This is a genomic window from Paracoccus beibuensis, assembly GCF_026162625.1.
In the GTDB taxonomy this organism is placed as follows: Bacteria; Pseudomonadota; Alphaproteobacteria; order Rhodobacterales; family Rhodobacteraceae; genus Paracoccus; species Paracoccus beibuensis.
Genome location: NZ_JAOTBD010000028.1, coordinates 1 through 48,231, shown reverse-complemented (window position 1 = coordinate 48,231; position 48,231 = coordinate 1). Strand labels below are relative to the sequence as shown.

Genomic DNA, 48,231 nt, shown 5'->3' with positions numbered 1-48,231 from the left:
AACGCGGCGCCGCGCAGGGCGAGCTTGCGGCCAATGTCGATCCGGCCGTCCTAGGCAAATTCATCAATACGGTCATGGAAGGCATGTCCGTTCAAGCGCGCGATGGCGCTACGATCAACGAACTGCTCTCCATCGCCAAAATGGCACTCGATCGATGGCCAGCTGCGGTGTGATGGTCGAAGCGAGCTCGTCCTCGGTGTTCTTGCAACAAACCTCTGTCGACCTGCAGCAAAGCCCACTCCGACCGAAGTCCGCGTGCCCAAATCATCATCCCATTCCGGGAGACTGCAGCGTTCAACAGGATTTTTGAATAGCCGCGGAAAGTTGTAATACCAAGTATAGATATTTATTTGTGCGTGGCGGGGATCTACCTATCCGCTTCCCTCGAACGAATAGCCGAACACATCTGATAGGACGAAAGCACATGAAACGCGTGACGCTGCCAGGCGGGGAAGTCGTTCCTTCAATGGGTCAAGGCACCTGGAAGATGGGCGAACGTGCCGAGCGGCGATCCGATGAAATCGCAGCGCTACGCGCCGGTGTCGAGCTGGGCCTGACGCTCATCGACACCGCCGAAATGTACGGCGACGGTGCGGCGGAAACGCTGATATGCGAGGCGCTGGGCAGCTTTCGCGACCAGTTGTTCCTCGTCAGCAAGGCATATCCGCAGAATGCATCGCGCTCCCGCCTTGCCGGTGCGTGCGAGGCGAGCCTGAAGCGGCTCGGCACCGATCGGCTCGACCTCTACCTTCTCCACTGGCGGGGATCGGTGCCGCTCACTGAAACAGTGGAGGCATTGGAGACGCTGAAATTGGCGGGAAAAATTCGGCACTGGGGTGTCAGCAACCTCGATACCGATGATATGGACGAGCTTGTCGCTGCCGGCGGGGTTGGCTGCGTGACCGATCAGATCCTTTACAATCTGGTCCGTCGGGGCCCCGAACTGGACCTTTTGCCTTGGCTCGCCGAGCACAAAGTGCCGGTTATGGCGTATAGTCCGGTCGAGCAGGGACGACTTTCCACGCACTCTGCTCTCGACAAAATTGCAGCCGAGATTGGTGCAACCCCTGTGCAGGTCGCACTTTCCTGGACATTGCGGCACGATGGCCTCATCGCCATCCCGAAAGCGAGTTCAGTCGCACATGTGCGGGAGAACCGCGCGGCCGCCGATATCGTTCTTTCCGATGCCCAAATTGCGACGCTCGACGCGGCATTTCCTAGGCCACTCAACCGTCGTCCACTTGAAATGCTGTAGCGTCAGATGGCGATATTCTCTCTTGAAGGCACCGAGCGCAAACCGGATCGGCTGGAGGCGTTCAGCGATGCAGTGTTCGCGATCGCGATCACCCTTCCTGTGGTGGACCTGCACGCACCTAGTGTTCTGAATCTGACGCTTGCTACCTGTTCCCGCAGATACCATCGAGTGCATCGAGCGCGCGTCGTTCACGGGTGAGGATATCGTCGGCTGACTTGGTCCAAACAAAAGGCTTCGGTCGGATGTTATGCTGCGCCAGATAGTCATAGATCGCATCCTCCAAGTCGCTCACGCTGGTTTAATACCAATCGCCTTGATCTCTGACTCGCTCGGGATTCCCTTCGACCTGAAAATCTGAATCATGGGTCTCGAGGGATGGAGGCTTTGATGGCGGTTGAGATCACGCGCACGGATATGTCGGCAAGCGAACTTCGGACGACGGCGGCTCGCACAAAGGATGCGAAGGCGGCGCGGCGGATGCTGGCGATTGCTCTTGTTCTGGATGGGACAGATCGCAGGACGGCAGCTGAGGCCTGCGGCATGGATCGGCAGACCCTGCGCGATTGGGTTCATCGCTACAATGCCGAGGGGATTGCCGGTCTGTCGAACCGCTATGCGGCGGGTCCGACGCCGCTCCTGAACCTTGAGCAGAAGGTGGAACTGGCTCGGATGGTTCGGGAAGGGCCTGACCTTGAGGCCGATGGGGTGGTGCGCTGGCGCTGCGTCGATCTCAAGCGCAAGATCGAGGACCGCTTTGGCGTGGTCATGCACGAGCGGACGGTCGGCAAACAACTGGCGGCCCTCGGCTTTCGCCGCCTTTCGGTGCGCCCCCAGCACCCCAAGTCCGATCCATCGGCCCAAGAGGCATTCAAAAAAACTTTGCCGCTACGGTGAAGGTCGCCCTGCCAGAGGCAGCGCGCGGCAAGCCTCTGGAGGTATGGTTCCAAGATGAGGCACGCGTGGGCCAGCAAGGGACGCTCACCCGGACCTGGGCCGAGCGCGGAACCCGCCCCCGCGCGCCGCGCGATACCCGCTACGAATGGGCCTATATCTTCGGCGCCGTCTGCCCGGCCCGCGCCACAACCGCGGCCCTGGTCATGCCGCGTGCCGACACCTCGGCCATGAACGCCCACCTTGTCGAAATCGCAAAAGCCGTCGCGCCGGGCGCCCACGCCGTGCTCGTGATGGACGGTGCTGGCTGGCATGGCTCCAGCGCTCTGCGCATCCCCGACAACATCACCATCGTGATGCTCCCGCCCTATGCGCCAGAGCTGAACCCGGTCGAGAACATCTGGGCCTATCTGCGGGCAAACCGCCTCGCAATCACCGTCTTCGACACCTACGACGACATCGTTGACCGATGCTGCGATGCCTGGAACGCCTTCGCAAACGACCCCAAGCGCGTTCGATCAATTGCTACGTGTTGGGCGACAACCACCATGGCCGGTGCCGACAACCAGCTTGGCCGGTGGGGCTGAACGGAAGACGGGTATGCCCGTCTGGAGGGCAGCCCCACCAGACAGACGCCTTGCCATGGCGTCAGTGCGGCTTGCCGCACGGCCTGCGCAAAATCCGCGTAGCTGGGCGAGGATCGCAGGAAATCTGATTCATCACTCTGTGCGGGCCAGCGGGCGATATGGCCGGTGCGTGGCCCCTCGGGATCGAAGCGCGGAGGCGGCACCAGATACGCCCATCCATAGGCGTGCTCACGCTCCTCCAGGTGATCGCGCAACAGGGCGTGGGCACGGCCGCGCGGAAGGGTGACCGGCGGAAAGGATGGAGATTGCCAGAAGCGGCGGCCGTCCGGCAATCGCACCGTGCCGGCCCCACCGACGATGACGACCTGGATCGAAAGCTCCTGCCCAAGGTCCGCCACGGACTTCATGATACGCTCGTGGAAATCGAGAACCGCACTCGGCTCAATTTCGCCACGCAGGCGCACGGCATTGACGATGATCGTGTAGCCCTCGACAGCGGCGGTAATCGAACGGGATCATCGATGTCGACTGGCGCGACACGAATATATCCATTAGTCGCCTTCAACGCGGCCATTCGGCAAAGCCAGAAACCGAAACGCTTGCCACTCCAGCACCCTGGCGGCATCAGAGCCCGCATGGCTAGTGAGATATTGCAATATTGCAAAATATAATTATATAAACGAACATGAGCATCGATATCAGTGAAGCACTCAAGGCCTTGGACAATCCCGCCCGGCTCGCAATCCTGGCGAAGCTCAAGGACCCGCGAAAAAGTTACCCTGAACAGGACGTTGATCCTGAGCAGGTTGGCGTCTGCGTGAGCATCATTCAGGAACAGGCTGGCCTGTCCCAGTCCACCGTTTCTCTGTACCTGACCGCTTTGCAGCGCGCCAAGCTGGTGACCTCGCAGCGCATCGGACCCTGGACCTATTACAAGCGCCACGAGGAGAATATCGCGGCCCTCCTGAAGGAACTGCGCGACCTGATCTGAGCGGCGCGCTCCGGCGCCGCTCCATCCCCATCTGATCAGTTCCGATCGATCTCAACGACCAGACGCCCGCGCACCTTCCCCGCGAGAATGTCGGCTCCGGCCGCGATGGTATCTTCCAGAGGGATGGTCGAGGTGATCCCGGCAAGTTTGCCGCGATCGAGGTCGGTCGCAAGGCGTGCCCAGGCTTCAACGCGACGCGGCTTCGGGCACATCACGGAATCGATGCCGAGCAGCGAGACACCGCGCAGGATGAAGGGCGCCACCGAGGCAGGGAGATCCATCCCCTGCGCGAGGCCGCATGCGGTGACGGCACCGCCATATCTGGTCATCGACAGGACATTGGCCAGAGTATGCGATCCCACACAATCGACGCCGGCGATCCAGCGCTCCTTGCCCAGTGGCCGCCCGGCGCCAGAGAGTTCGTTGCGATCGATGATCTCGGTCGCGCCGAGGCTTTTGAGATAGTCCGCCTCTTTGGCCCGGCCCGTCGACGCGATGACGTGCCATCCAGCCTTGGCGAGCAGGACAATCGCGACCGAGCCGACGCCACCGGCCGCACCTGTGACGACGACAGGCCCGTCAGTCGGCTTCAGTCCATGTTTCTCAAGGGCAAGCACGCTGAGCATGGCGGTATAGCCCGCGGTGCCGATCGCCATCGCTTCGGCAGGCGTCAGGCCGTCCGGTAGCGGCACCAGCCAATCGCCTTTCACTCGGCTCTTTTCCGCATAGGCGCCCAGATGCGTTTCCCCCGTGCCCCAACCGTTGAGGATAACGCGATCTCCGGCCCGGAAGTCGGGATTGCTGGATATCTCGACCACCCCGGCGCAGTCGATGCCGGGGATCATGGGAAAGCGTCGCACGACCGGGCTCTTTCCGGTCAAGGCAAGGCCGTCCTTGTAGTTTACCGTCGAATGCGTCACTCGGAGAGTGACATCACCCTCCATCAGGTCGGCTTCGCTGAAATCTTTCAGCGTGACGGTTTGGCCCGTGTCGTTCTTCTCAATCACGACCGCACGAAATATGCTCATGGTTGGGTTCCTTCCTAATAATTAGACCCCATGATCGGCTGTGAGTATCCGTCTTGGTCAAGTAGGTTTATAGACCCAGTGGCGATCGGCTTTGACGAGAGCGTTGGCCATTTCGATGAGCTTGCGAATGAGCGTGACGATAGCAACCTTGGCGGGCTTTCCCGCCGCGCGCAGGGCGTGATACTTCGCCTTGAGATCGGGGTTGAAGCGCATGGCCACGAGGGCGGGCATGTAGAGCGCGTCACGCAGGGGCTTTCGCCCGCCGCTGATGAAGGACTTTCCCTTCCATTGACCGGACTCGCGGCTGTGCGGGACAAGACCTGCGAGACTTCCGGCCTGCTTTCTGTCGAGGGTGCCGATTTCCGGCAGGAAGGTGAGGATCGGCGCGGCGGCGATGGGTCCGAGGCCGGGGATCGAGCACAGGATCTCGCGCTTGTGCTCCAGGGCTTTGTCGCTGACGATATGGCGTGCAATCGCGGCATCGAGCTCGGCGAGCTGGCGCTCGACGAGGGTCAGGCGCACCTTGATCTGGCGTTTCAGGATCGGATTGAGCTGCACATGGCTGCGGTTGCGCAGGCGGGTTCGCTCCTTGACCAGTGCCGTCCGTGCCACCTGCAAGTCTTTGAGCGCAAGCAGGTTCTCTGCGGCTGGCGCATCCGGTTCCAGCTTCAGGGCGGCCCCCATCCGGGCCAGGATGCGTGCATCGACAGCATCGGTCTTGGCCCGCATCCCGCACGCTTCGGCAAAGCGACGAGCCTGCAGCGGATTGACCTTGACCAGCGGCAGCTTGCCCGACAGCGCCGTCTCGAAGGCTCGATGATAAGGCCCTGTCGGTTCGAAGACGATGCGGGCGACCGGCGTCTGGCCGAGCCAGCGGATCAAGGCCCGGAAGCCCCGGGGCGCATTCTCGAACTGCCGCGCCGCCTGATCTTCCAGACGGAAGGCGTCGAGATGGGTTTTCGAGATGTCGATGCCGTTGGTATGTTCAGTCATCTTCGCCATGTCCTATGCTTGTCATGCGTGACGCAAACACGCGTACCCGTTCAGGCCCCTGGTGAAGACGGCGGTTGATCAAACTCACAAACGGTCCTTGCTGACCCAGCAGATGACGATCCAACCGCCGCCACTGCCCGCCACAAATGGCGTGGCGGGCAGTGGCTCCTGTATACCCTCAGGAGCCAGCCCCTAAATAAGACAAGCTGACTGGGTCGGTGGCCTCTCCCGCGGCATTCTCCGTTCGAGGGTTGCACCAGATTGGCTGGTGCCGAGCCTCAAGAATGGGGGAGAGACCAGATGCAGAGTAGCATGTTCATCGGGCTGGATGTCCACAAGGCGACGATATCGGTCGCAGTTGCACAGGGGGAGCGTGGCGGCGAAGTCCGCCACTGGGGGACAATTCCACACCGCCCGCTCCCATCAGGTGCCCTGGCTTTGAGCCTCGTTACAGGCGCCGCCCGCAGCAGGGGCTAGGACGTCGTTTGCCGGCAGATTGTGCTGCACTTGCACCTGCAACCGTCGGCGCTTTCCGACGCCTCAATCTCGTCTTTCAATAAGCATATCCCACGGGTCTCCCCGGACCTTGGCCCAATCGCATTCAGGTGGCAAAACTGGCCGACACTGGCTACCCCTATCCCAGATGTTCACATGACAAGGAAAGAACGATGAAGCCGATGACCAAGACTGAGCTGCTTGCCACTCTGGCCGAAAAGTCAGGCATTGAGAAAAAGGATGTCTCTTCTGTCCTTGAGGCGCTCTCCGAAGTTGCGACGTCGATCGTGGCCGAGGGCGGCGCCCTCACCCTTCCTGGCTTGGGCAAGCTCGCCTGTCGGGATCGTCCTGAACGACAGGTCCGCAATCCGTCAACAGGCGAGGCCATGACAAAGCCTGCAGATCGCGTGGTGAAGTTCACAGTAGCCAAGGCTCTAAAGGACAGCGTCAACTCTTAACCGCAGAGATGGCTTGCTCTTGCATGCGGTGGGGCAAGCCGAAAAAGACAACGGGTCCATTCGGGCCCGTCCCCGCATCCCAAGATGGTTGCCAATAGGCATTGACGACTATCAACGGGTTTTATGGAATACCCGAATTATGACTTGCATCCTTCCGATTGTCATGCGGCCGATATTCCCTATCGAAGTACAGCCCTGCAATGCAGGTCGGTGTAGTTCTTTTGCCCGCTACACCCGTTGATTCAGTACGTTGAACCCGACCGGTCGTTTACCCTGCCACTTACCAACCACGTGGCAGTTGGCAGCTGCCTGTCTACGCCAAGTCGCATGATCTCAACATAGCTGGAACCTTCCAAGCCAAAGCCACAATGTTTGTTCTCGGTAATTCGACGGCGGACAGAGCATGAGGCATTGTTATGGAAAGCACCTTAAAGCACCTTGACGAATGTCACCCCGAGGCTTGGCTGGCGCTGATCACGCCCCGCTATCACGAACCTTATACAACCGCTTCACTGCGTTTTGCAGATGCACCCCCGCAGCGCGGGCCGCGCCTTCGGCGTCGCTTGCGGCAATCGCGTTATAGATGGCGCGATGCTCGCACTGCACCGCGTCCTGCATCTCAGACATATGGTAGCGCGTATTACTGCGCGTGATCCGGATGACGCGGCGCACCCCATAGTCAAGGTGGCTGCACAGCGACACGAAATAGGGGTTGTGTGTCGCCGCGACGATCGCCTGGTGAAAGGCGAAATCCTCGTCATCGCCCAGCCGGTCGCTGGCGATGGCATATTCCATACCCAGAAGCTCGCGCCGGATATGTTTGAGATCGGCCTCGGTCCGATGGACCGCGGCGCTGCTCGCGGCGGCGACCTCGACCGCCATCAAAAGCTCCATCACCTGCGCAAGCGACTCGTCCTGCTCGAGGTCAACGGGATGCAGACGGAAGGCCTTGGCCTCGGCCTTGGCGTTCACATAGACGCCTGATCCGGCTCGCGCCTCGACCAGACCGGCCGATTTCAGATGCGACAGCGCCTCACGCACGACCGGGCGCGAGACGGCATATTCCGCGCTGAGGTCACGTTCGCTGGGCAGCCGCGCGCCCGGCGCGAACTCGCCCGCCCGCACCCGCGCGGCAAGGCGTGCCGCTAGATCATCGGGCAGGTCGCGGGCCTGCCGTCCCATTGCAGCCTTTTCCAAAGTTTCTTCCTTCAGGCGCCCTACGCGTCAGCAGTTGAATTGGTCAGGCCAATTTATTTCAGCAAAATACATATAACTCAAGAATTTTGGGTACCTAGTTCTACTAAAGTGGCCACCATTTTCGTTATAACAAATAACATCATTGACTGGACTGACCAATTTGTGGAATTGTCTGCTGCATCGAACGCGCATGCCGATGGAGGTGAAGCATGTCTGCTCAAGCCCTGGCAGCGCGTTCGGACCGTTCGACGCAAGGCAAGCCATCGTGCAGATAACATTTGATTTCGCAGGCAAGACCCTGCTTCTGACCGGCGCAAATGGCGGCATCGGTCGCGAGATTGCGGCGCTGTTCGCCGATGCGGGCGCTAACCTAGTGCTGGCCGACCGTGACCGGGGCGAACTGGCAAGCTTTGCGGCCGGTCTTGGCGGGGCGGGCGGCAAGCATGTGCAGGTGCTGGATGCGGCCGATCCGGCCTCGGCGCAGGCCTTGGTCGATGCGGCGTGCGCGACATTCGGGACAGTGGACTATGTCGTGCCCTCGGCCGGGATCTATCTGGCCGAACCCTTTGCCCGGATGACTGATGACCAATGGCGAAGGACGCTGTCGATCAACCTTGACGGGGTGTTCTACCTGCTTGGCCGGGTACAGGGCGTATTGACCGACCGCTCGGCCATCGTCAACTTGACCTCGCTGGCCGGCCATCGCGGGGCGTTCACCAATGCGCATTACGCGGCCTCGAAAGGGGCGCTGACCTCGTTGACGCGCAGCCTTGCGCGCGAGCTTGGGCCGCGCACGCGGGTCAATGCCGTCGCCCCCGGCATCATCGAGACGCCGATGACGCGCGAGCTGCTGCAGACGCGCGCCGACAGTTCCATTGCCCAGACACCGCTGGCCCGGTTGGGCCACCCTGCCGAAGTCGCGCGGGTCGTGGCCTTCCTCTGCTCCGACGCGGCCTCGTTCATCACCGGCGAGACTGTTCATGTGAACGGCGGCATCTACATGCTCTAGGCCGCACAGCCGGGCTTGAACCAGAAGGATAAACCCATGCCGGGATTGCTGAAAGACAGGCTCGTGCTGGTGACCGGCGCGGGACGCGGCCTTGGGGCGGCGATCGCGCGCGGAATGGCGCAGGCGGGCGCGGCGGTCATCTTGGCCGACCTGAACCCCGAAGGCATCGCTGCCGAAGTCGAAGCCCTGCGCACCGAGGGCCATGACGCCAGGGCCGAGGTCCTGAATGTCACCGACCGCGCCGCCACGGCCGCCTTGGCCGCGCGCATCCTGAAAGGCGATGGTGGGCTTGACGTGCTAGTCAACAACGCCGGTGTCGCCGGGCGGGCCAGCTTTGACGACCCCGCCGTGACCGAGGTCTGGGACCGGGTGATCGGCGTGAACCTTGAAGGCACGTTCAACACCTCGCAGGCCTTCGTGCCCGCGCTGATCGCGAAAAAGGGCAATGTGGTGCACTTGTCCTCGGTCGCGGGCTTCGTCGCCGGCGGCTCGACCGCCGGATATGTCGTGTCAAAAGGCGCGGTGCGATCGTTAACACAGGTGATGGCGCGCGATCTGGCGCCGCATGGCGTGCGCGTCAACGCCGTCGCCCCTGGCATCATGATGAGCGAGATGGCCGTGGCGCAACTCAACCGCCCCGGTGGGGCGGATTGGTTCATGAACCGCGTGATGATGAAGCGCATCGGCGAGACGCGCGAGATCGTCGATCCGGTCGTCTTCCTTGCCTCGGACATGGCCAGTTTCATCACCGGTGCCGTGCTGCCGGTCGATGGCGGCTTCCTGGCCGCCTGATCCTCCTTTCTAATCCGGACCCCTGACATGCCCATCCTGACCGACCTGACCCCCGCCGCACCCTGGCGCGAGATCATAGCCACACCCGAGGATCGCGCCGCGCTGGATCCCGGAACCGGCCTGACCATGCTGGCGCAGATGCACCTGATCCGCGCATTCGAGGAAAAAGTGCTGGAGCTTGCAGGTCAGGGACTGGTGCATGGCCCCGCGCATTCCGCCATTGGTCAGGAGGGCGGCGCTGTGGGATCAGCGTTGGCGATGCGCCCGACCGATCAGGTCAACGGCTCGCACCGCGCGCATCACCAGTTCCTGGCGAAGGCGCTGGCCTATGTCAGCGCCGAGATCGATCCGACAAAACCCTTCGGCGACGACCTGCGCGAACTGGCCAGCCGGACCCTGGCCGAAATTCTGGGTCTGGCCGATGGGTTCTGCAAGGGACGCGGCGGTTCGATGCACCTGCGCTGGGGAGACAGCGGCAACCTTGGCACCAACGCCATCGTGGGCGGCGGCGTCCCGATGGCGGCGGGGGCCGCCTGGGCGCACAAGCGGGCGGGCACGGGCGACGTGGTCTATACCTATTTCGGCGACGGCGCGGTCAACATCGGCTCGGTGCTGGAAACGATGAACCTGGCCGCCGCATGGAAGCTGCCGATCTGCTTCTTCATCGAAAACAATCGTTACGCGGTTTCTACCAATGTCGATGAGGTGACGGCCGAGACGCGCCTGTCCGCGCGCGGCCTGGCCTTCGGCATCCCATCGTTCAAGGTTGACGGGATGGATGCCCTGTCGGTCCATCTGGCCGCGCAACAGGCGAACGAGATCATGCGCGCAGGCAACGGTCCTACCATCATCGAGGCCGATCTTTATCGCTTCTTCCATCAGAACGGACCGCTGCCCGGTTCCGCCTTCGGCTATCGCAGCAAGGAGGAAGAGGCTGAATGGCGCGGACGTGACCCGCTGAACGCCATGGCCCGCGATCTTCAACAGCGCCAGATCATCGGCGAGGATGCGGTAACGCGGCTGCGCGCCAACTGCCAGCAGATGATGGAAGAAATCGCCGCGCCCATGATCGAGACGGTCGAGGGCAGGAAGCGCATCCTTCCCGCCCTCTGGCCAGAGGAAAGCTTCCGCGACCACGGCCTGCGCGGCGATCTGTCCGAGATGACGGGCGCGCGCTATGCGGAACAGGCAACATTCACCGGCGCCATGACTGACGACGCAAAGTTCATCGACGTGGTGGCCGATGTCATGGAACGCCGCATGGCCCAGGACGACCGCATCGTCGTCATGGGCGAGGATGTGCACCGCCTGAAAGGCGGCACCAACGGCGCAACGCGGGGCCTGTCGGCTCGCTTTCCCGATCGCTGCCTTGGCACGCCCATCTCCGAGAACGCCTTTACCGGCCTGGCCGCCGGTATGGCTGCGGATGGCCGCGTGCGGCCGGTGATTGAATTCATGTATCCCGATTTTATGTGGGTCGCGGCCGACCAGGTCTTCAACCAGATCGGCAAGTTCCGCCACATGTTCGGCGGCGACAGCGCGATGCCGCTGGTTCTGCGCACCAAGGTCGCCATGGGAACGGGCTATGGCTCACAGCACTCGATGGACCCGGCAGGGATCTTTGCGACCGCGCCCGGCTGGCGGATCGTCGCACCTGCGACGCCCTTCGACTATGTCGGGCTGATGAACTCGGCGCTGCGCTGCGACGACCCGGTGCTGGTGATCGAACATGTCGATCTTTACAATTCCAAGGGCACGGCGCCCACGGATGACCTGGATTATTTCATTCCCCTAGGCAAGGCACGGATGGTGCGCGAGGGCGGCAAGCTGACGATCCTGACCTATCTGGCCATGGTCGAGAAGACCCGCAAGGTGGTCGAGGAACTGAGCATCGATGCCGAGATCATCGACCTGCGGTCCCTGGATCGCGCGGGCCTTGACTGGGAGATGATCGAAGCCTCGGTACGCAAGACGAACAATGTGCTGATCGTCGAACAGGGCGCCATCGGGACATCCTATGGCGGCTTTCTTGCGGATGAATTGCAGCGCCGCGTCTTCGACTATCTGGATCAGCCCATCGCCCGCGTGCATGGCGGAGAGGCCTCGCCCTCGATCTCGAAGGTGCTGGAAGGCGCGGCCTGCGCCCGTCCGCAGGATATCGAGGCAGGCATCCGCGCCATCATGGCCGATCAGGGCCTGCCGCTGGCATAAGGGAACACGGACATGGCAATCGACATCACCCTGCCTTCGCTTTCGGCAGGCATGGAAGACGCGGTCATCGCGAAATGGCTGGTCGCTGCGGGCGATCCGATCAGCAAGGGCCAAGCCATAGCCGAGGTGGAAACCGACAAGGCCACAATGGAGCTTGAGGCCGAGGCCGACGGCATCCTTGGCCGCATCGACATCGCGGACGGACAGCGCGCCGATGTGGGCCAGGTCATTGCGGTCGTGCTGGCCGATGGTGAAACCCTGTCTCCCGTGGGCGCCTCCGCCCCTGCTCCCGCGGCGACCCCGAGGACACTGACGGAAGGTCCGGTGAGCACTGCAACGGCAGCCGCCCCTTCGACAACCGGGCGCAAGCATGCCGCATCGCCCTTGGCGCGGCGGTTGGCGGACGAGGCAGGACTGGATCTTCAGGGCATTACCGGCAGCGGCCCGCGCGGCCGCATCGTCAAGCTGGACGTGCAGCGCCTGCTAGCCGCGACCCCTGCCCCGGTTGCGGCACCCGCCCCCGCAGTCCAACCACAGCCGCAAGCCGTCCCGCCCGGCATCGGCCCGCATAAGGCGCATCCCCTGTCGAACATGCGCCGCACCATCGCCCGGCGCCTGGTCGAGGCGAAAACCTCGATCCCGCATTTCTACCTGTCGGTGGATTGCGAACTGGACGCGCTGCTGGCGCTGCGCGCCCAGGTGAACAAGGGCCGCGACAAGGCCGAACGCATCTCGATCAACGATTTCGTCATCAAGGCCGCCGCCCGCGCGCTGCGCAAGGTGCCTGCCGCCAACGTAGTGTGGAACGGGGACGAGATCCTGCAACTGGCCGATATCGACATATCGGTCGCCGTGGCGACGGATGGCGGGCTGATCACGCCGATCCTGCGCGGCGCCGACCGGATGAGCCTTGGCACGCTTTCCGCCGAGATGAAGGCTCTTGCCGCCCGCGCGCATCAGGGCAAGTTGCGCCCCGAGGAATATCAGGGTGGCGGCTTTTCGGTCTCGAACCTGGGGATGTACGGGGTCCAGACCTTTTCGGCGATCATCAACCCGCCGCAAAGCTGCATCCTTGCCGTGGGCGCGTCCCTGCGCCGTCCGGTCGGGCGCGGCGACCAGATCGTGCTGGCCGATGTGATGTCGGTAACGCTGTCGGTTGATCACCGGTCGGTGGACGGGGCGCTTGGGGCGCAGGTTCTGGCCGCCTTCAAGGACGGCATCGAAAACCCGATGAGTCTGCTGGTATAGGACATTTAGTGGAGAACTGACATGGAACTACAGGATGCCGGCCTGCTTCGGCAGGCAGCATTGGTGGGTGGCGAGTGGATCGAGGCAAATGGCGCGGGCATTGCAGTCACCAATCCCTCGACCGGCGCGCTGATCGGGTATGTCCCGCGTCTTGGACAAGCGGAAACCGCCCGCGCCATCGCCGCCGCCGAAACCGCGCAGAAGCTGTGGGCCAGGCGCACCGCCAAGGACCGCGCCGACACCCTGCGCGGCTGGTTCAACCTGATGATCCGGCACAAGGAAGATCTGGGCCGCATCCTGACCGCCGAACAGGGCAAGCCCCTGGCCGAGGCCGTGGGAGAGATCGCCTATGGCGCAAGCTTCATCGAATGGTTCGCCGAAGAAGCCCGGCGTGTTTATGGCGACACCATCCCCGGACATCAGCCGGACAAGCGCATCCTGGTGATGAAGCAGCCCATCGGCGTGGTCGCGGCGATCACGCCCTGGAACTTTCCCAACGCGATGATTACCCGCAAGGCCGGCCCGGCCTTTGCCGCTGGCTGCGCGATGGTGCTGAAACCGGCCTCACAGACGCCCTTCTCTGCCATCGCGCTGGCGGTTTTGGCGGAACGTGCGGGCCTGCCCTCAGGGCTGTTCAGCGTCATCACCGGATCGGCCGCGCAGATCGGCGCCGAGATGACCGCGAACCCCGTCGTGCGCAAGCTGACCTTCACCGGCTCAACCGAGATCGGGATCGAGCTTTACGCCCAAAGCGCCAAGACCATCAAGAAACTGGGGTTGGAGCTGGGCGGGAACGCGCCCTTCATCGTCTTTGACGACGCTGATCTGGACGCCGCCGTCGAAGGCGCGCTGATCGCCAAGTTCCGCAACAACGGCCAGACCTGCGTTTGCGCGAACCGCATCTATGTGCAGGACGGCGTCTATGACGCCTTCTCCGAAAAGCTGACAGCTGCAGTGGCCAGGCTGAAGACCGGAGACGGTTTTACCCAAGGGGTGAACCTTGGGCCGCTGATCGACCAGGCGGCGGTCGAGAAGGTCAAGGAACATATCGCCGATGCAGTGGCGAAAGGCGCGAAGGTCGCGCTTGGTGGCCAGCCGCATGCGCTTGGCGGAACCTTCTTCCAGGCGACCGTGCTGACCGATGTGACGTCCGACATGGCCGTTGCCCGCGAAGAAACCTTTGGTCCCATCGCGCCCCTGTTCCGCTTTGCGCATGAGGATGAGGTGATTGCCCAAGCCAATGACACCGAGTTCGGGCTTGCGTCTTACTTCTATGCCCGCGACCTGGCGCGCGTCTTCCGCGTTTCCGAGGCGCTCGAATATGGCATGGTAGGCGTCAACACCGGCCTGATCTCGACCGCCGAGGCGCCGTTCGGCGGGGTCAAGCTGTCCGGCCTGGGGCGCGAAGGCTCGCATTTCGGAATGGATGATTTCATCGAGCTTAAATACGTCTGCCTTGGCATCGCCTGAGCGTGAAGCGGCCCTGCCCTTTGAGGGCAGGACAACGCCCCCTGAAACGTCATGCCGGACCAACTTAAAAGCCCCGCCATCGCCGGGGCTTTTACCTTTCCATGCGCGGGTGTCAGATCATCATGGTGGTGACGGTCATGGTCGTGAGATAGGCCTCAATCCCCTCGGACCCACCTTCCGAGCCGAAGCCCGAATCGCGCACGCCGCCGAAGGGCGTCTCGGGCAAGGCCAGGGCGAAATGGTTCACGCCCAGCATGCCGGTGCGCAGTTCCGTCTGGACCCGATGAGCCGTCGTCATCGACGAGGTAAACAGATACGACCCCAACCCGACCGGCAGGCGGTTCGCCTCGGCCAATGCCTCGTCCAGCGAGTTCACACGGATGACCAGCGCCAAAGGGCCAAAGGGCTCTTCGTTCATCGCCAGCATGTCGGCTGTCATGCCCGACAGGATCGTCGGCTCATAGAAATAGCCGCTGTCTCCGATCCGCGCACCCCCAGTTTCAACCTTGGCGCCCTTGCTGACCGCGTCATCCACCATGTCCATCACGGTCCCCAAGCCGCTGGCCGAGGTCAGCGGACCCATCTGGGTGCCGTCCTGCGTGCCCTTGCCGACTTTCAGTTCGCGCGCCTCTTCAGCAAAGCGACGGACGAATTCGTCATGGATCGTGGCATCGACGATGAAGCGCGTGGGCGACACGCAGACCTGACCGCAATTGCGAAATTTCCACTGGACGGCCAGCGGGATCAGGTGGTCCAAGTCGGCATCGGCCGCGATGATGACCGCGCCATGGCCGCCCAGTTCCATGGTGACCTTTTTCAGCGCCTCGCCCGCCTGCGCGGCAACGATCCGGCCTACCCGGGTCGAACCCGTCAGCGAGACCTTGTGGATCTCCGGCGCCTTGATCAGCGTGTCGGACAGCTCCGATGTCGCGCCCCAGATGACCGAGATCGCCTTGGCGGGCAGACCGGCCTCCAGCAGCGCCTTGCCGATCAGCCAAGCGGTGCCAGGCGTGTCCGAGGCAGGCTTGATAACCACCGGGCAGCCTGCACCAAGCGCGGGGGCAACCTTCTGCATGGTGTTCCATGCGGGAAAGTTCCACGGCGTGAACGCGGCGACCGGCCCGACCGGATGCTTCAAGACCTGAATGTGGATATTCGGTGCACGCGAGGGAACAATGCGGCCATAGACACGGCGGCCTTCCTCGGCGAACCAGTCCAGCAGATCGGCCGAACCCAGCCATTCGCCGCGTGCCTCGGCCAGGGGCTTGCCCTGCTCCATCGACATGACGCGGGCGGCGCTATCGGCCTGCGCACGCATGATGTCCGCAGCGCGGCGCATGATCTTCGATCGTTCCAGCGCCGAAAGCGCAGCCCATTCGACCCCGCCCTGTTCTGCGGCGCGGGCCGCCTCGAGCGCCTCGGGGCGACCGGCACGCGGCGCGATGGCCAGCTCGCTGCCGTCCGAAGGATCGGTCAGGCGCAAGGTTCCGGCCGAGCCTTCGCTGCGCTCCTCTCCTCCGACGATAAGGGTCAGGTTGGGATACATAAGATTCTCCTGCATGAATTCGGCGGCGCTCAGCGCACCTGGCGGTTACCTTCCAGAACCAGATCGGCCCCCTTGGCGGCCAGCATCATCACCGCCGCCTGTGTATTGCCCGACACCATCTCGGGCATGACCGAGGCATCGATCACCCGCAGGCCCGCGATCCCGTGCACGCGCAGTTCGGGATCGACCACCGCCATTGGGTCGGTGCCCATACGGCAGGTTCCTGCGGCATGATAGATGGTCTGACCATTCGCCCGGGCGAATTCCAGCCATTCGGAATCGGTCCTGCAATCCGGTCCGGGACTCATCTCGGCCACGCGGAAGGCGTCCATCGGGGCCTGCGCGATGATCCTGCGCGCCAGCTTCATGCCGTCCACCATTGCGCGGCGGTCTTCCTCGTGATCCAGAAAGTTTGGCACGATCGCCGGCTGGACGTTCAGGTCGGGCGACACCGTGTGGATTGAGCCACGCGACTGCGGGCGCAACTGCGTCACGCCCAGGGTCATGCCGGGGAATTTGTCCAGCTTGCGTTCTGCCGCATTGGCATAGCTTGCGTGCATGAAGAAGAACTGCACGTCCGGCCGATCCAGATCCTCGCGCGAGCGCAGGAAGCCATGGGTAAGGCCGGTGCCATAGGTTAGCACGCCGCGCCGCTTCAGCGCGTATTTCAGCACCTCGCCCACCAGCCGGGGTCCGCGCGTCAACTCGTTCAGGGTGACGGGCTGCGAGACGCGCCAGTTCATCCGCGTGCAGAAATGGTCGAGATAGTTCTCGCCCACGCCGGGCAGCGCATGGACAGGCTGGATGCCCGCCGCTGCCAGCCGCGCCGGATCCCCGATCCCCGCAAGCTCCAGCAGGTGCGGCGTCTGGATCGACCCTGCGGCCAGGATCACCTCGGCCGCACGGACTTTGTGGCTCTGGCCCTTGTGGGTCACCGCGACGCCGGTGGCCTGCCTGCCTTCCAGCAAAAGGCGGGTCACCCGGGCTCCGGTCAGCACGGTCAGGTTCGACCGCTTGCGGGCGGGGGCCAGCCAGGCGCGGTCGGCGGAATAGCGTTCTCCACCCGCCTGGTTCACCTGATACCAGCCGACGCCTTCCTGGCTTTTTCCGTTGTAATCGGGGTTGAACACCTGACCCTGCGCCTCGGCCGCCGCGATGAAGGCGCGGCCGATGTCGTTTTGCTCGACCACCTCATTGATGGGGAGGGGGCCGTCACGGCCGCGTAAGCCGTCGGGGTCGGGCTTGTCCCAACGCTCGATCGCCTTGAAATAGGGTAGCACGCCCTGCCAGTTCCAGCCGGTCGCGCCACGTTCCTGCCACAGATCGTAATCCTGCGGCTGGCCACGGACATAGATCATGCCGTTGATCAGCGTCGAACCGCCCAGTCCCTTGCCGCGCGGAATGGCGATGCGGCGGTGGTTGGTCGCAGCTTCCTCGGTGCTCCAGAAACCCCAGTTATAGCGCCTGTTCACCAGCAGCTTGTAGAACCCTGCCGGAACGCGGATCCACGGAGAACGCGCTTCGCCCCCTGCCTCGCAGAGCAGCACCTTGTTGCGGCCCGAACGGGACAGGGCCTCGGCCAGGATGCAGCCTGCGGTCCCGCCGCCGACAATGATGAAATCGAACCGCGCATCCTGCGGAAGGGCGTTTGCCATCTTCTTGACTCCATGGCCTTGTTCTTACGCGTCTGGGACAGACGTCACGCCCATGTGCCGGGCCATCAGGCGGATCTGCTGGCGCAGCATCGGGCGGCCGAAATGGATCCTCGCGCCCGCTGCACGCGCGGCCGCTAAAAGGGGCGTGACCTCGGGCTCCATGATCGCCTCGGCGACGATCTGGTTGCGGTGGAAGGCCAGGTCCGACAGGGGCAGCGCGTCATCGGCGCGCAGGCCGAGCGAGGTTGCGTTGACGATCAGGTCGCGGCGCGCGGTCTCTGGCGCACCGGGGGCAATGCGGATCGAAGGGTATTTGGCCATCACCCGTTCCGCCAGATCGCGCGCCTTGTCCTGCGAGCGGTTGACGATGGTCAGGTGCGCCACCCCGGCCTCGGCCAGGGCGAAGGCGATCGCCGCCCCTGCCCCGCCCGCGCCCAGCAGACAGACATCCATGCCAGCCACGTCGATCCCGTTCACCCCGAGTCCGCTGACGAAGCCCTTGCCGTCCAGCATCGCGCCGATCAGCCGCCCATCGGGATCGCGGCGGATCGCGTTAACCGCGCCGATGGCTGCGGCATCCCCGACTGTGTCGTCGCACAGCGCCAGCACATCGGTCTTGTGCGGAACGGTGACGATCAACCCGCCAAGGTTCTCCAGACCGCGCAGCATGTTGATGAATTGCGAAAGGTTCTGGGGCAGCACATGGAAGGGCACCAGTACCCCGTCATGGCCGATCGAGGCAAAGAGATTGTTCATCTCCTCCGGGGTCTTCACATGCGAGATGGGGTTGGCAACGATGCCGTAAAGCCTGGTATGTCCGGTAATCATGGCGGGCCTCAGGTCATGTAAAGACCGCCAGCCACGTCGATGGTCTGGCCGGTCACAAAGCTGGATTCGGTCGAGGTCAGCCATAGCGCGACATCCGCCACCTCTGCCGGCTCGCCAAGGCGGGCCATGGGCGTCAGCTTGACCTGCTCGGCATTCACCTCGGGCGCGACCCCGGCAACCATGGGGGTCGCGATGCGGCCCGGCGCAAGGGCGTTCACCCGGATCGCATAGGGGGCGAGTTCCGCCGCCAGATGCTTGGTGAAACCGATGATTGCTGATTTCGTCGCCGCATAATGACAGGCAACGATGGGCGAATAAGTTTTGCCCGCCACCGAAGAGGTGTTGACGATCCAGCCCCGCCGCGCGGCGATCATGCTGGGCGTCAGCGCGCGGATGGTGTTGAAGCTGCCGGTTAGGTTCACATCGACGACGCGGCGCCATTCTTCGGGCGCCATCTGCCAGACCTTGTGCGCGACACCGTCATGCTTGGGCGAGATGCCCGCATTGTTGATGACGGTGTCGAACTCGAGTCCTGTGGCCGCAATCGCCGCGAGCAGCGCGTCATAGTCCGACACGTCGCAGGTCATCGGCACGGCGCGGCCACGGCCAAGGGCGTTCAGCGCCGCGCAGGCAGCGGCCACGTCATCGGGGTTCAGGTCGCAAATGCCAACGGTCGCGCCGCGCTCCACAAAAGCCTGCGCAATGGCCCGCCCGATGCCGCGCGCAGCGCCGGTGACCAGGACATTGCGGCCCTGATGCGACGGGCGGAAGCGGATCGTCTCGGGGGTGATTTCGGTCAGTTCCATGGATCAGATTCCCAGATAGGCGCGGCGGACATGGTCGTTCTTCAGCAGTGCCTCGGAGGTGTCGGCCAGAACGACCTGCCCGTTTTCAAGCACATAGCCCCGGTTCGCGACCTTCAACGTTGTGAAGACGTTCTGTTCGACGAGCAGCACAGTCGTGCCGGTGGCCGCGATCTTGCGCACCACGTCGAAAACCTGCGACACCACGATGGGCGCCAGTCCCAGCGAAGGCTCGTCGAACATCAGGATGCGGGGCTTGGCCATCATGCCGCGCGCGATCGCCACCATTTGCTGTTCGCCCCCGGAGAGCGAGGCCGCATTCTGGTCAAGGCGTTCCCGGACGCGCGGGAACAGCGCCAGCACCTCCTCCAGCCGCTGTTCCTGATGCTCGCGGGCGGCCTTGCGATAGGTGCCCATCTGCAGGTTTTCCCGCACGGTCATCTCGGGGAACAACTGCCGTCCCTCGGGGACCAGGATGATGCCCCGGTCCACGACCTCATGCCCAGGAAGGCGGGTGATGTCTTCGCCAAGGAAACAGATCTTGCCCGCGCGGGGCTTGATCTGACCGACGATGGTGCGCAGCGTGGTCGTCTTGCCGGCGCCGTTGGCGCCGACGATGGTGACGATTTCACCCTCTTTCACCTCAAGGCTAACGTTCTGAAGGATCGTGGTCGGACCATAGCCCGCATCGATGTTCTCAAGCGTGAGCATGGGCAAACTCCTTGCCAAGATAGGCTTCCACAACATGGGGATCGCGCACGACATCCTGCGGACGGCCCTCGGCGATCACCTCACCCGAGGCCAGCACGATGACGCGGTCCGACAGCGACATGACCGCCTGCATGACATGTTCGATGGCGATGATCGAAACGCCCGTGTCACGGATCGACAGCATCAGGTCGATGGCGCGGCGCACGTCCGTCTGGTTGATCCCGGCCATCACCTCGTCCAGCAGCAGCACGCGCGGCTGCATCGCCATAACTCGCGCCACCTCGAGCCGCTTGAGGCCGCCGATGGTGAGCCCGCGCGCCTCGGCGTTCAGCAGCGGGCCAAGGCCCATGCGCCACGCGGTTTCGCGGGCGGCTTCCCGCGCGTCCCTCTCGTCGTGGTGGCGATAGAAGGCGCCGACCATGATGTTTTCCTCGACCGTCATGGCCGCGAAGGGCTGAACGATCTGGAAGGTCCGGCCCATGCCCAGGGCCGCGAAATCAGCGGGATTGGTGGGCTGATGGAACTGGCCATCGACGCCGCGCAGGCTGACCTTGCCTTCGTCAGGTGTCATAAAACCCGAGATCATGTTGAACAGCGTCGTCTTGCCCGCGCCGTTCGGGCCGATCAGGCCCAGCACCTCGCCTTCGCGCAGCGTGAAGTTCACGTCTCGGGTGACATGGAGTCCGCCAAAGCGCTTGTTCAGGTTCTCGACCTTCAGGATGTCCTGGCCGATGCCGGGACGGTCGGGGTCGGGGGCTGCGACGGCATTGGCAGGGGCGACGATCGGGCCGGTTTCGGTCTGGGCCGGCTCGACGGCGGCTTTTCCGCCGCTGCGGGCAAAGCGCCTGATGGCGCCCATGATGCCGTTCGGCATGAACAGCACAAAGGCGATCAGAACGATACCATAGACAAAACCGTGCAGGCCAAGCGCGGACGCCCCGAGCGAGGCGCGCGCCCATTCGGTGATCGGCACCAGCAGCGCCGCACCCAGCAGCGGGCCCGCCACCGTGCCGATGCCGCCGATCAGCGCAAACATCGCGATCTGGATCGAGAAGGCCAGCGAGAACATCGCAGCAGGCTCGATGTAGGTCAGATACATCGCGTGGAACGTGCCCAGCATCGCGCAAAGCGCCGAGGAAATCGCAACTGCGACCAGCCGGACCCGCACGGTCCGCACGCCCGCCGCGCGGGCCGCCGATTCGCGTTCGCGCGTCGCGACCAGATAGAAGCCAAGGCGCGACCGGCGAATTGCCCAGGCCACGGCCAGCGTGACCAGCAGCATGCCGAACACGATCAGCAGCGACGGCCAGCGCTCGCGGAAGACCATCCAGGTCCAGCCCAGACGCAGGTCGATCATCATGCCCGTGGCGCCGCCAGTCATGTCCTTGAAGTGCAGCGAAAGGACGCGGATCACTTCAAGAAAGGCAATGGAGGCCAGCGTATAGAACGGACCCTTCAGCCGGAAGCAGGGATAGGAAATCACCATGCCGACTACAGCGGCAACCGCCGCGCCGACGAACATGCCGATCCAGGGCGTGACGCCCAGGTTGAACAGGATCACTCCGGCATAGCCACCGATGCCATAGAACACCGCATGGCCCAGCGACAACTGGCCGGCAAAGCCGCCGACGATGTTCCAGGCCGTCGACAGCGCGGCGAACAGGCAGATGGTGATGAAGACATGCGACACGAAGGCGTTGTCGATGCCCAGCGGGATCAGAAGAAGCGAGGCCAGAAGCACCCCGAAGGCGACCTGCGGCCAGCCGATGCTGCGGGTATTCATGCCGGTCTGGCTGTGGATGTCGCTGATGCTCATGTCGTTTCCTCAGGACAGATGCGAAAGGGTCATCCGCTTGCCGAACAGACCGGAAGGCTTCAGGATGAGGATGAGAAGGAAGATGCCAAAGACCACGGCCTCGCGCAGGTCCGAGCCGATGTAGAAGCCCGAAAGCGAATCCACGAGGCCGATGACCAGGGCGCCGAAGAACGCCCCCGGGATCGATCCCAGACCACCCAGGACCACGACCACAAAGGCTGTCAGCACGAAATACGTCCCGATATTGGACGAGGTCGGGTAAAGCGGCGCGATCAGCACGGCGGCCAATCCCACGCAGGCCGCCCCAAGGCCGAAGCTGAGGATATAGATGCGCGGTACGTTGACGCCCATCAGTTCGGCTGCGACGCGGTGCTGTGCCACGGCGCGGATGGCGCGGCCGGTCTGGCTGTTCTTCAGGAACAGTTGCAGTGCAGCGACGAGGATGATGGCGGCAATGAAGATGTAGAGCTGGCCGGACAGGACGCGCACCGGGCCGATCTCAATCGGAGTGCGCAGGCCGAAGTTCGGCGTGTTGGCGATATCCGCGCCGAAGATCAGCAGGGCAAGGTTTATCATCGCGGTCGAAAGACCAACGGTCGCAAAGATCTGGACATGATCGTCCTCGGCCGACATCAGGGGCTGGATCAGCACCCTCTGGGTCAGGGCGCCCAGAAGAAACATCATCGGGACGACGATGATGACGGATGCATAGGGATGAAGCCCCAGCCGTGTGGTAATCAGCCAGGTCACGAACATGCCCGCCATCAGGAATTCGCCGTGGGCGAAGTTCACCACTTTGACAATGCCGAAGATCAGCGTCAGGCCGATGGCGACAATTGCGAACAGCCCGCCAAGCATGAGGCCGTTCAAAAGGACTTGCAGAAAGGTCGTCATTACAGGCTTCCCCCGGAAAGGGGGGCGGCTGGAAGGGGCCGCCCCGGCATCATCATTCGGCGAAGCGCATTTCCGCGACCGCGGCGCCTTCGGGATAGACCGTGACCAGCTTGCCGTCCTGCCACTGCATACCCATCATGCTGGCCCGTTCGTTCTGGTTGGTTTCGTCGAACTTGATGCCATAGCCTGCGGCAGTCGTGCCCTCGGCCACATCGATGGCCTTGACGGCGGCGACGATCTGGTCGGGTTCGAAACCCTCGCTCTTGTCCAGCGCCTCAAGCACGGCCTTGGCGCCGACATAGTTGTTCAGCGAATGGCCCGAGCGCGGCTCGGTCCCGTATTTCGCCTTGTAGGCCTCGACAAACTTGTCGAGGCCCGGGGTTGCCTCCTGGTTCACCTCGAACTGGGTGAAGTCCACGTCATAGACGCCCTCGATCACGTCATGGCCCACCGCATCCGCCGTCGGCTGCATTGAATAACCGCCGCCGCCGCCGATGATCGCCAGCGGCTTGTAGCCCGCCTCGTTCGCCTGCTGGAGAAACAGGACCGAGTCATTCTGGTACGAGGTCTGCAGGACCACATCGACGCCCTTCTCGCGCAGCTCCAGCACCAGCGAGGACATGTCGACGGTGTTTGCCGGATAGCCCGACTTCAGCACCACGTTCAGGCCGGCATCCTTGGCATGCGCGTCCTGGTGGCCGGCGACCGAGGTGCCGTAGGACGAATCTTCATAGATGATGCCGATCTTCAGATCCTTCGGATCCTTGCCAAGGCCCGGGGCGATGGCGTTGGCCAGCATCTCGATCGAGTCCTTGCCCATGTTGGCCGCCGTCGGGTTGGTGCGGAACAGGTAGGTCAGGCCACGGCCCGTCACCTCGTCAGCGACCGCGCCCAGTTCGAAATAGGGCACCCCTGCCAGTTCGCTGACCTGCGAGGCCGCAATCACGCGGGCCGAGGAATAGGTGCCGAAGATCGCCTTCACGCCCACCAGCGAGATCAGGCGGCGCGCTTCGCCAGTCGCCTGGTTGTTGTCCACCGCATCACCGCGCTCAAGCACGACCTGCTCGCCCTGGATACCGCCGGCGGCGTTGATCTCGTCCACGGCCAGTTCCAGGCCGCGGGCGCTTTCCTCGCCCAGCAGGGCCAGCGGGCCGCTGATCGGGTAAAGCGAGCCGAACTTGACATCGGCGAAAGAGGGCGAGGCAAGGGCAAGACCCACGGCCGCGCTTGTCAGGAATTTCGTCAGTTTCATTACTCTCTCCCTGGTTGGTTCAGTAGTCCAGCGCCTGCTTGCCGGTGAAGCTGGTGACAGGCGGATAGGCGCGTTCGTCGGTCACGACGTCGATGACGGTCAGGACATTGGACGAAAGCGCCGTTTCAAGCGCGGCCGGAAGATCGGCCGGGTTGTCGATGCGGATCCCCTCAACGCCGCAGGCACGGGCGATCGCCGCGTGATCCACAGGCTGGAAATGCACCACATCGGTATGCGCGCCGAACAGCGTCAGCTCGGCATGTTTCTGATAACCAAGGATCTGGTTGTTCAGCACCACGACCACAACCGGTAGGTTCATCCGCTTCGAGGTCTCGATCTCGCCCCAGACATGGGCAAAGCCCCCGTCGCCGGTCAGGCAAACAACTGGCGCGTCGGGCTGCGCGGCCTTGGCGCCAAGGGCATAGGGTAGGCCCCAGCCAAGACCCGCCAGGCCGCGCGGCGTCAGCACGCGCTGGCCTGCCTTGCGGATGGTGATACCGTCGGCCACCCAGATCGAGGAATACGACGCATCCGCCACCACGATCGCTTCGGACGGGATCAGCCTGTCGATCTCGGCCACGACGCGCTCGGGGCGCAGGGGGCTTGCATCCGATGCGCGGCGCTCGTCACGCGCGGCTGCGCCCTTGGCCAGACCTTCGGCGATCTGTGCCTCGACGCCCGGACGGGCAGCGGCCCGCGCCGACAGGTCGGTGCCCTTCAACGCGGCTACCAGTGCCTCAAGCCCAAGACGCGCGTCGCCCACAAGGCGCAACGCCTCATAGTTGCGGCCGACCTCGTTGCCATCGATATCCAACTGGATAAAGCGCGCTCCTTCCGGGTAGAGCTTCCAGCTATCGGTGCCATTCTGGTTGGTGCGGTTGCCGACCAGCAGGACCACGTCAGCCTCGCGCACCATGGGCGAAAGTTCGGCCGCGCGGGCGCCGGGACCCATGAAATAGCCCGCGATGCCCAGCGTCAGCGGATGGGTTTCATCAACCGAACCCTTGCCCATGACTGTGGTCGCAACCGGGAAGCCCAAGTCCTGCAATTCCGCCAGCGCGGCATAAGCGCGCGCACTGTGGACGCCGCCACCGGCGATGACCAGCGGGCGTTCGGCCCCTGCCAGCAGGTTTGCAGCTTCGGCCACGCGCGCGGGATCGGGTGCTACCGGATCCAGCGGATAGCGGCCCAGCGACGCCTGGCGTGGCGTCCTGTTCACCCCTTCGCTCAGCTCGTCCAAGATATCCAGCGGCACCAGCAGCACGGCCGGACCCGCGCGCCCCGTCGCGGCAGCGGCAAAGGCCAGATCGACGTAATCCTCGATCCGCGAGATCTCGGTCACCCGGCGCACCCATTTGGCCACGCCACCGAACAGGGCCAAATGGTCAAGTTCCTGAAAGGCGTTCTTGTCGGTGTGCAGGCGGCTGACGTCCTGGACGATGGCGACAACCGGGATCGAGGCCTTCAGGGCTTCGGCCAGGCCCGGCACCAGCAGCGTTGCCGCTGGGCCGTTCTGCGCGGTGACGACCGCCACCTGGCCCGAGACACGGGCAAAGGCATCGGCCATGGCCGCTCCGCCGTTCTCGGTCCGGTAGCCGACCTGTCGGATGCCATAGTCGGGCGCGGCCAGGAAGAAGGCCGAGGGGATCGACTGGCCGAAGACCTGCGTGACGCCATGGCGCTCCAGCGCTCCTGCCAGAAGATGGGCGCCGCTCCGGTTCGAACGATGTGCTGCGTCTTTCATTATCTTATTCCTCGGTACAGGCGGAGGTTTTCAGGATGATCTTGCCCGTATGGGCCGACGCCTCGAGATGGGCATGCGCGGCCTGCACATCGGTCAGGTCAAAGACGGAATCGATGGCCGGTCGGGCACCCTTTTCCATGATCAGCGGGATGACCTCGGCCTCGACCGCGCGGGCCAGCGCGGCCTTCATCGGGATCGGCCGCGCCCGCAGGGTCGAGCCGCTCAGCGTCAGCCGCTTGAACAGCAATGGCCCCATGTCCATGTCCGCGCGCGCGCCCTGCTGGAAGGCGATCTGGGCGATGCGGCCGTCGTCGGCCACCAGCTCAAGGTTGCGTTGCATGTAGCTACCGCCGACCATGTCCACGACCACCTCGGGGCCGCGGCCATCGGTGAGGGCACGGCCCTCGGCCACGAAATCCTGCGTGCGGTAGTTGATCGAGGCCGACGCGCCAAGCGCGACCGAGGCCGCGCATTTCTCGTCCGAGCCGCAGGTGGTAATCATTCGCGCGCCGATTGCGCGGGCCAGCAGCGTCGCGGTAACGCCGATGCCCGAGGTGCCGCCATGCAGCAGCACGGTTTCGCCCGCCTTCAGGTTGGCGCGCTGAAACAGGTTGCTCCAGACGGTGAAATAGGTTTCGGGGATGCCGGCGGCTTCGATCATCGACAAGCCGGCCGGGACGGGGATGCAGACATCGGCTTGGACCACAGCTTCCTCGGCATAAGCGCCGCCCGCGACCAACGCCATTACGCGGTCGCCGGGCTGAAAGCGGGTCACGTCGGGGGCGGTCTCGACCACCTCGCCCGCCAGTTCCAGTCCCAGCACATCGGTCACGCCAGGCGGCGGCGGGTAGTTTCCGGCGCGCTGCATCGCGTCGGGGCGGTTCACCCCGGCCGCGTGAACGCGCACGCGCATCTCGCCCGACTTCAGCGCGGGTAAATCTCGTCGCACCAGTACAAGCACCTGGGGACCGCCTGCGCGGGGCGCAATGACGGACAAAGTCCCGGCTTCAAACATTTTCCTCAACCTCCCCAGGGAAAAAGCATCACCTTCAGCGCCGCGCCCTTTCGGGCTAGCGCGAACCCATCCTCGGCCTGCCCCAGCGGCAGCCGGTGGGTAATCATCCGGGCGTAAAGCGCGGGGTCCGCGGCCAGGCGCGCGATCGCCTCGGCGAAACCCCGCGGTGTCGAATCATGCGCGCCGCGCAACTGTTTCTTGCCGCGCACAAGCTGGTTCAGGTCCAGCGACAGCTGTTCGGCATGGATGCCGACAACGGTCAGCACGCCCCCCGGGCGCAGAATTGCAAGCCCCTCGGCCACGCTGGCCGGACGCCCCGTTGCCTCAAGGACGACATCCGGCGCGACGTTGAAATGGTCCTGCACGGCCTCGGCCAGCTTGACCTGCGCCAGATCGGCAACCGCCGAAATGCCCATGTCGCACGCCAGCGCCAGCCGCGCATCGTCGCGAAAGCCCGCCAGCAGCACATTGGCGCCGCGGGCACAGGCAACCAGCGCAATCCCCATGCCAATGGGTCCGGGACCAAGGACGACCACCCGGTCGCCTGGCGCGACCTCTGCCACATCGACCGCGTTGATCGAAACTGCCAGCGGTTCGGTCAATGCCGCCACGTCCAGCGGCAGGGCCGCGGGCAGCGGCAGCGCGTTCGCCGCTGGCATCCGCACGCTTTCGGCAAAGCCCCCGTCGCGGTGCAGGCCAATGATGCGGCGTGCCTCGCATCCGCCCGGACGCCCGGCGCGGCAGGTGGCACATGTGCCGCAGGTCACCGTGGGCCAACAGACAATACTGTCCCCCACGGAAACTTCGGTAACATCGGGTGCAACGGATGCGACGACTCCTGAAAATTCATGCCCCAGCGTCAGGGGCAGAAAGGGCGCCATGAAACCATAGGACGGATCCCAGGCATGGGCATGCAGATCGCTGCCGCAAATCCCGACCGCCTGCACATCCACCCGGATTTCACCAGCGGCGAGCGGTTCTGGCAGTTCAATGTTGGCCAGTTCGGCCCCAGGGCCGGGTATGTTTTTGCGCAGCGCAAGCATGTAACCCTCCATTGGTGCAACTGCCTCCTCACAGCTAGCATGCACCATCAGTTACCGTTATAAGCCACATGTTATAACGGCGAGTCAATTGCAATCCGTCGTCCTGGCGGCAACCGAGCAGAGGGAAGTTTGGAACCAACAGCAAGCGAGTGGATAAAACCGATCCAAAGGCAAAGCCTCAGCGAGCTTGCCTATACCAGCCTGCGCGAAGCCCTAATGGAGGGGCGAATGAAGCCGGGGGATGAATTGCCTCTAAGGCCGATCTCGAGAAGCTTCGGGATCAGCGCGACCCCCATGCGAGAGGCCCTCCTACGCCTGGTCACGGAACATGCGCTGGAAATGGACGGCCGCGGCCGGATCTCGGTTCCGCATCTGACGCGTGCGACATTGATCGAGGTCCGCAAGATCCGCGGCTTCCTGGAAGGCAACGCCGCACGCCAGGCCGCCATTGCCGCTTCGCCCGAGGCGGTTGACGCGCTGGAACAGATCCATGTCGATCTTGGAACAGCCCAGGACCAGGGCGACTTTTCGCGCGCCATCGGTCTGAATACCAAGTTCCACCTGAAACTGTGCGAGATCGCGGGCCTGCCCGTGACCCATGAGGTGGTGTCGAACCTGTGGGTCCGCTGCGGCCCGCTGTTGTCGCATCTCTACGACGCGGGCCTGCCGCCGAACTGGGATCCGCACCCTCATCTGCGCATCGTCAAGGCGATCCGCGGCAAAGATCCCGAAGGCGCCTATCAAGCGCTGAACATGGACATCGAAGGGGGCGGCGCGGGGCTTCTGGCCCATGTCTGCGATTAGGCGCCAGCCGGGACGCATCCTGCGGCCTTCAAGCCGCATGGATCGGTGACGCAAAGCGCAGGCCGGCCGGGATGCCCGCACATCCACCCCGCCGCTATCCACGCAGCGTGTCGGCGATCATCCCCAGCGGATGGCGCAGGCCCTTGCCACTGAACCGCTCGGCCTGGCAGCGGCAGGAAAACCCGGTGGCAAGGACCGGCGCCCCGCCTTCGACATGAGCGCGCCATGACATGTCGTAAAGTTTGCGCGACATGGCCTGATGGCGTTCCTGATGCCCGAAAAGCCCCGCCATGCCGCAGCAGCCCGAGGCGGCAGGCGCGGCCTTCATCCCGATAGCCGCAAAGACCTGCGCCCAGAGCGCGCCCGCGTTCGGCAGCGCGGTCTGTTCGGTGCAGTGCGACAGGATCCGCGCCGCGGCTTTGCCCTGCACCTGCACCTGCGGGAAACGCCGCCCCGCCGCAATCTCGGCCGCCAGGAATTCCTGCGCCAGCATCACAGGCGGCGGCGTCAAGCCGGCCTTGGGATAGTCTTGGCGCAGCATCATGACAAGGGCTGGATCCAGCCCGATCATCGGCAGGCCGGTGGCGGCGCCCTTTTGCAGCGCCGCGACCTGCCGTCCGGCCATGCGCCGAAAAGCGGATTCCGCACCCATGTTCTGCGCGGCCTTGCCTGCGGGCCGCATCGCCACCAGCAACGGGTGATAGCCAAGGGCGCTGAAGCCCGCGATGGCATCCTGCACGACCTTGGCATCGAACAAGGCGGTGAACCAGTCCTGCCACAGCAGCACCGCGTTCTCGGGCAGCGGCCGGTCCAGATCGGCCAGCCGCACGCGATGCGCGGCTGCGACCGGGCGGGCCAGATGGGCGGGCATGTCAACGGTCTTCAACGCGCGCTCGGCCAGCCGCCGTGCCAGCGGCCAGACAGGTCGCAGCAGCGGGGAAAGGGTGACGGCCAGCGGGCTGAGCCGTTCTGCCGCCAGCACCAGCCGATCGGACAGCGGCCGCGCATTGCGGCTATAGTGATCGGCATAGAACGCCGCCCGCATCGATGGGATATCGACCTGCACGGGGCAACTGGAGGCGCAGGCCTTGCAGCCAAGGCAGGTGTCCAGCGCCGCCATCAGATCGTTCTCGGGCGCGGGCTGTCCCGTATCGCGGGCGACCTTCCAGGCCCGCAGCGCGTCGGCCCGTCCTTTTGGCGAATGACGTAGGTCGCCTGTAGCCTTGAACGAGGGACACATCGGCACCGCCGCCTGATAGCCGAGGCATTGCGCGTTCCCGTTGCAGCGGAAAGCCTTTTCCAGCGGGTCGCCAAGCCTTGCGTTGAAGGGCCGGAAGGGCGTCGTCGCAATCCCCATGAGCGGGCGGTCCAGCGTGACCAGCTTGCCGGGGTTGAACCGCTCGGCGGGATCAAAGGCGCGCTTGACGGATTGCAGCGCGGCATAGGCACCCGGCCCGATCCATTCGGGCAGATAGGCACCCCTGACCCCCTTGCCATGTTCGCCCCAGAAGATGCCGCCGTATTTCCGCGTCAGCGCGAAAACCGCATCCGAAACCGCGACCAGCTTGGTCCGGTCGGTCGTTTGGTCGATGTTCAGCGCCGGGCGGATGTGCAGGCAGCCGACATCCACATGGCCATAGATGCCAAAGCCCAACCCATTGTCCTTCAGCACTTGCAGGAAATCATCGACGAAGGCGGGCAGGTTTTCGGGCGGGACCACGCAATCCTCGACAAAGGCGATGGGGCGCGCGGGACCGTCCACCTTGCCCAGAAGCCCTACCCCGGCGGAACGGATCGCCCAAAGCTCGCGGATCTCGGCCGGGTCGCGGGCCTGGTGCAGGGCGATCTGGCCCGGAAGGCTGCGCAGCCGCTCCAGGCAGGTGGTGATGCGGGCCTGCATCTCGGCTGCGTCATGGCCGTTGAACTCGATGAAGACATAGGCGACCGGGCCTTCGGGGCGCAGGCTTTCGGGCAGGCGGGCCAGGATGCCCGCGTCCTGCGCAATGCGCTGGACCCATTCGTCCATCACCTCGATCGCGGTCGGATCGTCCGCCAGCAGCGGCGTCGCCGCAGCCAGCGCATCGCGGAAACAGGCGAAACCAGCAACGATCAGGCGCTTTTCCGGCTCGATCCGGCGCAGCTTGATGCGGATGCGGGTGATCGGTCCCAGCGTGCCCTCGGCCCCCAGGAACAGCCGCCACCATTCGAATCCGCCCGCCTCGGGACAGGCGCGTTCAAGATCATAGCCGGTGAAGCGGCGGTTGAGGCGCGGGGTCGCGTCGATGAAGGCGGCCCGCCCCTGTCGCGCGGCATCCTCGGCCGCGGCCAGCATCGGCGCGGCCCAGTCCGCCGCAGGCGCAAGGCTGGACAAAAGCCCTTGCGGACGCGCGATCTCCAAACCTAGGATGTTGTCCGAGGTCTTGCCATAGACCCGTGACCCCTTGCCCGAGGCATCGGTCGAAACCATGCCGCCGATGGTACAACGCGTCGAGGTAGAGGTTTCTGGCGCAAAGAACCAGCCGTGCGGGCGCAACGTGTCGTTCAGCGCGTCCAGTACCACACCCGGTTCGACATCGGCCCAGCCTTCGGTCGCGTTGATCTCCAGCACCCGGTTCATGTGCCGTCGCATGTCCAGGATCAGCCCTCGGTTCAGGCTTTGCCCGTTCGTTCCGGTGCCGCCCCCGCGTGCCGTCAGCGCGACATCGGCAAATGCAGGGGCCTCCAGCACCGCCAATGCGCGCACCACATCCTGTCCGTCACGGGGCGCCGCGACTAGGTCGGGAGTGATCTGATAGACCGAATTGTCGGTGGACATGGCGGCGCGCAGGGCGTGGTCAGTCTCGATCTCTCCCTGGAAACAGGCGGCACGCAGGGCATCGGTCAGTGATTGGCTGGGTGGACTGTCAAGCATGGCGGCCTTTCGGGCTTTTTCCTGTTGAAGCACGAAAGGGATGTTCATAAAAATAGAATGTAATGAAGATAAATTCTAGGAACACGAATCTGAACCTGCGTCATCTGCGCGCCCTTCATGCCATCCGGGCTGAAGGGTCGTTTGGCCGCGCAGCCGACAGACTGGGCGTCGTGCCCTCAGCCCTGACCGAGACCATCCGCCAGCTTGAAGAAAGCGCAGGCGTGCCGTTGTTCGACCGCCGCATGCGCCCGCCACAATTGACCCAGGCTGGTCTGGAGTTTCTGGACGACACCCGCCCCGCCCTGGAGGCGCTGGACCGTGCGCTGGAACGGTTGCAGGAAAATGCGGATCTGGGTCGTGGGCGGCTGGCGCTTGGCGCCTCGCCCTCGACCATCGGGGATCTGGTCGCGCCCGCGCTGCGCCGCTTTCGCGCCGATCATCCGGCGATCGCGGTGCGCCTGCACGACGGTCCGGCCGAGGCTCTGGCGCGGATGGTCGCGGATGGCGACCTTGACCTGGCAATCGCGGGTTACGCCAGTTCCTCCCCGATGTTGGAAATCCGAGAAATTGCGCGCGACCCCTTTGGCCTTGTGGTTCCCGTGGACCATCCGCTGGCCCGGCAGGGCCGTCCGCCCCGGCTGGCCGAGATCGACCCCTCCACGTTGATCCACCTGGACGAAGGCACGGGCACCGCCCGCCTGCTGGCCGATGCCCCCGACCTGCCCCCGGCTCTGAAAAGCGGGCCGTTGCGCGTTGCCTCGACCTTCGGACAGCTTTGCCTGATCCGCGCAAGCATGGGGGTCGGGCTGCTTCCGCAAAAGGCGGCCCTGCTGTTCGACGATCCACGGGTGGTGTTCCTCAGGGTCGCGGACCTGCGGCTTCAGCGGCGGATCTCGATGATCTGGCCGGCGCGGCGGGCGCTGTCGCATGCGGCGGTGCGATTCATGGCGCTGTGCGAGACGATGCTGGGGGCCTTGCCGGAAAATCACGCAGAGGTGGAGTAGCCAGCACCAAAGCTTCGGCTTCATGTGCACGTCGCTGCCGCCCGAAAAACAAGCAGACCTGCCGCATTGCCAGTTCACGAACCAGGATGGTTTCATATCCCTTGGAGCGCGATCCTCCTGCTGGAGCCTCAGCTATGAACACCTCCTCGCGGCTGACACGGTCCGGATCTCGCTTGGGGCCCCTTGGCCGACGTTTCCCGCTTGGCTTGCCGGGCTTGCGGTTTGTCGCCTTTTCCATGCCGGACGATTTGAACGGCGGTCGGGGCGGCAGGTTCTTCAAGCGCGCGATCTCGTCGAGCAAGTCCTGGTTCTCAACCTGCAGGGTAGCACGAGCCATTTCGGTCTTCTCGAGCTCATCCCGCAGCTCGGCCACCTGCGCCTCGAGGGCTCCAAGCCGCTGCGACAGATCGACAACGAGCCGGCGCAGGGCGTCGGACGGCAACGTCTCAGATCCATCGTCCGAAAGCGGGCCCATGCCCTATGGAATCAGACATCTGCCACAGGCGCAACGATCATGCCCGAAAATCTGCCCCAGTTATCCCCCATGCCCCTGTCTAAAACTATCAACCAGGCAAGTGATCTTACCCTAATGTCCGCAAATTTTTTCTATAATGAGGATTACTGGCACGCCTTCTAGAGTAGGCTACAAAATATCAAAGACCTCCCTGACGGCGTTAGCGACGTCGGGGACAAGCCAGTGGCCAACGGCCTGTAAATAGCTGGAGCAGTCAGGAAATGCTGAATCCTTGGGCTAACCGGACCTAGCGACACTTGCTGCGGACGCATCTTCAAACGACCGTTTTCTTGTGCCTTTGTTTTGTGTATGAACGCTCTACTAGCAGTGCATCCCGGAGCCCATCCATGCCCCTGATGGGCTATGCCTGCGTCGCGATCGGGGAGCGGACCCCCCTGCCCCAATCAGAGGCCTAGAGTCAGCAGGCTGCGCCGAGTTCCACGAGGAGCAAGTCTCGGGCGGAAACCGTGCGCGGCCGGTACTGGTGCGACTGCTTGAACAGATCGGCAATGGCAATACGCTGGTAGTGGTGCGCACCGACCTCCTTGCGCGGTGGCTGTCGCGTCTGCACGAAATAATCAAGCAACTGCGACGCGCAGGGGCTTTCTTCCGATTGCTACAGGACCCGATCGATACCTCATCTCCGTAGGGGCAAGTTCATCCTGTAGGTTCTAGGTGCCGCTGCCGCGTTCGAGCGCGTCCTGATCGGGGAATGGACCAAGGCTGGTCTCTCCAGCGTGTACCAAAGGTCGCGTTGGCGGAAACTCGTGCCTGCGCGCCTGTGACCCAGCTGCGTTGCGCAAGATGCGGCTGGCACTATAGGACGGCTACATGGACCGATTGAATGAGACGGCACAGGACTGGGTGTCGCAGGTGCGCCGTCTATGGCTCGATATGGCTTAGGAAGACGTGCTGCGCATCGTCAACGATCCTCTCCGCGAGGCGCGGGAGCTATGGATAAATTTGGGTGACGCGACTTGATCAGGCGGCGCGGCTTTGGCTGGCATCGTCAGCGACGACGCCGTCGGTAAATCTGATGCCTTCAATGACGCGTGGCAACTGGTTTGTGCCGTTGAGCTTGCGCCACTTCTTCGATGCGGCCCGGACCAGGGTGAAGACCATCAGCTTTGCGGTTTTCTGCGACAGTGCGCCCTTGGTGCGGACAGTGCGATGTCGGACGGTGGCAAAGACACTTTCAATGGGGTTCGAGGTGCGCAGATGCTCCCAGTGTTCGGCCGGGAAGTCGTAAAATGCTAGCCCGAATAATTCAAGAGAAGGCGGCGGAGGTAGCGTAACCGACTGAAAACGTCGTATGTTTTGGTTGCTGATGCCAAACATGCAGTTTTCAGGAGGACGACCTCCGCCATGGGCCAATCTACGTGCTCTACGCCCCGTCTGTCACCCCTCAACGGCAAGCCGATCCTGGTTGGATTTGACGGCGCCGACATGAGCTCCGACGCCGGGCTGGCCCTGCTGCGCGAGATCGAGCGCAAGGCGGGCCTGGCGCAGCGGCTCGCCGATTGCCTGCACGACCCGCGTGACCCGGCGAAAGTCCAGCACCGCCTGTGCGACATCATCCGTTTCCGGATCATGATGATCGGGGCGGGGTATGAAGATGGCAATGACGCGACCGCCCTGCGGCATGATCCCAGCTTCAGGATCGCGCTGGAGCGTGGCCCGGAAACAGGGCCAGCCCTGTCCTCTCAGCCGACGATCTCGCGCATGGAAAACCTGCCCGACGCCCGCGCCCTGATCCGCATGGGCCGCGAAATGGTCCGGTTCTACTGCCAGTCCTTTGCGCGTGCGCCCAGCCAGATCGTGCTCGACATCGATGACACATTCGATGCGGTGCATGGTCACCAGCAGCTTCGCCTGTTCAACGCCTTCTACGATGAGTATGGCTTTCAGCCCATCGTCGTCTTCGATGGCGAAGGCCGGCTCGTCGGGACATTGCTGCGCCCGGCCCGCCGCCCCAAGGGGGCCGAGAGCGCGGCCCATATCCGCCGGTTGATCCGGCAGATCGCCAAGTATTGGCCCAAAACAGAAATCCTGCTGCGTGCCGACAGCCATTACTGCACACCGCAGGTTCTGGACCAGTGTGACAGGCTCGGGCTGCGCTATATCTTTGGCCTCTCAAAGAACGGCCGTCTGGCGCAGACCATCTCGGCCCTGGAGGCGTCGACGGCGGCGCGCTACGCCCGCACGCCGGGTCCGACGCTTCGCCGGTTCAAAACCTTCTCCTACGCGGCCCGGTCGTGGTCGAAGCCGCGACGTGTCATTGCCCGCGTCGAAGTTGGACCCCTGGGCCGGGACACCCGCTACATCGTCACCAATCTCGAGGGGGGCCGCGGCAAGCATCTTTACGAGAAGCTCTATTCCGCTCGCGGCCAGGCCGAGAACCACATCAAGGCATGGAAGACCCATCTCGCATCAGACCGAACATCATGCTCGAAGGCGAACGCCAACCAGATGCGTTTGATGCTGCACGGCTGCGCCTATTGGCTCTGGTGGAAGCTCCGTGCAGCTTGCCCGAAGCGCTCACCGTGGCGCCGCGCCCAGTTCGACACACTGCGCCTGCACCTCGTCAAACTGGCGGCCACCATCGTCGAGAAGAAGACCCGGATCATCGTCACGCTGCCGGCATCGTGCCCCCGGCAAGAATTGCTACGCTTCCTCTTCGGTGCCCTCGCACCACCAGGACCGGCCTGACGCAAGCGCCCCCGCACGACATGAAACATCAACCCGCATAACCCAGAACAAGCGACCGACCGGACCTCACAACCCGGACGCGGCATCCGCCTGTGCAGAAACTTCATCCAATCCCAAAATCAGCCAGCCGACCGCCAAAATCTGAACCTGGTGAATAATGGCGGCTAGCAAGGCCTCGTTGTCCTTGGTCAGGCAGGAGACGCCACGCTGGTATTTGGCGGCGTATTTTTCCTTGAAGATCTCGATGGCCGCCAATGCCGAGGCGCGGGTTGCGGCATGGGAGATCTCGCGCAGATCGGCGTTGACAGCGGGCTGCATGGATTTGGGGAAGCAATTGAGCACATTCGCCATCTTGTGAAACCAACACCGTTGATGGCGGGTGCCAGGAAAGACCTCATCCATGGCCTTCCAGAAGCCCAAGGCGCCATCGCCGACAGCCAGTTCCGGCGGCACGGCAAGGCCGCGGGCCTTGAGATCGACCAGCAGCTCGCGCCAGCTTTGCGCGCTCTCGCGCGCCCCGACCTGGAAACCGACGAGTTCCTTCTTTCCTTCGGGTGTAGCCCCGAGGACCACCAGCATGCACTCGGCTTGCGGCTCCATACGGGCCTGAAGGTAGACGCCGTCGGCCCAGATGTAGACATAGCGGCGCGCCGACAGGTCGCGGCGCTGCCAGCGGTCGTAATCCTGCTGCCAACCTGCCGTCAGCCGCGAGATCACACCGGGTGACAGGTTCGGGGCATCCGGTCCCAGCAGCGCCGTCAGCGCCTCCCGGAAGTCGCCCATGGACACGCCACGCAGGTAAAGCACTGGCAGCAGCGCATCGAGGCTGCGGGAGCGCCGCGCCCACCTCGGCAGGATGTTGGAGGTGAACCGGATCCTCTTCTCCGCCTCAACAGCGGCACGGTCGCGCACCTTGTGCCGTCTCACGGCGAGTGGCCCGATCCCCGTTTGGATCGTCCGCTCCGGCCCGGTCCCGTGATGGACGACGCGCTGACGGCCATCGGGCAGCCGCTCGTCCGCAAAGCGGGCAACAAAGTTGGCCGCCTCGGCCTTCAGTGCGGCGGCCAGCATCTGGCGTGCGCCCTCACGGGCAATCTCGGTCAGCGGGTCAAGGGTCGAACCAGGCTGGTGAAGCGGGGTGATCGTGGTATCGTCGTTCATGGCGTATCGCTCCTTCGGGAGGTTCTGGCAGGCTTCGACACCCGCCACGATACGCCGCCTTCTCAGGCCCCATCACCCATTTTCAGCCATAGCCCGAGGCGCGGCGCTCGACCGTAAAGCTGTCACTTGCGCGCAATGAACGTCTATGTTTCGCAACGGCTTTCTGCTCGCCGAGGTGCTGGCCCGCGCCGGGCACCGCGAAACGGACAACCGCCCGCCGCCATCGTCGCGGCCATTGAAGGCGCAAACCCCGAGATCACGCTTTAGGCCATCTGTACACGGCTGGAGGCGATGCAGGTGCGCGCACCCCGCGGTCGGACAAGCTCGCAATCGCCTTCCGTGAAGTTGCTGCTGTAGTGGGCCGAGAGACTGGGGTTGCTCGATTGAGGTCTGGCCAGGCGAAGAGAAGCTCGACCTGCAGCCTCTACTATCCCTACCCTAATGGCACGTTAGTCACATAATCTGAAAAAACCTTGCACGAATCTGAACAGTCAGGCAATAGTCTCGAAAGATAACGCGCGGTCACATAAAAATCGCGCCCACGGATCGATCAGATTATGACCGAGACAGACAAAGACCTAGACGTCGCAATCGGCCACTACGCCGAGCTTCTCGCGTCGAATCTGCACGCACAGCGCGCAGCACACTTTCCGCCTGACGCGAAGAAGGTGATGCGCAGCCTGACAAGCGGTGAGGCGGCCGAGCTCCTCGGTGTTGATCATACATACCTTCGCAAACTTCATCGCGAAGGCAAGATCACGGATGTCGAGACGACAGCCGGTAGCCACCGACGCTATACCCTCGACGATGTTTGGGAAATCAGACAGAGCCTTGAGGCCAATGCCAAGAAGCCGGGCACCTATGTTCCTGGTCGTCGCAACGGCGACGAGTTGCAGGTCATTTCCGTGGTGAACTTCAAAGGGGGCAGCGGCAAGACTACGACATCGGCCCACCTTGCACAGAGACTTGCATTTAAGGGCTACCGGGTGCTGGCTATCGACTTGGATCCGCAGGCGTCGCTGTCCGCGCTGCATGGGATTCAGCCTGAACTGGACCTTATGGAAGGTGGCACGCTCTACGATGCGGTCCGCTATGACGATCCTGTCTTGGTGTCCGAGGTCATCAGGAGGACCTACATCCGTGGGCTAGACCTTATCCCGGGTAACCTTGAACTCATGGAGTTCGAGCATGAGACACCGGCAGCGATCCAGAGTGGCGGAGCGCGCGCCTTCTTCGCGAGAGTACGTGACGCCCTCGACAGTGTCGAAAGCAACTACGATGTCGTCGTGATCGACTGCCCTCCGCAACTAGGCTTCCTGACCATGTCAGCCCTCTCCGCGTCGTCGGGGGTCCTGGTTACGGTGCACCCGCAGATGCTAGACCTCATGTCCATGTCGCAGTTCCTGCGCATGACGGCGGACCTGCTTGGTGTAATCCGGGACGCGGGTGCCAACCTGCGATTTGATTGGCTGCGTTTCCTGCCGACCCGCTATAAGGTGGGCGATGCCCCGCAAACCGAGGTCATCGCGTTCATCCGCAGTCTCTTCGGGCGTTCGGTGCTGACCAACCACATGGTCGAGTCGACGGCCATCTCGGATGCCGGACTAACTAAGCAGACCTTGTATGAGGCAGACAAGAAGGACTTCACGCGCCAGACCTTCGATCGTGCCATTGACTCCATGAATGCCGTCAACGACGAAATCGCTGCGATCATCCAAAGCACATGGGGACGCAATGGCAAGAAAGCCTAAACTGGGACTGCCCTTGCAGACCTTGCGCAACGCCCCCGATGCGCTTGAGGGACGCAGGCTACGGGGTGGCGTGTTCGAGATAGAGCCTGACCAAGTCGAAACTTCGGGCAGGCTGGATGATCGTCTTCAAATCGAGATCGCTGGACTGAAGGCATCAATCTCCAGAAGTGGTCAACGGGTTCCAATTTTAGTGCGACCCCTCGAAGGGGATCGCTACAGTCTCATCTACGGTCGACGTCGGCTTGAGGCTTGCCGAGATCTTGGGATCAAGGTCCGTGCAATCGTCACCGAAATGGACGGGGATCAGGCGCTCAGAGATCAGCTTCTCGAGAACCAAGAACGGCAAGACCTGAGCTTCATCGAACGCGCCTTGGTCGCTGCCGCATTGCTGAATGGCGATCACCTGGGAGAGACGGAACGCACCAACAAGGGTGTCGCGGAGGTTCTAGGACTCACCGAAGCCGGTGTCTCGCAGCTATTAAGCGTTGTCCGCGCAGTTGGTGAGGATCTCGTCCTAGCGATCGGAGCTGCTCCTGGTATCGGCCGGCCTCGGTGGGAAGAACTCAAGAAGGCATTGGGCGATGGGTCTGTGGATCGAGAGCGCCTTGTGGCATTGGCGACAAAGGCCAAGTCCTCTCATGGTGGCGGGCCTGACGAGAAGTCTGATGCCGCATTTTTGGAGGTCCTGAGAACTGCGGCTCGGGCAGAGCGGCCCGTCCGACCACCGAATTCCCGGCGCGAGCCCAATGTAGTCATTCCTGGTGTGGGTGCTGCAACAGTAACAACGGGGCTTCGCGGCCGACAGCTCAAGCTCGAGTTGAAGGCTGAGAACGATGATTTTGTCAGCTGGCTGAAGGGCCACGCCCCCCAGCTCATCGCCGAGCTTCACGAGCGCTGGAAGCGCGAGGAAGACTGAAGAAGAGCAACAACTAAAGAGGAGGCACGTGATAGGCAGAAAAGAAAAAGGCCCCGAGAAGCAAGCTTCACGAGACCTTTCTTAGGTTTCGAACAGGACCAGCCCGCTACAAAACTCAGTTTTCGCACCTCTGAATGTAGCGATCTGACCCCATTCCGCAAGCGCAAAGCGATTCGCGGGCCAAAGAAATTTTGCCTTCGTGAACTAAAATCATGGAGTACACACCAATCTCGCCGTTTATGCGGCCGATCTCGCGCGCCCATCTGCGCGTGGTCGAGCAACCAGAGGCATCTGTTCCGGTCAGACCCGTCAACAAGTGGGAGCTCTTGCGCGATCTGTCAAAGGCGCAAGTGACCTTTGGAATCACAGAACGTGATCTGACCGTCCTTCAAGGTCTTCTCAGCTTCTTCCCGGACGATACGCTTGGCGGGAATGTCGAAATGGTAGTTTTTCCCTCCAACAAGGCGATCTGCGAGCGCCTGAACGGAATGCCGTCCTCAACAATGCGTCGCCACCTTGGCCGGCTAGTCGAAGCTGGACTGCTCCAGCGGCGCGACAGCCCCAACGGGAAGCGCTACGTCCGCAAGCACGGCGAAGAGCGTGTCGCCTTTGGCTTCGATCTCTCCCCGCTCTACTGCCTGGCAGAAGAAGTTGCGCGCGCCGCAGAGGCCGTGCGTGAGGCTGAGGACCGCGTCAGGCGCATGAGAGAGGTAGTAAGCCTCATGCGCCGCGATCTCGCCGCCCTGGCGGAGTTCGGTGAAGAGATTCAGCCGGGGATTGAGCTCTGGAATCAGCTTCGCGATACTGCCGTTCTTACAACTCGCGCACTCCGCCGCAAGCTTTCGCTTGAGGACCTCTCGGTCCATCGTGCTGACCTCGAAGCTCTTCTTGACCATGCGCGGAACTTCATCGATGGCCCTGATACAGAAGAAATGAACACCAATGCTGCTCGATTTGAGCGCCACCATCTGAATTCAAATAAAGAATCTATTGACCTTGAACCTGCCGTGGAAGAAGGCGGGGCGTCTGGTGTTGCACCTGATGCAGATACGACTAATTTTAGTGCTGATGTGGCTGAACGAGATACCAGGCAGGTTCCAAAGCTCCCGCTCCATTTGGTGATTGCGGCATGCCCGTCGCTCAAGACCTTCTACCAAGGCGATATCCGGCACTGGCACCAGCTTTTCCAAGCTGCCTGCCATGTGCGGCCTGCTATGGGAATCAGTACTTCCGCTTGGGACGAGGCGCTGCGGTTCATGGGGCCGGAGCAGGCGTCGATTGTCGTCGCCGCCATACTTGAACGCTTTGCTGATATCCGATCTCCTGGCGGCTATCTCCGTGCGCTGACATCTAAGGCGGCAGCCGGCGGGTTCTCTTGTGGGCCGATGATTATGGCGCTGATGTCTCGGCGAAGTGCGGCATAACAGCTGTTAAGTTCAAGATCACTCGAGTTGGAAGCGCTTAACAGCTGTAAAGTCATCCGTCGGCAGGTCACCGGACCAAGAGAGGGAAAGAACTGACGGTTAAGGGATGACGGTATGTGAGATCAGGAGAGTAAATCTTGGCGCCGTTGTGGAGAAGATCTGATGACAAAAGTAATTCAGAATGCGTCCCCGTCCCTTTCACAGGACACTCCTTTCGACAAACTCGTGCTGACTCAGTCCAATATCTGCCCATCAGAGCGGACATTTCGGTCGAGGAACTGGCCAAAGACATCGCACGTCGCGGGCTCCTGCAGAGCCTGGATGCCCGACTCGTGCTCGATGACAATGGCGTCGAGACCGGCCACAAAAAAACTCTCGGCTGAAGACCGGCGGTTTAAGGTACTGTCGCTACCCGTAAAGCAGAAGCGGCTAGCAAAGACCACGCCGATCCTCAGCATCATGCGAGATGCCGCATCCGGAAACCTGTCGTAGGACGACTTGCTGGCCGAGAACATGCAGCGCGTTGTCCTACACTCGCTCGACCACTCCCGCGTTTTGCAATCCCGCATCAGAAAAGTCAGGGCGAGGAAGCAATCGCGTCAGCTTCCTTCCTAGCGCCGCAGATCGTCAAGCCGCGCCTCGAATTCGCCGCTGCGGTCCCTGCCCTGCTCGAGGTCTATGACGAAGATAGCATGACACTAGAACACTTGCTGGCCTTCTCAGTAAATTCGGATCATGCCCGCCGGGCACAGATTTGAGATGCGGTGAGCAACTCCTAGAGCAAGGAGCCCTACACCGGGCAGCGGACGCTGACTCAAGCCTCGGTCCGGCTGTCCAACGGCCGCGCGGTTTTCGTTAGCGTCAATGCCTATGAGGCTGTACGTGGTGTCGTGTTGCACAATCTCCTGGCGAAGACGGTGGCTGGCTTAAGGACCCTGCCCTGCTTGACCGGCTAGTGGCAGAAAAACGGTAGGCCAAGCCGAAGCGACTGTTGCCAAAGGCTGGAGGGGGACTGAGGTGGCAACCTACTTGTTTCACGCTACAGCCATGATCTGTGGCCTCTAGCCACTAATCCAGTGCCGATGGACGATCAGGAAGGCGCTGCCCGTGCGGTGATGCTCGCCAAGTTACGTGCATTGGAAAAGGGATGTTCCAGTTTGGACGAATACCCCAAGGAGGTCGATGCCCCGTTCGGTCTACTCTGATGTTGATAGAGACACCCGAGCAACGGGCCTTGATCTTCGACTTGGCCGAGGTCGTGTCCGTGTGTTGTCGTGATATCGGATGAGAATTGACCCTTGCGATCGTACGCGCCTGTGTCCAGCCCGCGAATGAACTGCGCGAGGAGGCCACAGAGCAGCATCTCGATAGCACGGAAGCCATGGGGCAGGGGATAGGTGTTGGGGGTTGCGACTGGCAGCCTACGGCGATCTCTGTGGGCGGCACTGTCTTCACCTCAAGTGGTTAGCCGATTGGTGCTGACCTGTCCGAGATGAGATAAGGCCGTGCTGAAGCCGCTGCCGAGCGGCTAGTCATGGAACTAACTGCCCAGCGGATGTAGCTGCGAGCTTTTTGAACTTCGCCTAGCTGATACTGATCCGCTCACGCAATACCTTCGCTAAATCGCGGGACGTGTGGAATACCGCCAGTATCGTCACCGTCTCTGCACTCACCTCGTAGACGATCAGATAGGGCAGACCGGAAACGCTGAGTTCGCGTGTTTCGGGATGGCGACCAGGGCGCCCGAGGGCAGGGAACTGAGACAGTTTCCGCGCTGCCTCCACGATCCCGCGATAAACCCCCTCTGCAGCAGTAGGATTATCCAGGGCGATGTAGTCCACGATCCCCTCAAGGTCGCGTGCCGCTGGTGCAGCAATGACCAGGTTCTTCAACGCGACCAGCCGTGTTTCGCCGCAATCCCATCGAAGACCTCATCGGCAGGCATGACCCTGCCTTCGCGCGCCGCCGTGATCCCGGCTGCGATGCGCTCCATCTGCCAGGCATTGGCTTCCAAATACTGCTCAATCGCTTGATTGACGATGTAGTTGCGGGAACGATCCATCGCGCTTGCCAAGGCGTCGATCTCTGAAACCTTGGCCGTGCGGATGGTAATCGGCTCGGATACAGAGCGCTGTGGCATTATGTGCTCCTTTGTAGTCACCTGTAATCATAATCGATGCTGCAGCTAATGCAAGCATCTAGCGCATCGGATTGGTTGCATTCACTATATCAGGTCAGTCTTAGCCTCGCTCATGCCACGTCCTGGCCTCATGCCTGAGGAGGTATCAAAAGATATGACAATGAAGTAAGCGCGACATGAGCGTGCTCTGCAGCAGTGAACGCTTTCCTCCCTCTCTACACCTGCCACGCGGCGCTGCCGTCAGGCGTCTCTCTGCCCTTCGCGACTTCAGGTCGTTTTGCCCGGCGCGCGGCATTTCTCACCGAAAAGCCCCGCAGAAAGAAGAACCGTGAGGTCACCTGCAATTCGGCATAACGTGGGCCGGTCATGGTCGAGCCTGCCTGGCTTAAAGAGGCGTCTGAACTGGCAAAGCCTGATCACGCGAGGTCTCGCTTATCCGAAGACCCCGTGCAGGAACCAGCGGTGACTGCCGGTTTCGGCATGCTCGCCGTCACCGGCCCGGAACACCCACAAACGCTCCCCCGCCTCGTCCTCGATGCGGAAGTAGTCCCGCACTGCGATCATCTCGGCATCGCGCTTCCACCATTCACCGAAGACCCGCTCGGGACCATCGGCCCGGCGCACCTTGCGGCTGATGCCGCGCCAGATGATCCAGACCGGCGGATGGTCGGGCAAGAGCGCCACCGTCTCAATCGGTTCGGGCCGGGGTAGCAGGCGGGAAGGCCGTGGCCAGTGATCAGGCCAGCCGGCACCGACGGGATCAGACAAGGGCGCGATGCGGATAACGGAGCGCTCCGGCACGTCGCTTGGCACAGGGGCCATACGGTAGACACCGCGCGCGCCGACGCGGTTCGCCAGCACATCAACTAGGCCGGAGAGCTCCGAGGCAGGGGCCTCCAGCAGGGAGCTGGCCATCTGCTGGGCCTCGAGCGGTTCGACCATCACCGCCGTGAGCGACAGGATCTCGATGCCGTAGCCCGGCGAGATGGTCTCGATCCGCTCGCAGAGGAGCCGCGTCAGCCGCTGGGGGTCGCGCTGCGGCCTGGCCAGACCCACGCGCACGGTCTGGACATGGGCATCGACGCGCCAGCACAGCAGGTCGAGCCTGCGGGCGCCTAGGCCCCTTGCCTCGAGCGCCACGCACAAGGCCTGCACCAGCTTGCCGATGTAGCGGGCGATGGTCTCGGCAGCGGCGATCGGTTCGGCAAAGCTGCGGCGCACCTCGACGAGGCTGTCGGGGCGCAAGGGCTCGATCGGCTCGGCAGCACGGCCAAGTGCCTGGTCCAGCCTGCGGCAAAGCTCTGACCCGAAGCGCCGGGTCAGCGGCGCGCGGGGCTGATGGAGCAGATCACCGATGCAGGCAAAGCCGAGCGTACGCAGGCTGGCGAGCATGGCTGGCGGCAGGCGCAGCGCTGAGAGGGGCAGGGGAGCCAGCAGCGTCTCGGCGGTCCCCACCTCGGCCAGATGCACCGGATTGGCCTGATGCCGGGCCAAGGCATGGGCGGCCCCCCAGGTATCGGCAATGGCGGCGCGTGCCGTGACGCCCGACATCACCAGCCGACCGATCAGCGTCTCCAGCAGGGCGTCTTCGCCGCCATGGAGGTGATCGGCACCCGTGGAGTCGACAACGAGCCCGTCGGGCGGATCGACCGCCACGATCGGCGAGACCCGCTGCAGCACCCAGAGCGCCAGCCGCTCCAGCGAGGCGGCGTCGGCGGTAGGATCATGAGGCAGCACCTGTAGCCCCGGCACCAGCGCCTGTGCCTTGCTGACCGGCATGCCGGCAGAGAGGCCGAGGTCTTGCGCCAGGGCACAGGCCGCTGTCACCAGCCGCCGGTTGCCCACGCGACTCGCCAGAACCAGGGGCGCCTCGGGCGAGGCGGTGGTCTCAGGCGCCTGCCGCTTGAGCCGGTCGATCGGCCAGAGCGGCAGGAAAACCGAGATGACCCGTGCCATCGCATGCCTCCAGTTCAAGATCGAGGGACTCGCCCGCCCGTGCCCGGATCAGTTCGATGAGCCATCGGGCGCGGCCGACGCCGGGAACGGGCAGAGGCGTCGAGGGCAGGACCGAGACGCGCCAACGGGTCATCGCCGCTGTGGGCTGCCCGAAGTCATAGGCCTCCTGCTGGCGCCGCCAGCGTCTGAGCGCGATGCCGGTCGTGCCCGAGCCCTTGGCCGCCAGGTGCAGGCGGCGAGAAGCAGTCATCGAGAGCCGCGCGACATCGGCCACAACCGCCCCAAGACCGCCATGGCGCAGGCCTTCCTCCATGCAGGCCAGCACCGAGACATCATCGCCCGCCTCCACATAGATAACCCGGTCGGGGCCAAGGCCCGCCTGTTCCAACCCCGGCGCGAAGAGGTCCGCCTGCGACACGCACCTCAGCACCTGACCTGGCAGACGCGCGACGATGCCCGCGGCAAAGCAGGAGGCTGCCGCCCCGTCCACCGCACCGTTGCCGCCACCTGCGACCTCATGCAGGCAGCCGAGCGCCAGGCCGCCACCGGGCAGCCGGCGATCCAAGTCCGGCACGCCGAAAGGCAGCACGCCACGCGCAGGTCCGCCATCGCCTTCCATCTGCGCGATCTGCTCGCGCAAGGCGGCAATGGCGGGATTGAAGGACCGGGCAGGCATGACCAGAAAGGCTCCGAGACAGTTGGGAACAAACAGAATCGTTCTTGTTTTGTTCCATCACAGCAGAACCTGTCAATCCGGGGCAAGGCAGTCTTCTGGGGATATCTCGTCCGCCTGGTTGCGTTATGCTGCTGAGAACCGCAAAGTCTGCGATGTGCTGGTGCGGACGGCTTTTCATCCCAGCATGTTGTTGTGGCGACCGTCGCAGCGCCATCGCCGTCACGTTGCCGGACTGACGCGCGACGGGAATGCGATGACCAACAGGAACTGCCCCATGCAACCACTCATCCAGCCATCTCCCGGGCCGCGCATTGGCGTCATCTCCGACACCCATGGTCTGCTCCGCCCCGAGGCGCTGGAGGCTCTTGAAGGCGTCGAGCGCATCCTGCACGCGGGCGATATCGGCGATCCGGGCCATCTTGACGCTCTGGCGCGCATTGCCCCGGTGACGGCGATCCGCGGCAACATCGACCGCGGCCCCTGAGCCGAGGCCTTGCCCAAAACGGTGAGCCTCACGATTGGAGGTCTGCGGATCCACATGATCCATGACCGCAAGGCTTTGCAGGCCGATCCGAGAGCCGAGGGGTGGGACGTCGTGATCTCGGGCCACTCCCACCAGCCCGGCATCGAGGAAACCGGCAGCACCCTCTGGCTGAACCCCGGCGCAGCCGGCCCGCGCCGCTTCCGCCTGCCGGTCACGCTGGCTTTCCTGTGGGAAGAGGCAGGCCGGCCCCGTACATTGATCCACCCCTTGCCTGTCTGACCTGCTTGCGCCCGGACATGGCCAGCTAGGTCGTCAGCCCTCGTGCCTCATCCGAGCGCAGGCGGCCCTTTGCTGACGGTTAGGCTCTGCTGGCGCTGCAGTGCAGCCTCCTGAAACCAGCCGTTCATGCTTACCGCAGCGATCTCAGCGGGGGGCTGTCTCCGATGCGGACGAAGCGGACAGTCGCTCCATCTGCGGCGAAAGTTTTACAGTTTCTGCATTATCGATACGGAAGGGCGAGAGCGGTCGTTCGTCGGGCCCAAGATCTACGGTTTTATACTCAATCCACCAGATGCCGCTACTTGTCACATCCCGCGAGATTGTAGACGCGTTTCCTGAACAGCTCGGGTCTGTGACGTTGCCAGTCCTTGAGAGCGCCGATGGGTGTTCGGGCGTTCAGGGCTGATTGCGGGAACTGCGTGTTGTAGAGGTGGACATATCGCAGGATGGTCTGCTCCAGGTCCTCGCCGCTGTGGAAGCGATGGCTCTGCAGGACATCCTCTATCCGGCCGTTGAAGCGCTCGACCATTCCGTTGGTCTGCGGGTGCATCGGGGGCGCGAGGCGGTGCTCGATGCCAAGTTCGGCGCAGAGCAGGTCGAACTCGTGCTGGCCGGTGGCAGCGCGCTTGCGCAGGCCGAACAGGCGGTCGGTGAAAGCCTTGCCGTTGTCCGTCAGCACGCGGGTGATCTTCATCGGTGCGGCACGCTCAAGGTCGCGCAGGAAACGACGCGCGTTGGCCGCGGTCTGCGCCGGGTAGATGCGCACAAAGACCCATCGGGTCGCCCGGTCGATGGCCACGAAGAGATAGCGGCGGCGATCCTCGTCGGCCATCTGCGGCAGATACTTGATGTCGATGTGCAGGTAACCGGGCTCATAGGCCTTGAAGCTGCCGTGCGCGGGCTTCGGCTCCCAGGGCTTCAACGCCTGCAGGTTTCCCACCCCATGGCGACGCAGGCAGCGGTCGAGGCCCGAACGCGAGACGTGCGGATTGAGGAACTCGCGCACGACCGCGAGCAGGTCGTCGAGCGGTAAGAGAAGCGCCCTTCGCAGCGCCACCGCGACGGCCTCCTGGGCAGGCGTCAATGTCGTCTGAAGCCGGTGCGGCGTGTGGCTGCGGTCGTGGACGTCATCGCGGCTGCGCCACTTCCACACCGTCTGCTCGGAGATCCCGTAGCGCTCTGCCACCAGCCATGCCGGTTCGCTGCTCGCCTGGATCGCGGTGCGGATCTTTGGCGTCGTGGTCGCCTGCTTGTGCAGAGAAATCAGCATCCTCCCACCCCCTCCCGAACCTCGCGCAGGATCGACCTTGCCATGAAAAAGGAAGACCGGCGAGGGTCTATGTGATCATCCGGGATGGAACAGCTACTGAACAAGACTTATGCAGCTTAAGAATATGTGATACTTTCGAGTCATTTGATCCCAACAGGGACCAGTTTGATGAAGTCCGTCTGACCTGCCCCCCGTTGGTCCCTCGGTCATAACGAGAGTCTGCCGGTTTGAGATTGGTAGTCGGCGGATCGTTTCAGGGCAAGCGCGCCGGGCGCGGAGCCCTCGGGTAGCGCAAGCGTC

Annotated in this window: 41 protein-coding genes and 6 pseudogenes; 22 read left to right on the top strand and 25 right to left on the bottom strand. The window is 63.3% G+C overall.

Annotated elements, in window-relative coordinates; translation table 11 throughout:
- The first annotated feature begins 424 nt into the window (after positions 1–424).
- Together OC159_RS15115 and OC159_RS15110 are read left to right on the top strand one after the other, a co-directional pair.
- Positions 425–1,255, top strand: coding sequence for an aldo/keto reductase (locus tag OC159_RS15115; RefSeq protein WP_265502001.1), 831 nt, complete (start codon positions 425–427; stop codon positions 1,253–1,255).
- 6 nt (positions 1,256–1,261) lie between these two features.
- Positions 1,262–1,453 carry a TMEM175 family protein gene (locus OC159_RS15110; protein ID WP_265502000.1) on the top strand — a complete coding sequence of 64 codons (192 nt, stop codon included), beginning with the start codon at positions 1,262–1,264 and terminating at the stop codon, positions 1,451–1,453.
- Here the strand turns inward: OC159_RS15110 and OC159_RS15105 are convergent.
- Positions 1,398–1,550: pseudogene (locus OC159_RS15105) on the bottom strand (IS630 family transposase); the annotation flags it as partial. The gene OC159_RS15110 and the pseudogene OC159_RS15105 overlap by 56 nt on opposite strands.
- An 89-nt stretch (positions 1,551–1,639) precedes the next feature.
- Here OC159_RS15105 and OC159_RS15100 point away from each other — a divergent pair.
- From OC159_RS15100 to OC159_RS15090, 3 genes are all read left to right on the top strand, one after another.
- Positions 1,640–2,733, top strand: a protein-coding gene (locus OC159_RS15100; protein ID WP_265502004.1) for an IS630 family transposase whose coding sequence is annotated in 2 segments (ribosomal slippage) — positions 1,640–2,123 and positions 2,123–2,733 — 1,095 coding nt in all. Because the reading frame shifts where the segments join, the coding sequence is not laid out codon by codon here.
- A gap of 224 nt (positions 2,734–2,957) precedes the next feature.
- A complete protein-coding gene (locus tag OC159_RS15095; protein WP_265501999.1) occupies positions 2,958–3,404 on the top strand; it encodes a hypothetical protein in 447 nt (148 codons plus the stop codon).
- Positions 3,405–3,418: 14 nt separating this feature from the next.
- Positions 3,419–3,724, top strand: coding sequence for an ArsR/SmtB family transcription factor (locus OC159_RS15090; protein ID WP_003607199.1), 306 nt, complete (start codon positions 3,419–3,421; stop codon positions 3,722–3,724).
- Between the two features lie 35 nt (positions 3,725–3,759).
- Here OC159_RS15090 and acuI read toward each other — a convergent pair whose 3' ends face one another.
- Together acuI and OC159_RS15080 are read right to left on the bottom strand one after the other, a co-directional pair.
- Positions 3,760–4,752: an acrylyl-CoA reductase (NADPH) gene (acuI, locus tag OC159_RS15085; protein WP_265501998.1), complete on the bottom strand. Its 993-nt coding sequence runs from the start codon at positions 4,750–4,752 to the stop codon at positions 3,760–3,762.
- A gap of 57 nt (positions 4,753–4,809) precedes the next feature.
- On the bottom strand, positions 4,810–5,745 hold the full coding sequence (locus OC159_RS15080) for an IS110 family RNA-guided transposase (RefSeq protein ID WP_265501997.1): 936 nt from the start codon (positions 5,743–5,745) through the stop codon (positions 4,810–4,812).
- A 668-nt stretch (positions 5,746–6,413) separates the two neighbouring features.
- On the opposite strand from OC159_RS15080, the gene OC159_RS15075 reads away from it, so the two are divergent.
- Complete coding sequence (locus OC159_RS15075; RefSeq protein ID WP_265501996.1) at positions 6,414–6,698, top strand: HU family DNA-binding protein; 285 nt, start codon at positions 6,414–6,416, stop codon at positions 6,696–6,698.
- Positions 6,699–7,172: 474 nt separating this feature from the next.
- Here OC159_RS15075 and OC159_RS15070 read toward each other — a convergent pair whose 3' ends face one another.
- Positions 7,173–7,880, bottom strand: coding sequence for a FadR/GntR family transcriptional regulator (locus OC159_RS15070; RefSeq protein WP_265501995.1), 708 nt, complete (start codon positions 7,878–7,880; stop codon positions 7,173–7,175).
- 280 nt (positions 7,881–8,160) lie between these two features.
- Here OC159_RS15070 and OC159_RS15065 point away from each other — a divergent pair, with 280 nt between their 5' ends.
- From OC159_RS15065 to gabD, 5 genes are read left to right on the top strand one after another with little or no spacing between them, the layout of a single operon-like run.
- The gene (locus OC159_RS15065) at positions 8,161–8,904 is read left to right on the top strand and encodes an SDR family NAD(P)-dependent oxidoreductase (RefSeq protein ID WP_265501994.1); all 744 of its coding nucleotides are present in this window, start codon (positions 8,161–8,163) and stop codon (positions 8,902–8,904) included.
- Between the two features lie 36 nt (positions 8,905–8,940).
- Positions 8,941–9,696 carry an SDR family NAD(P)-dependent oxidoreductase gene (locus tag OC159_RS15060; protein WP_265501992.1) on the top strand — a complete coding sequence of 252 codons (756 nt, stop codon included), beginning with the start codon at positions 8,941–8,943 and terminating at the stop codon, positions 9,694–9,696.
- A 27-nt stretch (positions 9,697–9,723) separates the two neighbouring features.
- Positions 9,724–11,907 (top strand): alpha-ketoacid dehydrogenase subunit alpha/beta, encoded by a 2,184-nt coding sequence (locus OC159_RS15055; protein ID WP_265501991.1) that lies wholly within the window; start codon positions 9,724–9,726, stop codon positions 11,905–11,907.
- A gap of 12 nt (positions 11,908–11,919) precedes the next feature.
- A complete protein-coding gene (locus OC159_RS15050) occupies positions 11,920–13,155 on the top strand; it encodes a pyruvate dehydrogenase complex dihydrolipoamide acetyltransferase (protein ID WP_265501990.1) in 1,236 nt (411 codons plus the stop codon).
- 21 nt (positions 13,156–13,176) lie between these two features.
- Positions 13,177–14,625 carry an NADP-dependent succinate-semialdehyde dehydrogenase gene (gene gabD / locus OC159_RS15045; protein WP_265501989.1) on the top strand — a complete coding sequence of 483 codons (1,449 nt, stop codon included), beginning with the start codon at positions 13,177–13,179 and terminating at the stop codon, positions 14,623–14,625.
- 112 nt (positions 14,626–14,737) lie between these two features.
- Here gabD and OC159_RS15040 read toward each other — a convergent pair whose 3' ends face one another.
- The 12 genes and pseudogenes from OC159_RS15040 to OC159_RS14985 all read right to left on the bottom strand — a co-directional run.
- The gene (locus OC159_RS15040; protein ID WP_265501988.1) at positions 14,738–16,186 is read right to left on the bottom strand and encodes an NAD-dependent succinate-semialdehyde dehydrogenase; all 1,449 of its coding nucleotides are present in this window, start codon (positions 16,184–16,186) and stop codon (positions 14,738–14,740) included.
- Positions 16,187–16,200: 14 nt separating this feature from the next.
- Positions 16,201–17,826, bottom strand: coding sequence for a GMC family oxidoreductase (locus tag OC159_RS15035; RefSeq protein ID WP_265501987.1), 1,626 nt, complete (start codon positions 17,824–17,826; stop codon positions 16,201–16,203).
- Between the two features lie 24 nt (positions 17,827–17,850).
- Complete coding sequence (locus OC159_RS15030) at positions 17,851–18,654, bottom strand: shikimate dehydrogenase family protein (RefSeq protein WP_265501986.1); 804 nt, start codon at positions 18,652–18,654, stop codon at positions 17,851–17,853.
- 8 nt (positions 18,655–18,662) lie between these two features.
- Positions 18,663–19,460, bottom strand: a complete 798-nt coding sequence (gene fabG / locus OC159_RS15025) for a 3-oxoacyl-ACP reductase FabG (protein ID WP_265501985.1) — start codon at positions 19,458–19,460, stop codon at positions 18,663–18,665.
- Positions 19,461–19,463: 3 nt separating this feature from the next.
- Complete coding sequence (locus OC159_RS15020) at positions 19,464–20,168, bottom strand: ABC transporter ATP-binding protein (RefSeq protein ID WP_265501984.1); 705 nt, start codon at positions 20,166–20,168, stop codon at positions 19,464–19,466.
- A complete protein-coding gene (locus tag OC159_RS15015) occupies positions 20,155–21,984 on the bottom strand; it encodes a branched-chain amino acid ABC transporter ATP-binding protein/permease (RefSeq protein WP_265501983.1) in 1,830 nt (609 codons plus the stop codon). The genes OC159_RS15020 and OC159_RS15015 overlap by 14 nt, the downstream gene beginning before the upstream one ends.
- A gap of 9 nt (positions 21,985–21,993) precedes the next feature.
- Positions 21,994–22,878, bottom strand: a complete 885-nt coding sequence (locus OC159_RS15010; protein ID WP_265501982.1) for a branched-chain amino acid ABC transporter permease — start codon at positions 22,876–22,878, stop codon at positions 21,994–21,996.
- A gap of 52 nt (positions 22,879–22,930) precedes the next feature.
- Entirely contained in the window at positions 22,931–24,130 is a 1,200-nt protein-coding gene (locus OC159_RS15005) for an ABC transporter substrate-binding protein (RefSeq protein ID WP_265501981.1), read from the bottom strand.
- Positions 24,131–24,149: 19 nt separating this feature from the next.
- The gene (locus OC159_RS15000) at positions 24,150–25,874 is read right to left on the bottom strand and encodes an acetolactate synthase catalytic subunit (protein WP_265501980.1); all 1,725 of its coding nucleotides are present in this window, start codon (positions 25,872–25,874) and stop codon (positions 24,150–24,152) included.
- Positions 25,875–25,878: 4 nt separating this feature from the next.
- Positions 25,879–26,889, bottom strand: coding sequence for an NAD(P)H-quinone oxidoreductase (locus tag OC159_RS14995; RefSeq protein WP_265501979.1), 1,011 nt, complete (start codon positions 26,887–26,889; stop codon positions 25,879–25,881).
- Positions 26,890–26,894: 5 nt separating this feature from the next.
- A complete protein-coding gene (locus OC159_RS14990; protein WP_265502003.1) occupies positions 26,895–27,548 on the bottom strand; it encodes a zinc-dependent alcohol dehydrogenase in 654 nt (217 codons plus the stop codon).
- 30 nt (positions 27,549–27,578) lie between these two features.
- A pseudogene (locus OC159_RS14985) lies at positions 27,579–27,836 on the bottom strand (alcohol dehydrogenase catalytic domain-containing protein); the annotation flags it as partial.
- Between OC159_RS14985 and OC159_RS14980 the strand changes: the two are divergent.
- Both OC159_RS14980 and OC159_RS14975 read left to right on the top strand, forming a co-directional pair.
- Positions 27,795–27,995: a hypothetical protein gene (locus tag OC159_RS14980; protein ID WP_265502005.1), complete on the top strand. Its 201-nt coding sequence runs from the start codon at positions 27,795–27,797 to the stop codon at positions 27,993–27,995. The pseudogene OC159_RS14985 and the gene OC159_RS14980 overlap by 42 nt on opposite strands.
- Positions 27,996–28,061: 66 nt before the next feature.
- Complete coding sequence (locus OC159_RS14975; protein ID WP_265501978.1) at positions 28,062–28,736, top strand: GntR family transcriptional regulator; 675 nt, start codon at positions 28,062–28,064, stop codon at positions 28,734–28,736.
- A gap of 94 nt (positions 28,737–28,830) precedes the next feature.
- On the opposite strand, the gene OC159_RS14970 is transcribed toward OC159_RS14975, so the two are convergent.
- Positions 28,831–31,647, bottom strand: coding sequence for an FAD-binding and (Fe-S)-binding domain-containing protein (locus tag OC159_RS14970; RefSeq protein WP_265501977.1), 2,817 nt, complete (start codon positions 31,645–31,647; stop codon positions 28,831–28,833).
- A 62-nt stretch (positions 31,648–31,709) separates the two neighbouring features.
- Between OC159_RS14970 and OC159_RS14965 the strand changes: the two genes are divergently transcribed.
- The 3 genes and pseudogenes from OC159_RS14965 to OC159_RS14955 all read left to right on the top strand — a co-directional run.
- Entirely contained in the window at positions 31,710–32,651 is a 942-nt protein-coding gene (locus OC159_RS14965; RefSeq protein ID WP_265501976.1) for a LysR family transcriptional regulator, read from the top strand.
- A 22-nt stretch (positions 32,652–32,673) separates the two neighbouring features.
- Positions 32,674–33,288: a hypothetical protein gene (locus tag OC159_RS14960; protein WP_265501975.1), complete on the top strand. Its 615-nt coding sequence runs from the start codon at positions 32,674–32,676 to the stop codon at positions 33,286–33,288.
- A 224-nt stretch (positions 33,289–33,512) separates the two neighbouring features.
- Positions 33,513–34,065 (top strand): annotated as a pseudogene (locus OC159_RS14955) (recombinase family protein); the annotation flags it as partial.
- 81 nt (positions 34,066–34,146) lie between these two features.
- Here the strand turns inward: OC159_RS14955 and OC159_RS14950 are convergent.
- Positions 34,147–34,422 (bottom strand): annotated as a pseudogene (locus tag OC159_RS14950) (transposase); the annotation flags it as partial.
- A gap of 108 nt (positions 34,423–34,530) precedes the next feature.
- Here OC159_RS14950 and OC159_RS14945 point away from each other — a divergent pair.
- Positions 34,531–35,874, top strand: coding sequence for an IS1380 family transposase (locus tag OC159_RS14945; RefSeq protein WP_265502002.1), 1,344 nt, complete (start codon positions 34,531–34,533; stop codon positions 35,872–35,874).
- A 66-nt stretch (positions 35,875–35,940) separates the two neighbouring features.
- Here the strand turns inward: OC159_RS14945 and OC159_RS14940 are convergent, their stop codons facing one another.
- Positions 35,941–37,035, bottom strand: coding sequence for an IS256 family transposase (locus OC159_RS14940; protein ID WP_456095338.1), 1,095 nt, complete (start codon positions 37,033–37,035; stop codon positions 35,941–35,943).
- Between the two features lie 126 nt (positions 37,036–37,161).
- Here OC159_RS14940 and OC159_RS14935 point away from each other — a divergent pair.
- The 4 genes and pseudogenes from OC159_RS14935 to repC form a co-directional block, all read left to right on the top strand.
- Positions 37,162–37,392: pseudogene (locus OC159_RS14935) on the top strand (recombinase family protein); the annotation flags it as partial.
- A 200-nt stretch (positions 37,393–37,592) separates the two neighbouring features.
- Positions 37,593–38,786 carry a plasmid partitioning protein RepA gene (gene repA / locus OC159_RS14930; RefSeq protein ID WP_265501974.1) on the top strand — a complete coding sequence of 398 codons (1,194 nt, stop codon included), beginning with the start codon at positions 37,593–37,595 and terminating at the stop codon, positions 38,784–38,786.
- 13 nt (positions 38,787–38,799) lie between these two features.
- On the top strand, positions 38,800–39,702 hold the full coding sequence (locus OC159_RS14925; RefSeq protein WP_265501973.1) for a ParB/RepB/Spo0J family partition protein: 903 nt from the start codon (positions 38,800–38,802) through the stop codon (positions 39,700–39,702).
- Between the two features lie 212 nt (positions 39,703–39,914).
- Positions 39,915–41,126, top strand: coding sequence for a plasmid replication protein RepC (gene repC, locus OC159_RS14920; protein ID WP_265501972.1), 1,212 nt, complete (start codon positions 39,915–39,917; stop codon positions 41,124–41,126).
- A gap of 233 nt (positions 41,127–41,359) precedes the next feature.
- Here repC and OC159_RS14915 read toward each other — a convergent pair whose 3' ends face one another.
- The 5 genes from OC159_RS14915 to OC159_RS14895 all read right to left on the bottom strand — a co-directional run bounded on the left by OC159_RS14915 (position 41,360) and on the right by OC159_RS14895 (position 45,898).
- Positions 41,360–41,641, bottom strand: coding sequence for a hypothetical protein (locus OC159_RS14915; protein WP_265501971.1), 282 nt, complete (start codon positions 41,639–41,641; stop codon positions 41,360–41,362).
- A 1,068-nt stretch (positions 41,642–42,709) separates the two neighbouring features.
- Positions 42,710–43,018 carry a type II toxin-antitoxin system RelE/ParE family toxin gene (locus tag OC159_RS14910; RefSeq protein ID WP_265501970.1) on the bottom strand — a complete coding sequence of 103 codons (309 nt, stop codon included), beginning with the start codon at positions 43,016–43,018 and terminating at the stop codon, positions 42,710–42,712.
- A complete protein-coding gene (locus tag OC159_RS14905; protein ID WP_265501969.1) occupies positions 43,015–43,266 on the bottom strand; it encodes a CopG family ribbon-helix-helix protein in 252 nt (83 codons plus the stop codon). The genes OC159_RS14910 and OC159_RS14905 overlap by 4 nt, the downstream gene beginning before the upstream one ends.
- A gap of 432 nt (positions 43,267–43,698) precedes the next feature.
- Complete coding sequence (locus OC159_RS14900) at positions 43,699–45,222, bottom strand: Y-family DNA polymerase (RefSeq protein ID WP_265501968.1); 1,524 nt, start codon at positions 45,220–45,222, stop codon at positions 43,699–43,701.
- Positions 45,155–45,898: an ImuA family protein gene (locus OC159_RS14895; RefSeq protein ID WP_265501967.1), complete on the bottom strand. Its 744-nt coding sequence runs from the start codon at positions 45,896–45,898 to the stop codon at positions 45,155–45,157. Before OC159_RS14895 ends, OC159_RS14900 begins: the two co-directional genes overlap by 68 nt.
- Between OC159_RS14895 and OC159_RS20015 the strand changes: the two are divergent.
- Positions 45,870–46,661, top strand: a pseudogene (locus OC159_RS20015) (metallophosphoesterase family protein). The gene OC159_RS14895 and the pseudogene OC159_RS20015 sit on opposite strands and share 29 nt — an antisense overlap.
- Before the next feature lie 298 nt (positions 46,662–46,959).
- On the opposite strand, the gene OC159_RS14885 reads toward OC159_RS20015, so the two are convergent.
- The gene (locus OC159_RS14885) at positions 46,960–47,931 is read right to left on the bottom strand and encodes an IS481 family transposase (protein ID WP_265501966.1); all 972 of its coding nucleotides are present in this window, start codon (positions 47,929–47,931) and stop codon (positions 46,960–46,962) included.
- Positions 47,932–48,231: the final 300 nt, after the last annotated feature.

Bases quoted from the DNA above. Each gene is read 5' to 3' on its own strand.
- OC159_RS15115 (WP_265502001.1), top strand. From the start codon at position 425: ATGAAACGCGTGACGCTGCCAGGCGGGGAAGTCGTTCCTTCAATGGGT.
- OC159_RS15110 (WP_265502000.1), top strand. From the start codon at position 1,262: ATGGCGATATTCTCTCTTGAAGGCACCGAGCGCAAACCGGATCGGCTG.
- OC159_RS15090 (WP_003607199.1), top strand. From the start codon at position 3,419: ATGAGCATCGATATCAGTGAAGCACTCAAGGCCTTGGACAATCCCGCC.
- acuI (WP_265501998.1), bottom strand. From the start codon at position 4,752: ATGAGCATATTTCGTGCGGTCGTGATTGAGAAGAACGACACGGGCCAA.
- OC159_RS15080 (WP_265501997.1), bottom strand. From the start codon at position 5,745: ATGACTGAACATACCAACGGCATCGACATCTCGAAAACCCATCTCGAC.
- OC159_RS15075 (WP_265501996.1), top strand. From the start codon at position 6,414: ATGAAGCCGATGACCAAGACTGAGCTGCTTGCCACTCTGGCCGAAAAG.
- OC159_RS15070 (WP_265501995.1), bottom strand. From the start codon at position 7,880: ATGGGACGGCAGGCCCGCGACCTGCCCGATGATCTAGCGGCACGCCTT.
- OC159_RS15060 (WP_265501992.1), top strand. From the start codon at position 8,941: ATGCCGGGATTGCTGAAAGACAGGCTCGTGCTGGTGACCGGCGCGGGA.
- OC159_RS15055 (WP_265501991.1), top strand. From the start codon at position 9,724: ATGCCCATCCTGACCGACCTGACCCCCGCCGCACCCTGGCGCGAGATC.
- OC159_RS15050 (WP_265501990.1), top strand. From the start codon at position 11,920: ATGGCAATCGACATCACCCTGCCTTCGCTTTCGGCAGGCATGGAAGAC.
- gabD (WP_265501989.1), top strand. From the start codon at position 13,177: ATGGAACTACAGGATGCCGGCCTGCTTCGGCAGGCAGCATTGGTGGGT.
- OC159_RS15040 (WP_265501988.1), bottom strand. From the start codon at position 16,186: ATGCAGGAGAATCTTATGTATCCCAACCTGACCCTTATCGTCGGAGGA.
- OC159_RS15035 (WP_265501987.1), bottom strand. From the start codon at position 17,826: ATGGCAAACGCCCTTCCGCAGGATGCGCGGTTCGATTTCATCATTGTC.
- OC159_RS15030 (WP_265501986.1), bottom strand. From the start codon at position 18,654: ATGATTACCGGACATACCAGGCTTTACGGCATCGTTGCCAACCCCATC.
- fabG (WP_265501985.1), bottom strand. From the start codon at position 19,460: ATGGAACTGACCGAAATCACCCCCGAGACGATCCGCTTCCGCCCGTCG.
- OC159_RS15020 (WP_265501984.1), bottom strand. From the start codon at position 20,168: ATGCTCACGCTTGAGAACATCGATGCGGGCTATGGTCCGACCACGATC.
- OC159_RS15015 (WP_265501983.1), bottom strand. From the start codon at position 21,984: ATGAGCATCAGCGACATCCACAGCCAGACCGGCATGAATACCCGCAGC.
- OC159_RS15010 (WP_265501982.1), bottom strand. From the start codon at position 22,878: ATGACGACCTTTCTGCAAGTCCTTTTGAACGGCCTCATGCTTGGCGGG.
- OC159_RS15005 (WP_265501981.1), bottom strand. From the start codon at position 24,130: ATGAAACTGACGAAATTCCTGACAAGCGCGGCCGTGGGTCTTGCCCTT.
- OC159_RS15000 (WP_265501980.1), bottom strand. From the start codon at position 25,874: ATGAAAGACGCAGCACATCGTTCGAACCGGAGCGGCGCCCATCTTCTG.
- OC159_RS14995 (WP_265501979.1), bottom strand. From the start codon at position 26,889: ATGTTTGAAGCCGGGACTTTGTCCGTCATTGCGCCCCGCGCAGGCGGT.
- OC159_RS14990 (WP_265502003.1), bottom strand. From the start codon at position 27,548: ATGCCAGCGGCGAACGCGCTGCCGCTGCCCGCGGCCCTGCCGCTGGAC.
- OC159_RS14980 (WP_265502005.1), top strand. From the start codon at position 27,795: ATGGGCATGCAGATCGCTGCCGCAAATCCCGACCGCCTGCACATCCAC.
- OC159_RS14970 (WP_265501977.1), bottom strand. From the start codon at position 31,647: ATGCTTGACAGTCCACCCAGCCAATCACTGACCGATGCCCTGCGTGCC.
- OC159_RS14965 (WP_265501976.1), top strand. From the start codon at position 31,710: ATGAAGATAAATTCTAGGAACACGAATCTGAACCTGCGTCATCTGCGC.
- OC159_RS14960 (WP_265501975.1), top strand. From the start codon at position 32,674: ATGTGCACGTCGCTGCCGCCCGAAAAACAAGCAGACCTGCCGCATTGC.
- OC159_RS14945 (WP_265502002.1), top strand. From the start codon at position 34,531: ATGGGCCAATCTACGTGCTCTACGCCCCGTCTGTCACCCCTCAACGGC.
- OC159_RS14940 (WP_456095338.1), bottom strand. From the start codon at position 37,035: ATGAACGACGATACCACGATCACCCCGCTTCACCAGCCTGGTTCGACC.
- repA (WP_265501974.1), top strand. From the start codon at position 37,593: ATGACCGAGACAGACAAAGACCTAGACGTCGCAATCGGCCACTACGCC.
- repC (WP_265501972.1), top strand. From the start codon at position 39,915: ATGGAGTACACACCAATCTCGCCGTTTATGCGGCCGATCTCGCGCGCC.
- OC159_RS14915 (WP_265501971.1), bottom strand. From the start codon at position 41,641: ATGTTCTCGGCCAGCAAGTCGTCCTACGACAGGTTTCCGGATGCGGCA.
- OC159_RS14905 (WP_265501969.1), bottom strand. From the start codon at position 43,266: ATGCCACAGCGCTCTGTATCCGAGCCGATTACCATCCGCACGGCCAAG.
- OC159_RS14900 (WP_265501968.1), bottom strand. From the start codon at position 45,222: ATGGCACGGGTCATCTCGGTTTTCCTGCCGCTCTGGCCGATCGACCGG.
- OC159_RS14895 (WP_265501967.1), bottom strand. From the start codon at position 45,898: ATGCCTGCCCGGTCCTTCAATCCCGCCATTGCCGCCTTGCGCGAGCAG.
- OC159_RS14885 (WP_265501966.1), bottom strand. From the start codon at position 47,931: ATGCTGATTTCTCTGCACAAGCAGGCGACCACGACGCCAAAGATCCGC.